General features: G+C 70.2%; 50 protein-coding genes (1 of these 50 cut by a window edge). 18 read left to right on the top strand and 32 right to left on the bottom strand.

The features are described 5' to 3' along the window. Positions 1-108, top strand: partial view of a DUF502 domain-containing protein gene (locus QFW81_RS17340; protein ID WP_280580466.1) — the final stretch only. The gene continues 579 nt to the left of window position 1, outside the view; 108 of the gene's 687 nt are visible here — the last part of the coding sequence; its start codon lies off the left edge, out of view; it ends in the stop codon at positions 106-108. Beyond that, positions 105-878 carry a queuosine precursor transporter gene (locus tag QFW81_RS17335; protein ID WP_280580465.1) on the top strand — a complete coding sequence of 258 codons (774 nt, stop codon included), beginning with the start codon at positions 105-107 and terminating at the stop codon, positions 876-878. The genes QFW81_RS17340 and QFW81_RS17335 overlap by 4 nt, the downstream gene beginning before the upstream one ends. Before the next feature lie 34 nt (positions 879-912). On the opposite strand, the gene QFW81_RS17330 is transcribed toward QFW81_RS17335, so the two are convergent. Continuing rightward, positions 913-1,674 (bottom strand): LytR/AlgR family response regulator transcription factor, encoded by a 762-nt coding sequence (locus tag QFW81_RS17330; RefSeq protein ID WP_280580464.1) that lies wholly within the window; start codon positions 1,672-1,674, stop codon positions 913-915. Next, a complete protein-coding gene (locus QFW81_RS17325; RefSeq protein WP_280580463.1) occupies positions 1,671-2,744 on the bottom strand; it encodes a sensor histidine kinase in 1,074 nt (357 codons plus the stop codon). Before QFW81_RS17325 ends, QFW81_RS17330 begins: the two co-directional genes overlap by 4 nt. A gap of 146 nt (positions 2,745-2,890) precedes the next feature. Here QFW81_RS17325 and QFW81_RS17320 point away from each other — a divergent pair, with 146 nt between their 5' ends. After that, complete coding sequence (locus QFW81_RS17320; protein WP_280580462.1) at positions 2,891-3,826, top strand: TolB-like translocation protein; 936 nt, start codon at positions 2,891-2,893, stop codon at positions 3,824-3,826. A 123-nt stretch (positions 3,827-3,949) separates the two neighbouring features. Here the strand turns inward: QFW81_RS17320 and QFW81_RS17315 are convergent, their stop codons facing one another. After that, positions 3,950-5,305 (bottom strand): DEAD/DEAH box helicase, encoded by a 1,356-nt coding sequence (locus QFW81_RS17315; protein WP_280580461.1) that lies wholly within the window; start codon positions 5,303-5,305, stop codon positions 3,950-3,952. Between the two features lie 428 nt (positions 5,306-5,733). On the opposite strand from QFW81_RS17315, the gene QFW81_RS17310 reads away from it, so the two are divergent. Both QFW81_RS17310 and QFW81_RS17305 read left to right on the top strand, forming a co-directional pair. Continuing rightward, positions 5,734-6,102, top strand: a complete 369-nt coding sequence (locus QFW81_RS17310) for a hypothetical protein (RefSeq protein ID WP_280580460.1) — start codon at positions 5,734-5,736, stop codon at positions 6,100-6,102. Positions 6,103-6,104: 2 nt separating this feature from the next. Then, positions 6,105-7,946, top strand: a complete 1,842-nt coding sequence (locus tag QFW81_RS17305) for a monovalent cation:proton antiporter-2 (CPA2) family protein (protein ID WP_280580459.1) — start codon at positions 6,105-6,107, stop codon at positions 7,944-7,946. Positions 7,947-7,979: 33 nt separating this feature from the next. Here QFW81_RS17305 and QFW81_RS17300 read toward each other — a convergent pair whose 3' ends face one another. From QFW81_RS17300 to QFW81_RS17290, 3 genes are all read right to left on the bottom strand, one after another. Further along, entirely contained in the window at positions 7,980-11,570 is a 3,591-nt protein-coding gene (locus QFW81_RS17300; RefSeq protein WP_280580458.1) for an ABC transporter permease/M1 family aminopeptidase, read from the bottom strand. A 10-nt stretch (positions 11,571-11,580) separates the two neighbouring features. Beyond that, entirely contained in the window at positions 11,581-12,474 is an 894-nt protein-coding gene (locus tag QFW81_RS17295) for an ABC transporter ATP-binding protein (RefSeq protein WP_280580457.1), read from the bottom strand. Between the two features lie 108 nt (positions 12,475-12,582). Further along, positions 12,583-13,956 carry an MBL fold metallo-hydrolase gene (locus QFW81_RS17290; protein WP_280580456.1) on the bottom strand — a complete coding sequence of 458 codons (1,374 nt, stop codon included), beginning with the start codon at positions 13,954-13,956 and terminating at the stop codon, positions 12,583-12,585. A gap of 202 nt (positions 13,957-14,158) precedes the next feature. Here QFW81_RS17290 and QFW81_RS17285 point away from each other — a divergent pair, with 202 nt between their 5' ends. After that, a complete protein-coding gene (locus tag QFW81_RS17285) occupies positions 14,159-16,252 on the top strand; it encodes a M13 family metallopeptidase (RefSeq protein WP_280580562.1) in 2,094 nt (697 codons plus the stop codon). Between the two features lie 149 nt (positions 16,253-16,401). Continuing rightward, a complete protein-coding gene (locus QFW81_RS17280) occupies positions 16,402-18,435 on the top strand; it encodes a M13 family metallopeptidase (RefSeq protein ID WP_280580455.1) in 2,034 nt (677 codons plus the stop codon). Positions 18,436-18,629: 194 nt separating this feature from the next. Here the strand turns inward: QFW81_RS17280 and QFW81_RS17275 are convergent, their stop codons facing one another. Further along, entirely contained in the window at positions 18,630-19,091 is a 462-nt protein-coding gene (locus tag QFW81_RS17275) for a hypothetical protein (RefSeq protein ID WP_280580454.1), read from the bottom strand. Positions 19,092-19,338: 247 nt separating this feature from the next. On the opposite strand from QFW81_RS17275, the gene QFW81_RS17270 reads away from it, so the two are divergent. Continuing rightward, positions 19,339-19,476: a hypothetical protein gene (locus tag QFW81_RS17270; protein ID WP_280580453.1), complete on the top strand. Its 138-nt coding sequence runs from the start codon at positions 19,339-19,341 to the stop codon at positions 19,474-19,476. 51 nt (positions 19,477-19,527) lie between these two features. Here the strand turns inward: QFW81_RS17270 and QFW81_RS17265 are convergent, their stop codons facing one another. The 4 genes from QFW81_RS17265 to QFW81_RS17250 form a co-directional block, all read right to left on the bottom strand. Next, positions 19,528-21,303: a S9 family peptidase gene (locus QFW81_RS17265; RefSeq protein WP_280580452.1), complete on the bottom strand. Its 1,776-nt coding sequence runs from the start codon at positions 21,301-21,303 to the stop codon at positions 19,528-19,530. 221 nt (positions 21,304-21,524) lie between these two features. Then, positions 21,525-22,400 carry an MBL fold metallo-hydrolase gene (locus tag QFW81_RS17260; protein ID WP_280580451.1) on the bottom strand — a complete coding sequence of 292 codons (876 nt, stop codon included), beginning with the start codon at positions 22,398-22,400 and terminating at the stop codon, positions 21,525-21,527. 12 nt (positions 22,401-22,412) lie between these two features. After that, complete coding sequence (locus QFW81_RS17255) at positions 22,413-23,324, bottom strand: manganese catalase family protein (RefSeq protein WP_280580450.1); 912 nt, start codon at positions 23,322-23,324, stop codon at positions 22,413-22,415. Positions 23,325-23,384: 60 nt separating this feature from the next. After that, positions 23,385-23,894 carry a ferritin-like domain-containing protein gene (locus QFW81_RS17250; RefSeq protein WP_280580449.1) on the bottom strand — a complete coding sequence of 170 codons (510 nt, stop codon included), beginning with the start codon at positions 23,892-23,894 and terminating at the stop codon, positions 23,385-23,387. A 186-nt stretch (positions 23,895-24,080) separates the two neighbouring features. Between QFW81_RS17250 and QFW81_RS17245 the strand changes: the two genes are divergently transcribed. From QFW81_RS17245 to QFW81_RS17235, 3 genes are all read left to right on the top strand, one after another. After that, positions 24,081-24,839: a DUF4142 domain-containing protein gene (locus QFW81_RS17245; protein ID WP_280580448.1), complete on the top strand. Its 759-nt coding sequence runs from the start codon at positions 24,081-24,083 to the stop codon at positions 24,837-24,839. A 257-nt stretch (positions 24,840-25,096) separates the two neighbouring features. Next, positions 25,097-25,381 (top strand): hypothetical protein, encoded by a 285-nt coding sequence (locus QFW81_RS17240; RefSeq protein ID WP_280580447.1) that lies wholly within the window; start codon positions 25,097-25,099, stop codon positions 25,379-25,381. Positions 25,382-25,384: 3 nt separating this feature from the next. Further along, entirely contained in the window at positions 25,385-26,041 is a 657-nt protein-coding gene (locus QFW81_RS17235; RefSeq protein ID WP_280580446.1) for a UdgX family uracil-DNA binding protein, read from the top strand. A gap of 61 nt (positions 26,042-26,102) precedes the next feature. On the opposite strand, the gene QFW81_RS17230 is transcribed toward QFW81_RS17235, so the two are convergent. Then, entirely contained in the window at positions 26,103-26,411 is a 309-nt protein-coding gene (locus tag QFW81_RS17230; protein WP_280580445.1) for a DUF3247 family protein, read from the bottom strand. Further along, positions 26,408-26,743, bottom strand: coding sequence for a hypothetical protein (locus QFW81_RS17225; RefSeq protein WP_280580444.1), 336 nt, complete (start codon positions 26,741-26,743; stop codon positions 26,408-26,410). The genes QFW81_RS17230 and QFW81_RS17225 overlap by 4 nt, the downstream gene beginning before the upstream one ends. A 56-nt stretch (positions 26,744-26,799) precedes the next feature. Here QFW81_RS17225 and QFW81_RS17220 point away from each other — a divergent pair, with 56 nt between their 5' ends. Next, the gene (locus QFW81_RS17220) at positions 26,800-27,816 is read left to right on the top strand and encodes an SDR family oxidoreductase (RefSeq protein ID WP_280580443.1); all 1,017 of its coding nucleotides are present in this window, start codon (positions 26,800-26,802) and stop codon (positions 27,814-27,816) included. A 28-nt stretch (positions 27,817-27,844) separates the two neighbouring features. Here the strand turns inward: QFW81_RS17220 and QFW81_RS17215 are convergent, their stop codons facing one another. Continuing rightward, complete coding sequence (locus QFW81_RS17215) at positions 27,845-28,498, bottom strand: rhomboid family intramembrane serine protease (protein WP_280580442.1); 654 nt, start codon at positions 28,496-28,498, stop codon at positions 27,845-27,847. Between the two features lie 90 nt (positions 28,499-28,588). Further along, entirely contained in the window at positions 28,589-28,939 is a 351-nt protein-coding gene (locus tag QFW81_RS17210) for an MGMT family protein (protein ID WP_280580441.1), read from the bottom strand. Positions 28,940-28,984: 45 nt separating this feature from the next. On the opposite strand from QFW81_RS17210, the gene QFW81_RS17205 reads away from it, so the two are divergent. Further along, positions 28,985-29,395, top strand: a complete 411-nt coding sequence (locus QFW81_RS17205; RefSeq protein WP_280580440.1) for a hypothetical protein — start codon at positions 28,985-28,987, stop codon at positions 29,393-29,395. 176 nt (positions 29,396-29,571) lie between these two features. Here the strand turns inward: QFW81_RS17205 and QFW81_RS17200 are convergent, their stop codons facing one another. After that, on the bottom strand, positions 29,572-30,699 hold the full coding sequence (locus tag QFW81_RS17200) for an inorganic phosphate transporter (RefSeq protein ID WP_280580439.1): 1,128 nt from the start codon (positions 30,697-30,699) through the stop codon (positions 29,572-29,574). A 13-nt stretch (positions 30,700-30,712) separates the two neighbouring features. Continuing rightward, positions 30,713-31,339 carry a DUF47 domain-containing protein gene (locus QFW81_RS17195; protein WP_280580438.1) on the bottom strand — a complete coding sequence of 209 codons (627 nt, stop codon included), beginning with the start codon at positions 31,337-31,339 and terminating at the stop codon, positions 30,713-30,715. Positions 31,340-31,594: 255 nt separating this feature from the next. Between QFW81_RS17195 and QFW81_RS17190 the strand changes: the two genes are divergently transcribed. Together QFW81_RS17190 and QFW81_RS17185 are read left to right on the top strand one after the other, a co-directional pair. Beyond that, entirely contained in the window at positions 31,595-32,905 is a 1,311-nt protein-coding gene (locus QFW81_RS17190) for a hemolysin family protein (RefSeq protein WP_280580437.1), read from the top strand. After that, positions 32,895-33,548: an exopolysaccharide biosynthesis protein gene (locus QFW81_RS17185; protein WP_280580436.1), complete on the top strand. Its 654-nt coding sequence runs from the start codon at positions 32,895-32,897 to the stop codon at positions 33,546-33,548. The genes QFW81_RS17190 and QFW81_RS17185 overlap by 11 nt, the downstream gene beginning before the upstream one ends. A 91-nt stretch (positions 33,549-33,639) precedes the next feature. Here QFW81_RS17185 and QFW81_RS17180 read toward each other — a convergent pair whose 3' ends face one another. The 3 genes from QFW81_RS17180 to QFW81_RS17170 form a co-directional block, all read right to left on the bottom strand. Beyond that, on the bottom strand, positions 33,640-35,769 hold the full coding sequence (locus QFW81_RS17180; protein ID WP_280580435.1) for a putative bifunctional diguanylate cyclase/phosphodiesterase: 2,130 nt from the start codon (positions 35,767-35,769) through the stop codon (positions 33,640-33,642). After that, positions 35,766-36,689, bottom strand: coding sequence for a phosphate/phosphite/phosphonate ABC transporter substrate-binding protein (locus QFW81_RS17175; protein WP_425604065.1), 924 nt, complete (start codon positions 36,687-36,689; stop codon positions 35,766-35,768). Before QFW81_RS17175 ends, QFW81_RS17180 begins: the two co-directional genes overlap by 4 nt. Positions 36,690-36,801: 112 nt before the next feature. Continuing rightward, complete coding sequence (locus tag QFW81_RS17170) at positions 36,802-37,575, bottom strand: RNA methyltransferase (RefSeq protein ID WP_280580560.1); 774 nt, start codon at positions 37,573-37,575, stop codon at positions 36,802-36,804. 99 nt (positions 37,576-37,674) lie between these two features. On the opposite strand from QFW81_RS17170, the gene QFW81_RS17165 reads away from it, so the two are divergent. Continuing rightward, positions 37,675-38,505 carry an inositol monophosphatase family protein gene (locus tag QFW81_RS17165; protein WP_280580434.1) on the top strand — a complete coding sequence of 277 codons (831 nt, stop codon included), beginning with the start codon at positions 37,675-37,677 and terminating at the stop codon, positions 38,503-38,505. 140 nt (positions 38,506-38,645) lie between these two features. Here QFW81_RS17165 and secF read toward each other — a convergent pair whose 3' ends face one another. The 9 genes from secF to QFW81_RS17120 all read right to left on the bottom strand — a co-directional run bounded on the left by secF (position 38,646) and on the right by QFW81_RS17120 (position 48,983). Continuing rightward, positions 38,646-39,611, bottom strand: coding sequence for a protein translocase subunit SecF (secF, locus tag QFW81_RS17160; RefSeq protein WP_280580433.1), 966 nt, complete (start codon positions 39,609-39,611; stop codon positions 38,646-38,648). A gap of 18 nt (positions 39,612-39,629) precedes the next feature. Beyond that, positions 39,630-41,516 (bottom strand): protein translocase subunit SecD, encoded by a 1,887-nt coding sequence (gene secD, locus QFW81_RS17155; protein WP_280580432.1) that lies wholly within the window; start codon positions 41,514-41,516, stop codon positions 39,630-39,632. Between the two features lie 132 nt (positions 41,517-41,648). Continuing rightward, a complete protein-coding gene (gene yajC / locus QFW81_RS17150) occupies positions 41,649-41,990 on the bottom strand; it encodes a preprotein translocase subunit YajC (RefSeq protein ID WP_280580431.1) in 342 nt (113 codons plus the stop codon). A 127-nt stretch (positions 41,991-42,117) separates the two neighbouring features. Continuing rightward, positions 42,118-43,245, bottom strand: a complete 1,128-nt coding sequence (gene tgt / locus QFW81_RS17145) for a tRNA guanosine(34) transglycosylase Tgt (RefSeq protein ID WP_280580430.1) — start codon at positions 43,243-43,245, stop codon at positions 42,118-42,120. Between the two features lie 254 nt (positions 43,246-43,499). Then, on the bottom strand, positions 43,500-44,495 hold the full coding sequence (locus tag QFW81_RS17140; protein WP_280580429.1) for an ABC transporter ATP-binding protein: 996 nt from the start codon (positions 44,493-44,495) through the stop codon (positions 43,500-43,502). Then, on the bottom strand, positions 44,492-46,186 hold the full coding sequence (locus tag QFW81_RS17135) for an ABC transporter permease (protein WP_280580428.1): 1,695 nt from the start codon (positions 46,184-46,186) through the stop codon (positions 44,492-44,494). Before QFW81_RS17135 ends, QFW81_RS17140 begins: the two co-directional genes overlap by 4 nt. A 94-nt stretch (positions 46,187-46,280) precedes the next feature. After that, positions 46,281-47,372: a Fe(3+) ABC transporter substrate-binding protein gene (locus tag QFW81_RS17130; protein WP_280580427.1), complete on the bottom strand. Its 1,092-nt coding sequence runs from the start codon at positions 47,370-47,372 to the stop codon at positions 46,281-46,283. A gap of 107 nt (positions 47,373-47,479) precedes the next feature. After that, on the bottom strand, positions 47,480-48,520 hold the full coding sequence (queA, locus tag QFW81_RS17125; RefSeq protein ID WP_280580426.1) for a tRNA preQ1(34) S-adenosylmethionine ribosyltransferase-isomerase QueA: 1,041 nt from the start codon (positions 48,518-48,520) through the stop codon (positions 47,480-47,482). Between the two features lie 31 nt (positions 48,521-48,551). Then, a complete protein-coding gene (locus QFW81_RS17120; RefSeq protein WP_280580425.1) occupies positions 48,552-48,983 on the bottom strand; it encodes an Lrp/AsnC family transcriptional regulator in 432 nt (143 codons plus the stop codon). Between the two features lie 185 nt (positions 48,984-49,168). On the opposite strand from QFW81_RS17120, the gene QFW81_RS17115 reads away from it, so the two are divergent. Next, on the top strand, positions 49,169-50,665 hold the full coding sequence (locus QFW81_RS17115; protein WP_280580424.1) for an aminotransferase class III-fold pyridoxal phosphate-dependent enzyme: 1,497 nt from the start codon (positions 49,169-49,171) through the stop codon (positions 50,663-50,665). Positions 50,666-50,711: 46 nt separating this feature from the next. On the opposite strand, the gene QFW81_RS17110 is transcribed toward QFW81_RS17115, so the two are convergent. The 3 genes from QFW81_RS17110 to QFW81_RS17100 form a co-directional block, all read right to left on the bottom strand. Further along, on the bottom strand, positions 50,712-51,299 hold the full coding sequence (locus tag QFW81_RS17110) for an inorganic diphosphatase (RefSeq protein ID WP_280580559.1): 588 nt from the start codon (positions 51,297-51,299) through the stop codon (positions 50,712-50,714). Between the two features lie 104 nt (positions 51,300-51,403). Beyond that, positions 51,404-52,810 (bottom strand): purple acid phosphatase family protein, encoded by a 1,407-nt coding sequence (locus QFW81_RS17105; RefSeq protein WP_331488095.1) that lies wholly within the window; start codon positions 52,808-52,810, stop codon positions 51,404-51,406. Then, positions 52,798-53,961, bottom strand: coding sequence for a phytase (locus tag QFW81_RS17100; protein ID WP_280580423.1), 1,164 nt, complete (start codon positions 53,959-53,961; stop codon positions 52,798-52,800). The genes QFW81_RS17105 and QFW81_RS17100 overlap by 13 nt, the downstream gene beginning before the upstream one ends. Positions 53,962-54,133: 172 nt before the next feature. On the opposite strand from QFW81_RS17100, the gene QFW81_RS17095 reads away from it, so the two are divergent. Next, the gene (locus tag QFW81_RS17095; RefSeq protein WP_280580422.1) at positions 54,134-56,470 is read left to right on the top strand and encodes a TonB-dependent receptor plug domain-containing protein; all 2,337 of its coding nucleotides are present in this window, start codon (positions 54,134-54,136) and stop codon (positions 56,468-56,470) included. The last annotated feature ends 606 nt before the right edge of the window (positions 56,471-57,076 follow it).

Here is a 57,076-nt window from a genome sequence, read left to right as displayed (position 1 = left end):
TGGACGGTGGACCAGGCGATGAGCTTCATCATCAGCGGCGGTGCAGTGGCACCGGAGACGATCCCGTTCGAGCCTCCGCGCCGCGCGCCGGGTGCCGCGCCGGGATGAGCGTGCACCCGCTCGACGACCGCGCCACGCGCCTGTTCATCGCGCTGGCCGCGTTCTTCTGCGTCAACGCCGTGCTGGCCGAGTTCATCGGGGTCAAGATCTTCGCGCTCGAGGACACGCTCGGGATCGCGCCGCGCGAATGGGCCCTGTTCGGCCAGTCCGGCTCGCTCAGTTTCACCGCCGGCACCCTGCTGTGGCCGGTCGTGTTCGTGTTCACCGACGTGGTCAACGAATATTTCGGCCGGCGCGGCGTGCGGCTGATCTCGTGGATCGCGGTGGCGCTGATCGTGTACGGCTTCGTGTTCGCCTTCGTGGCGATCGCGCTGGCGCCGGCCGGCTGGTGGGTGACGGCGGCGCAGGACCAGGGCGTGCCCGATTACCAGGCCGCGTTCGCGGCCGTGTTCGGCCAGGGCATGTGGACGATCGCCGGCTCGGTGGTCGCGTTCCTGGTCGGGCAGCTGATCGACGTGCAGGTGTTCCACCGCATCCGCCGCGCGACCGGCGAGCGGATGGTGTGGCTGCGCGCCACGGGGTCCACGGCGGTCTCGCAGCTGGTCGACAGCTTCGTGGTGATCTGGATCGCGTTCGTGCTCGGGCCGCAGCAATGGCCGACCTCGCTGTTCCTGGCCGTGAGCAGCGTCAACTACGCCTGGAAGATGGCCGCGGCGGTGGCGCTTATCCCGCTGCTGTACGTGATGCGGCGCGCGATCGCCGGCTACCTGGGCGTGGAGCGCGCGCGCGGGTTACGCGCGGCGGCGGCCCAGGGCTGAAACACGGCCACGGTCGCTCCCCGGCCCGTCCGGCTCATGCGCGCAGGCCAAGCGCGCTGCGCAGCGCGTCGCGATAGCGGCGTCCCGATGTCAGCGAGCTGCCATCCTTCAGCCGTAGCCAGTACTGGCCGGCCCCGCATGGCTCCACCTGGTCGACCAGGTCCACGCGCACCGCGCGCGAGCGGTGGACGCGCACGAATCGCGCCGGATCCAGCCGCGCTACCAGCGAGGTGAGCGTCTCGCGCAGCAGCAGGCTGCGGCCGGCGATTACCAGCTCGACGTAGTTGCCCTGCGCCACCAGCATCGTGATGTCGGCGACCTCCACCATGCGCAGGCGCGCGCCGTCGGGCACCGCCAGCCGGGTGGCGTGGCGGGTCGCGTCCTCCGGCACGCCCGGTTGCGCCGTGGCCTCGGCGCGGCCGCCGAGCCTCGCCCGCAGCCGTGCCACCGCGTCGCGCACGCGCGCGCCGTCCAGCGGCTTGACCAGGTAGTCGACCGCCTCGACGTCGAACGCGTCCAGCGCGCGTTCGCCGAAGGCGCTGACGAACACCACCATGGGCCGGCGCGGCGGCGGCAGGCGTTCGAGCAGCTGGAAGCCGTCGAGTCCAGGCATGCGGATGTCGAGGAAGATCGCATCCACCGGCGACTGGCCCAGCCCGTCCAGCGCCGCGGGTCCGTCGCCGTAGCTGCCGGCGATCCGCACGCCCGCGATCCCGCCCAGCAGCCGCGCCAGGCGTTGCCGCGCCAGCGGCTCGTCGTCCACGATCGCCACCCGCAGCGGTACCGGCTCGCTCACGGGTCCGCTCCCGCGACCGCGCGCGCTTGCGGCAGTCGCAGCCGCGCGGTCGTGCCGCCATCTGCATTGCGGTCATGACTGAGCCACGCACCGTCGCCGTGGAGATGGGCGAGCCGTGCGCGCAGGGTCGCCAGTCCGTGTCCATGATGGACGGTGGACGCGCGATGCCCGCCGTCGTCCGCGATCTCGACCAGCAGCATGCCGCCGTCCGTGGATACGCGTATCCGGAGGCATCCAGGCGTCGTGCGCAGCGACACCGCATGCACGATCGCGTTCTCGGCCAGCGGCTGCAGCGCCAGCGGCGGGACCGGCCAGTCGTCGAGACCCGGCGCGACCGACCAGTCCAGCTGCAGCCGCTCGCCCAGGCGCACCTGCTCGATCCCGAGATAGTCGCGCAGCAGCGACAGCTCGTCGCGCAGCGGCACGGTGCGCGCGGACTGGTGTTCCAGGCTGCTGCGCAGCAGCGTCCCGAGCGAGACCAGCATGCGGTCGGCGGCGTCCGCATCCTGGTGCACCATCTCGGCGATCGAGTTGAGCGCGTTGAACATGAAATGCGGGTTGAGCTGCGAGGTGAGCGCCTGCAGGCGCGCATCCACCAGCGCGGCCTGCAGCTGTTCCGTCTGCCGTTCGCGCTGGCGCGACCGCGCCGCATACAGCAGCGCATGCGCGGCGCCCACCATCAGCCACAGCAGGAGCAGGTTGTTGGCCAGGCTGGTGAGCAGCACATCCGCCAGCGGCGGTGGCGACCGGTACCAGCCGATCCAGGGATTGAGCGCGATCACCGCGAGGGCGCGCAGGACGACCAGCAACAGCACCACCGTACCCGTGGCCACAAGCGACACGAGCGCGCGCCCGCGTTCGATCGGGAAACGCCCGACGCACCACAGCAGCAACATCGTCAGCGGAATCCACAGCCAGGCCGATGCGAATCCCAGCATCGCCGCCTCGCGCAGCGGCATCACCGCGCCGTCCGCGCCTTCCATGCTCAGCCACTGGCTGGTCGATGCCACGCCGTACAGCGTCCACCAGGCGGACACGATGAGCAGCGTGGACCAGGGCCGTTCGCGCATATGCCGGACATCGTGGGCCGCCATGCGAACGCCCGCAACCGCCGGCGGCACGTTCGTCACGCGATCCGGACGGTTCGTCCCGACGGGTTTGCGCGTGCGACGCGCGGGGCGCCCACTCGAAGCCCCCGAGCCCGAGGAGCCGCCCCATGACACATGCACCGATCCTGTTCGCCGGCGCGCTGGCGATCGCGCTGTCCGCGTGCGCCCGGGCGGGCGACCGTCCTCCCGCCCGCAGTCACGGCTGCGCGCCGGTAGAGGTGTTCGCACCCGGCGTGATCTCGCTGGAGGGCAGCTGGCAATGGCGACTGAGCTTCACGCCGACGCGCCGGCAGGCGTACTGGTCGCACAGCGAGGGCTGGTGGCCCGGCACGCGCGAGCGCGCGACCATCCGTACCTCGCACCGCCTGCCCGGCGGGCGCTGGTCGACGCCCGAGGTGGTGCCGTTCTCGGGCCAGCACGCGGACATGGACCCGTTCGTCTCTCCGCTGGGGACGACGCTGCTGTTCTCGTCGATGCGTCCGGTCGACGGCGTCGAACGCGGCGACATGGACCTGTGGATCGTGCGCCGCACCCGGCATGGCTGGAGCGCGCCGGAACACCTCGGCCGCGAGGTCAATGCCGACGGATACGACGAGCTGTATCCGAGCGTCGACCTGCTGGGCAACCTGTACTTCGCGCGGGTCAAGGCGCCCATCCCCACCGAGGACGTCGACATCTGGCGCAGCGCGCGCAGGCGCGACGGCAGTTATGGCGCGCCCGAGCGGCTCGGGCCCGGCGTCAACACGCCGCAGCGCTGGGAATTCAATCCGGAGATCTCGCCCGACGGCCGCACCCTGCTGTTCGTGCGCCTCGACCGGCCCGACGACGGCCTCGACGACCAGGGCCATGGCTGGGGCGATCTGTACGTCAGTCGCCACCATCGCGGTGGCTTCGGGCCGGGGGTGAACCTGGGCCCCTGCGTGAACACGGCCGCGGACGAATTCCATCCGACCATGCTGTGGGAGCGCAACGAACTGTTCTTCGCGCGCGATCCCGGCGCGCCCAGCGATTTCCACCGCACCCGCATCCGCCTGCCGCGCTGAGCCGGCAGGCGGGAACGCCGCCGTGCGGGACGGGTGTCGGCCGTCCCGTTGCGGGCAGCGTCGGCATCGATAACGACGGCGCGCGCGTGGAAAACGCGCGCCGTGGTCAGGACCGCCGGCCGATCAGGCGCGGGCGTCGCGCCCGTCGCGCTGCGGACGGCCCTGCCCCGGGCCGGTGCGCTGGCGCGGACCGGCGTGCGCGTGCGCGCCGCGGTCGGCCGGCTTGCCGTGCGCGCGGTGCGCCGGCTTGCGCGGCGGACGCTGGCCGCCCGCCGGCTTCGGTCCGCTCGCGCGGCGGCCGGGCTGGTTGCCGTCCAGGCGCAGCGGCTGCGAAGGCTCGAAGCCGCGCACCGGTTCCATCGCGATGTCGGCCTTGAGCAGGCGCTGGATCTGCCGCAGCAGTCCCGCCTCGTCCGGCGACACCAGCGACAGCGCCTCGCCCTGCGCGCCGTTGCGGCCGGTACGGCCGATGCGGTGCACGTAGTCCTCGGCGACCATCGGCAGGTCGTGGTTGATCACCAGCGGCAGGTTCGGGATGTCGAGCCCGCGCGCGGCCACATCGGTGGCGACCAGGATCCGCGCCTTGCCCGACTTGAACTGGTCCAGCGCCTTCTGCCGCTGGGCCTGGCTCTTGTTGCCGTGGATCGCGAGCGCCGGCAGGCCGGCCTTCTCGAGCTGCTCGGCGAGCCGGTTGCAGCCGTGCTTGGTCTTGCCGAACACCAGCACCTGGTCGGTGTGGCGGGTGGAGAGGATCTCGACCAGCAGGTCGCGCTTGCGCGAGGCGTCGACCGGATGCACGCGGTGCACGATGGTCTCGGCGATGGTGTTCTGCGCCGCGACCTGCACTTCCACCGGGTTCTTCAGCAGTTCCATCGCCAGGCCGCGGATGCGCGGCTCGAACGTGGCCGAGAACAGCATGGTCTGGCGCTGCTGCGGCACCCGCGACAGCACCCGCTTGATCGAGGGCAGGAAGCCCATGTCGAGCATGCGGTCGGCTTCGTCGAGCACCAGCAGCTCGACCGCGTCGAGCTTGGCGTGGCCCGAATCGAGGTGGTCGATGAGGCGCCCCGGGCAGGCGACCAGGATGTCGACCCCGCGGCGCAGGTTGTCGATCTGCGGCTGCATGCCGACGCCGCCGAAGATCATGGTGACGTTGAGCCGCAGGTGGCGGCCGTAGGTCTTGAGGCTGTCGCTGACCTGCACCGCCAGCTCGCGGGTCGGGACCAGCACCAGGGCGCGCGGCTTGCGCGGGCCCTTGGCGGGCGTCATGCCGGCCATCTTCTGCAGCAGCGGCAGGCCGAACGCGGCGGTCTTGCCGGTGCCGGTCTGCGCGGCGCCGAGGATGTCCCTGCCGGCGAGGGCGGGCGGGATCGCCTGGGCCTGGATCGGCGTGGGCGTGGTGTAGTTGGAATCGGACAGCGCGCGCAGCAGTGCGGGCGACAGGCCCAGCCCTTCGAAGGGCGAGGTTTCAAGCGTCATCGGAAAAGTGCTCCGTGGCAGCCGCCGCGGTCATGCGCGCGCGGCCACTGACGTGGCCACGGAGCGCGTGCGAACGCTTCGACTGTCTTGCCCGGAACCATCCAGATCCGCGTTGCGGGCAAAGGTGTGACGGCGTCCGGAGGGTCCGGGCCGTTGTCTGCGCGACGAAAGACGTGCGGGAGAGGACGCCGCGGGTGGGGGCCCGTGGCCGGCCTGCCAGGATCGTGGCCGCGAGGGGTCGCGGCGGGCAGCCGTGCTGCAAACGCCGCCAGTGTAGCGTCCGCCGCGCGTTCGCGCCAGCATGGCCCTCACCGCCCCGACGCGGGGCGTGGCCGTGCGCCCCCTGCCCGCCATCGCGCGTGTCCGGACGGTGGAAAGCGGCCCGGCGGCTGTGACACCCTTGCGCGGGTCCCCCCAGCGAGCGCCGCATGTCCTTCCGACCGTCGCCTTCGAGCCCTGGCACCACCCTCGCCCGCCTGCTGCTGGCGAGCGTGTTCATCGTCATGGGGGCCTGGCGACTGTGGCAGGCCTACGAAGGCGCCTCGTTCAGCGGCGCGACGCTCAGTTTCAGCGCCGCCGAACTGGTGCTCGGGCTGCTGGTGGCGGCCGGCTGGAAACTGCGCCTGGTGGCGCTGGCCTCGGCGGCGCTGCTGGTGGCCGACGCGGTGCTCTCGCACGCGTTCTGGGCGCTGGGCGAGCCGGCGCGCAGCGCGCAGATGCTGCATTTCATGAAGAACATGGCGATCGTCGGCGGCTTCCTGCTGCTCGCGCTCACCGCGCCGGCGCGCAGGCGCTGACGATGGCCGCCGAAGCCGACCCCAGCCAGCTGATCCGCGCCGTCGCGCTGCTGGGCGCGGCGGTCGTGGCGGTGCCGCTGTTCCGCAGGCTCGGGCTCGGCTCGGTGCTGGGCTACCTCGCCGCCGGCCTGGTGATCGGGCCGTTCGGGCTGGGCTGGTTCGCGCACCCGCAGGCGATCCTGCATTTCGCCGAGCTGGGCGTGGTGATGTTCCTGTTCGTGGTCGGCCTGGAAATGCGACCCAGCCACCTGTGGAGCCTGCGGCGCCAGATCTTCGGGCTCGGCGCGCTGCAGATGGCCGCCTGCACGCTGGCGCTCACCGGCGTCGCCCTGGCGCTGGGGCTGGCGCCGACGGTGGCATTCATCGCCGCCGCGGGGTTCGTGCTGACCTCGACCGCGATCGTGATGCAACTGCTGGGCGAGCGCGGCGACATCGCCCTGCCCCGCGGCCAGCGCATGGTCTCGATCCTGCTGTTCGAGGACCTGCTGATCGTGCCGCTGCTGGCGCTGGTGGCGTTCATGTCGCCAGCGCCGGTCGATCCGGACGCGCCCTCGCGGCTGGTCAGCGTCGGGATCGCGGTCGCCTCGCTGGTGGCGCTGATCGTCGCAGGCCTGTACCTGCTCAACCCGCTGTTCCGGATCCTGGCCGCGGCCAAGGCGCGCGAGGTGATGACCGCCGCCGCGCTGCTGGTGGTGCTCGGCGCGGCGGTACTGATGGAGATGGGCGGGCTGTCGATGGCGATGGGTGCGTTCCTCGCCGGCGTGCTGCTGTCCGAATCCACGTTCCGCCACCAGATCGAAGCGGACATCGAACCGTTCCGCGGCATCCTGCTGGGCCTGTTCTTCGTCGCGGTGGGCATGTCGCTCGACCTGGCGGTGGTGCGCGAGAACTGGCACCTGATCGCGCTCGCGGTGCCGGCGATGATGCTGGCCAAGGGCGCGTGCATCTACCTGGTGGCGCGCCTGCTGCGCAGCAGCCACGGCGACGCGCTCGACCGCGCCACGCTGATGGCCCAGGGCGGCGAGTTCGCGTTCGTGCTCTACGCCGCGGCCGAGGCCGCGCGGCTCATCGACGCCCCGGTCAACGACACGCTGACCGCGATCGTGGTGCTGTCGATGGTGCTCACGCCACTGGTGGTGCTGGCGATGCGGCGGCTGGGCCCCCGGAGCGAGGCGCCGTCGCTGGACGGCGTGGAGCAGGTCGACGGCCAGACCGGCAGCGTGCTGATCATCGGCTTCGGCCGCTTCGGCCAGGTGATGAGCCAGTCGCTGCTGGCGCGCGACGTGGACGTGACGATCATCGACACCGACATCGAGATGATCACCAGCGCGGCCGAGTTCGGCTTCAAGGTCTATTACGGCGACGGCCGCCGGCTGGACGTGCTGCACGCCGCCGGCGGCGACAGCGCGCGCGCGATCGCGGTGTGCATCGACGACCGCGCCGCGGCCGACCTGATCGTGGAACTGGCGCAGCACCAGTTCCCGCAGGCGAAACTGCTGGTGCGTTCGTTCGACCGCGAGCACTCGCTGAAGCTGGTCAATGCCGGGGTCGATTTCCAGATCCGCGAAACCTTCGAATCGGCGGTGGCCTTCGGCGAGGCCGCGCTGCGCGCGGTCGGCATCGACGCCGACGAAGCGGCGCGCATCGCCGAGCAGGTCAGGCGCCTGGATGCGGAACGCTTCGAGCTGGAAACCGCCAGCAACGACGTCCGCGCCGGCATTCCCAAGCTGCTCAACAACACCGGCAACGTGCCGAAGCCGACGCCGTTCACGCCGCCGCGTCGGGAGGGGCAGCGGCTGGACGGAGAAGCGGACGTGCCCGACCAGCCGTCGTCCGCCGCCTGACCTGCGGGCCCCACGCGCGCGCGTGCGTGCCCGCTACATCGTGATGCGCTTGCGGTTGTCGTCCGCGACCCGGTCGATCAGCTTGTTATATGGATCGAACCCGGCCTCGAACGGCGCCTCGTCGACGGTCACGGTGACCACCGGATCCTCCGTGGTCACGTGGTGCCGCTCCAGGTAGAGCGCCTTCTCGTCGCGCTCCTTGCCCGAGGGGCCGCGCGCGAACACGCCGACCTCGATCCAGTCGTCGAGTTCCGCCGGCGTCTCCCTGCCCTTGCCGTCGGCCTCGCGCTTGGCCGCGTGCAGCCGCAGGGTCACGTCGTACCTGCCGTCGGCACGCTTCTTCGACGTCGCCTCGACCACACGGTTGTCGTAGAACACGATCTTCTCGAACAGGTCGGTGATCAGCGCCTGCTGGACCGGCGAGGCCTCCTCGCGGAAATAGCCCACCAGCTCGCGAGAGGTGGCGAACGGTGCCCGCTGGTAGCCCTTGTCCTGCAGGAATCGCCGCAGCGCGCGGTTCACCGCGGCTTCGCCCAGCTCTTCGCGCAGGCGGTACATCACCAGCGCACCCTTCTGGTAGTGGATGTACTGCTGGTTCTCGTTGCGGTACAGCGGCAGCTCCTCGAGGCGTTCGCCGCCACGTCCGCCGAGGTAGCGATCCAGCTCGTAGCGCAGGAACTGGCGCATCTGCGCACGGCCGTACTCCTGCTCCATCACCATCAGCGCCGAGTATTGCGCCAGCGTCTCCGACAGCATCGTCGCGCCCTGCACGTTGGCGCCGATCACCTGGTGCGCCCACCACTGGTGCGCCGCCTCGTGCGCGGTGACGTAGAACACGTAGTCGATGTTGTCCGGGTCGCGCAGGTCGGTGATGAAGCCGATCGACTCCGAGTACGGGATCGTGTTGGCGAACGCCTGCGCGAAGCTGGCGTAGCCCGGGAACTCGATGATCCGGAACTGGCGGTGCTGGTACGGGGTGAAGTGCTCCTCGAAGTACGCCAGCGACTTCTGCGTCGCCTCGATCATGCGGTCGACGTTGAACGGGTGCCGGGCGTCGTGGTAGACGTCGATGGGGATGTCCTTGTAGGCGCCCTTCTTCACCTGCCAGCGCGCCGACAGGAAAGCGTAGAAGTCCAGCATCGGCTGGTCCATGGCGTAGCTGAAGCAGCGGCGCCCATCGCGCATGAACTCGCGCTCGAGGTAGCCCGGCGCCAGCGCGACCTGGTCGGGCGCAGTGCAGACGATGGTCGAGAAGTCGATCCAGTCGCCATCGTCGCCGAGGTATGTGTTGGCACGCGCGGCTTCGTCCTCGAGCTTCGGCATCCGCCGCGGCTCGCCGAGGTCGCGCTTGCGGCGGTCGTTGCGGTCCTCGATCTCGGCGCGCGGGTTGTAGCCGAACGACGGGAACAGCCGGCCGTTGAAGAAGCTGCCGTTGTCGACGAACTGGGTCTGCGCCTGGGTGTTGGTGATGCCTTTGGGAACGAACTCCATGCGGAACCGGAACTCGCGCCGCTCGTCCGGCTGCAGTGGGCGCGACAGGCGGTAGATCCGGTAGCCGAGCGGCGAGTCGCGGGCGACCAGGCTCTGCCCGCCCAGTTCGACCGACGTGAGCGTGTCGTCGTCATCGACCTGCAGGTGGACGTCGGCGATCGCCTCGGGATGCGGATTGTGGACGGTGTAGGCCACGTCCGCGGTCATCGACTGCGTTTCGGGCCGCAGGTCGACCAGCGGCCGGCTGGCGACGATCTTCGGCTGCGGCAGGTGCTCGTACTGCTTGTACTCCTGCTCGTAGCGTGCCTGCAGGTCGAGCTGGCCTTCCGGCGAGATGTACTCGTTGCGGATGTTGGTGTTCCAGAACAGCCAGGCGCCGACGCCGGCGAACGTCGCAAGCGCCGCGACGAAGGCGATGCCCAGGCCGCCGCGCATGCGTGTGCGCAGCTGCGCCCAGCGCTGGCGCCGGCCCTGGTCGACCCCGCGCACCCACAGCCCGGCGCTCAGCAGCAGCAGCGCCAGCAGCAGCGCGCCCCAGTAGCCCTGGAACCACAGCTGTCCCGCGAGGAAGTGGCCGTAACCGTTCATGTCCGAATACGGCGCGTTCGGCCAGCTGCCGAAGGTGTACAGGTTGTGGGTGAAGTCGAGCACGTCGAGCACGATCTGCGACAGCACCACCAGCACCAGCAGGCCGTAGCCGATGAACTTGTTGTTCGCCAGCACCTGCAGCACCAGCGCCATGCCACCCATCAGCACGAACGGCGCCGAATCGAGCAGCAGAGCCTTGCCGTATAGCGCCGGCTCGATCGCAATGTAGCCCTTGGCCAGCTGGATCGCCACGGAGGCGAGCATGCCGATCGCGTGGAACAGCAGCACCACCGCGACGATCGTGCAGAACTTCGCCGCCAGCGGCACCCAGCCGGGGAACGGCGCGGCGTCGGTGACCTCGTGGATCTTCGCCGCGCGCTCCTTCCACACCAGCTCGCCGGCGTAGAACATCACGATGATCACCAGCAGGAAGCTGAAGCTGCCACGCAGCGCATCGAGCATCCGCGAGGTCACCGGATACACGTCGGTGCCGTACATCGACTGGATCGACAGCGCGGTGGGGATGAAGTTGGCCAGGCCGAAGGCCAGCATCACCAGGAACGGCACGCTGCGCAGCACGCCCGCGGTGTCGAAGCGTACCTGGTGCAGGAACTGGCGCAGCGCGGTTCCGGGGCCGAACGCCGGTGCGACCCGCGGCGGGGCAGCCGTCGGGGTCGAATACGATGGGACCTCTTCGGTTGTTTCAGCCGCGCGCGCCCTGCGCCACCTGAGGCCGCGACCGGTGCCGGTGCGCTGCGTGCGGAACAGCGCGAACGTGGCCGCGAACAGCCCCAGCCCCAGCGCGATCCACAGTGCGCGGTTCGCGATCAGGTAGCCGGCCAAGGCCGGAAGTCCCGTGTTGCGCTCCTCGGCCGACCAGTACCGGATCGTGCGTGCCAGGGCGCGGATGCCGAGCGGTTCGAGCAGGGTCGCCAGCCAGACGTTGTCGAGGTCGCTCATCATCGCCGCACTGACGCCGTACAGCACGAAGAAGCCGATCACGCCGAGGTAGACCCACAGGATCGACCGGGTCACGGCCGCCAGCAGCGCCAGCAGCCCGCCGGTGAACACCAGGTTCGGCAGCACCATCACCGCGAACGCCCACAGGTAGGGTCGCAGCGATACCGGCCCAAGCCGCGCCTCGTCGATCCACGGCATGAACTGGGCGATGAAGATGCCCAGCGCGATCACCAGGTACACCACCAGGCTCGCCAGCATCGCCGCCGCCAGCCGTCCCAGCAGGTAGTCCCGACGACGGATCGGGCTGGCGAAGAACAGTTCGGCCGTGCCCTGCTCGAAGTCGCGCAGCAGCGCCGCGCTGACGAAGATCGGCACGATCAGCATGCCCAGCAGGGTGAACGCGGTCAGCCACTGCGCGACCACGATCGGCGCGTTGCGGTACACGTTGCCGATGCCGCCGCCGAGTTGTACGGCGTCGCTGGCCGCGGCACCGAACCCCAGCAGCGCGAACAGCACCGCAAGGAACCACAGCAGCGGCGAGCGCAACTGCTCGCGCAGCTCGAAGCGGAAGAATTCGAGGATCATCGGCGGCGCCTCACGCGGCCTGGCGCTGCAGGCGGAGCTGCCGGAAGTACACGTCCTCGAGGTCCGGATCGATGCGCTCGAAGCCCTGCTCCGGGCATTGCGCACTGAACACGTGGATCACGGGTTGCCCACCGACCAGGCGCGTCGACAGCACGGTGTGGTTGGCCTCGTAGCCCGGCAGCGCGTCCTTGCCGACCTGCTTGCGCCAGACCTGCTCGCGCAGTTCCGCGATGGCGTCGGCCGGGCGGCCCGTCAGCAGCACCCGGCCCTTGTTCATGATCGCCATCGTCGGGCACAGGTCGGTCACGTCCTCGACGATGTGCGTGGACAGGATCACCGCCACCTGCTCGCCGATGTCGGCCAGCAGGTTGAGGAAGCGGTTGCGCTCCTCGGGATCGAGGCCGGCGGTGGGCTCGTCGACGATCACCAGCCGCGGGTTGCCGAGCAGGGCCTGGGCGATGCCGAAGCGCTGGCGCATGCCGCCCGAGAACCCGCCGAGCTTGCGCTTGCGCGCATCCCACAGGTTCACCTGCTTCAGTAGCCCGTCGACCACCTCGCGCCTTTGCCCGCGGACGGTGAGTCCCTTGAGCACGGCGAAGTGCTCCAGCAGGTCCTCGGCGCTGACCTTCGGGTACACGCCGAAGTCCTGCGGCAGGTAGCCGAGCTGGCGCCGCACCGCGTCCTTGTCGCGCAGCACGTCGATCGGCGTGCCGTCGGCGCCTTCGAGCGTGGCGCTGCCGCTGTCGGCCTCCTGCAGCGTCGCCAGCGTGCGCATCAGCGAGGACTTGCCCGCGCCATTGGGCCCGAGCAGGCCGAACATCCCGCGCGGGATGTCCAGGCTCACGTGGTCGAGCGCATGCACGCCGTTGGCGTAGGTCTTGCACAGGTCGCGGATCGCGAGCATCGAACGTCCCCTCGGGCTCCATGCCCGGCTGCATGGATGGTAGCGGTGACGGCCGGGCGGCCGCCCATGTGACTGGTCAGGGTGTCGGAGGTCACACGGCGCGATGCCTCAGACCTCGACCACCATTCCTGGCCGCGCGAGCCGCACGTCGACGCCGTCGCGCTCACCGAGCTCGCCGGCGAGCGCTTCGCGCGCCCTGTCCTCGCCGTGCACCAGCACCAGCGGCGGGTGTCCTTCGAAGCCCTCGTACCAGTCGATGAGCCCGCGCTGGTCGGTGTGCGCGGACAGCCCGCCGATGGTGTGGATGCGCGCACCGACGCGGTGGTCGTGGCCGTGGATGCGGACCCACTTCGCGCCATCGACCAGCCGCCGGCCCAGCGTGCCTTCGGCCTGGTAGCCGACGAAGACCACGTGCGTATTGCGCCGGTCGATGCTGTGGCGGAAGTGGTGCAGGATGCGGCCGCCGTTGGCCATGCCGCTGCCGGCGATCACGATCGCGCCGTTGTCGATGCGATTGATCGCCATCGACGCCTCGGTCGATTCGGTGATGTGCAGGTTGGGCAGCGTGAAGGGTGCAGGCCGCCCCTTCCACACCTGGCGCGCGTCGGCATCGAACAGCGCCTGGTGGCGGTCGTAGACCGCCACCACCTTGGCCGCCATCGGGCTGTCGAGGAAGATCCGCCAGCGCGAGAGTTTCCACTCGTCCCAGTAGCGGGCGAACCAGTACAGCAGTTCCTGCGTGCGCCCGACCGCGAACGCCGGAATCAGCACCTTGCCGCGCGCGTTCCAGGCCTGTTCCAGCAACTCGCCGAATTCGTGGATGGTGTCGAGCCGGTCGCGGTGGTTGCGATCGCCGTAGGTCGATTCCATCAGCACCAGGTCGGCCACGCGCACCTGCACCGGATCGCGCAGGATCGGGGTTCCCGCAGGGCCGAGGTCGCCGGAGAACACCAGCTTGCGGCCATCGGCCCAGAGCTCGACGATCGAGGACCCCAGGATGTGGCCGGCGTCGCGCAAGGCGATCTCCACGCCGGGCAGGATCCGCGTGCGCGCGTCGTAGTCCAGCGGCTGCAGCAGACCGAGCAAGTCGTGCACGTCGTCGCGGGTGAACAGCGGCATGGTTTCGGGTTCGCCGGCGCGGCGGCGGCGGTTCTCGCGTTCGGCGTCGTTCTCGGCCAGCGAGGCGGCGTCGAGCAGCATCACCGGCATCAGGTCGGCGCCGGCAGCCTGCACGAAGACCGGTCCGCGGAATCCCTGCCGGACCAGTCGCGGGATCCGGCCGATATGGTCGATGTGGGCGTGGCTGACCACCAGCGCGTCGATCGCGGTCGGATCGAACGGGAAGGGCTCGAAGTTGTGCGCCTCCGCCCCGCGCCCGCCCTGGATCATCCCGCAATCCAGCAGGATGCGGCGGCCGGCGGCCTCGACCAGGTGCATCGAACCGGTGACCTCGCCCGCAGCACCATGGAAATGCACCCGCATGCCGCTCTCCCGCCGCCAAACCACTGATTCTGCGCGCATCGCGGCAGGGACGTGAATGCCGGCCCGGCTCCCGACATGACCTTCGACACCTTCGAGCCCGCATGCGCGGGCGTACAGTGCCGCGCAGCCGGCCCCGGCGGTTGCCGTCGTCGCCGTTCCACCGACACCGGAGATCCCCGTGAGCCCCACCGCACCCAGACTGCTGCTGTTGTCCCTCGCCGTGACCCTGGCCGTGACGGCCTGCCAGCGCGAGACCGCCCCCGCCGACGCCAGCGCCGCCGCTCCGGCCGACGCGCAGGCCACGCGCGAGATGACCCTGGACGAAAGCAAGCTGCCGCCGCTCAACCAGTTCCAGCTCGCCGACCTGGACACCTCGAAGAACGCCTGCACCGATTTCGCCGGCTACGCCAACGCGAAGTTCCTCGCCGCCCATCCGATCCCCGGCGACCGCACCAGCTGGGGCGCGTTCGAGATGCTCGACGAGCGCTCCACCGCGATCCAGCACCAGCTGGCCGAACAGGCCGCCGCCGACGCCAATGCCGGCGGCGTGGAGAAGCTGGTCGGCGATTTCTGGGCCACCGGCATGGACGAGGCGAAGATCAACGCCGAAGGGATCGAGCCGCTGCGCGACGAACTGGCCCGCATCGACGCGCTCGCCGACAGTGCCGCGATCGCGGCCTGGCTGCGCGAGACCGCCGCCAGGGGTCAGGGCTTCCTGATCGGCGTCGGATCGATGCCGGACTTCAAGGACTCGTCGATCAACATCGCCGCCACCGGCCAGGGCGGGCTCGGCCTGCCCGACACGCCCTACTACAAGGATGCCGACAAGCAGGACATCCGCGAGGCCTACGTGGCCCACATCGCCAAGGTGCTGGAGCTCTCCGGAGTGCCGGCGGCCGATGCGGCCACGCAGGCGGAGCATGTGATGGCGTTCGAGACCCGGCTGGCGGCGGCGTCGAAGTCGCGCGCGGAGTTCTCGCGCGACGTGTCGCTGTACTACAACCCGATGCCGGTGGCCGATGCCGACAAGCTGACCCCCAACTTCTCCTGGACGCAGTTCTTCGAAGCCCAGGGCGTCGAGCAGCCGGAGACGTTCTCGGTCTCGGTGCCCGACTACTTCCGCGAAGTGGACGCGATGCTGGCCGACGTGCCGGTCGAGCAGTGGAAGAGCTACCTGCGATTCCACGTCGTCGACAGCGCCTCGCCCTACCTGTCCGATGCCTTCGTGCAGCAGAACTACGAGTTCTACAACAAGACCCTCAGCGGCCAGAAGGAGCTCGAGCCGCGCTGGAAGCGGGTGCTTGGCACCATCGACGGCCAGGTCGGCGAGGCGATGGGCCAGCTGTACGTGAAGGTCGCCTTCCCGCCCGAGTCCAAGGCCAAGATGGAGGCGCTGATCGCCAACCTGAGCGAGGCGCTCAAGGTCCGGATCGAGAACCTGGAATGGATGAGCCCGGAGACCAAGACCAGGGCGCTCGAGAAATGGGCCACGTTCGAGCCGCGCGTGGGCTATCCGGACAAGTGGCGCGAGTGGAACGGGCTGGCCACCGGCCGCGACAGCTACCTCGACAACGTGCTGGCCGCGACCGAGTTCAACTACAAGTGGGACCTGTCCAAGATCGGGCAGCCGGTCGACAAGACCGAATGGGGCATGCGCCCGCAGACGGTGAACGCCTCCTACAACCCGCTCGCCAACCAGCTGACCTTCCCCGCCGCGATCCTGCAGCCGCCGTTCTTCGACCCGGATGCCACCGAAGAGCTCAACTACGGCGGCATCGGCGCGGTGATCGGCCACGAGATGACCCACGGCTACGACGACCAGGGCAGCCGCTTCGACGCCAAGGGCACCTTCCTGCCGGATCCGGGCTGGTGGACCCAGGCCGACTTCGACGGCTTCCGCGCCCGCACCGGCAAGCTGGTCGCGCAGTTCGACGGCTACAAGACCGACGACGGCCGCAACCTCAACGGCACACACACCCTGGGCGAGAACATCGCCGACCTCGGCGGCCTGGCGACCGCGTATGACGCGATGAAGAAGGCGACCGCCGGCACACCCGATCCGATGACCGACGGCCTCACCCGCGACCAGCGCTTCTTCCTCAACTGGGCCACGGTGTGGCGCCGCAACTTCACCCCGGAAGAGCTGAGCAAGCGCCTGGTCACCGACGAGCACGCGCTGGCCGGGTTCCGGGCCATCGGCGCGCCGTCGAACCTGCCCGCGTTCGCCGCCGCCTTCGACTGCAAGCCGGGCGATGCGATGGTGCGGGGGGGCGAGGAGCAGGTCGTCATCTGGTAAGGCCCGCCTCCCGTCGATGACCGAAGAAGCCCGGCCTGGCCGGGCTTTTTCCATTCAGGTGGCGCGACGATCCGTGACCGGGCAGCTGGGGCCGGCCCGGAGCGGCTTGCTAGAATCGCGGCTCCCGAATTCCGCCCCGGACCCGTTCGATGCCGATCCGCACGCCGCTCGCCGCCGCCCTCGCCACCAGCCTCGTGCTCGCGCTGGCCGCTCCCCATGCCGAGGCCCAGCGCAAGCGCCGCGCGCCGGCCCAGCCTGCGATCACCGCGTGCAGCGACTTCTACACCTTCGTCAACAAGGACTGGCTGACCGCCAACACCGTGGTCAGCGGCAGCGGTACGGTGTCGGCCCTGGGCACCCTGCAGCAGCGCGCCCTGCTGCAGCAGCGCGCGCTGCTCGACGACGCGGTGCTCAACCCGCAGAACGACGTGCAGAAGCTGCTGGGCGACTTCTGGGCCAGCGGCATCGACGAGGCGGCGGTGGAACGCGACGGCGCGCAGCCGATCGCCACCCTGCTCTCGCGCATCGAGGGCATCCGTCGCAGCAAGGACATCGCGCCCTCGATCGCGGCGCTGCACCAGGTCGGCATCCCGGTGGTGTTCAACTTCACCGCCGACCTCGACCTGGCCAACCTGGACCGCTACGTCGGCTACTTCTCCCAGGGCGGCCTGGCGCTGCCCGACCCGGCCTACTACACCCGCGAGGACGCCGATACCCGCGCCCTGCTCGGCCGCTACACCGAATACGTCGAGAAGATCCTCGCCCTGACCGGTACGTCGCAGGAGCAGCTCAAGGAGGAGATGGCGCAGGTGCTGGACCTGGAAACGCGCCTGGCGCGCATCTCCCGTCCGCTCACGTCACTGCGCGATCCGCGCGAGAACTACGCCCTGGTGCCCACCGAGGGCCTGGGCAAGCAGTTCCGCAACCTGCAGCTGGATGAATTCCTCGCCGCGCAGGGCGTGACCGACCAGAACGTGTCGATGGCGCACGCCGACTACTTCACCCAGGTCGATGGCCTGGTGCGCTCGCTCAAGCCGGCGCAGTGGAAGGTGTACCTGCGCTACCAGATCGGCAACGCGATGGCGCCGTACCTGGCGAAGGACTTCCGCGACGCGCACTTCTCGTTCCATGGCCGGGTGCTGCGCGGCGAGACCACGCCTGCACTGCGCGACGTGCAGGTGCTCGACGCGATCAACCGCGCCGCCGGCCCGATGCTCGCGCGCGAGTACGTGGCCCGCTACCTGCCGGCGACCACGCGATCGCGCGCGGAATCCATCGCCGGCGACGTGCGCACCGCGCTGGTGCGCGCGGTCGAGGGCAACGCCTGGATGTCGGAAGCCGCGCGCACCGAGGCGCTGGCCAAGCTCGCCAGGCTCACGATCGAGATCGGCGCACCGCAGCGCGACTACGACTTCAGCGTGCAGCCGATGGGCCGCACCAGCTTCGGCAGCAACATGCTGATCGCCTCGACCTGGCACCGGCGCGAGGAGATGCGCCGCATCGGCAGCGGCGACGCACAGCGGCGCTGGGGCGTGCAGCCGCAGCAGCCGGTGCTGGCGTACGACATGGCCCACAACCGCCTGATCGTCTCGGCCGCCGCGCTGCAGGCGCCGGTGCTGGACATGGAGCAGGACACCGCGGCGCAGTACGGCAGCTTCGGCGCGCTGGTCGGCCACGAGCTCAGCCGCTCGGTCGACATGAAGGGCCAGCTGGTCGACGCCAGCGGCAACGTGCGCAACTGGTGGACGCCCGCCGACGAAGCCGCGTTCGGCACCCGCGCCAAGCAGCTCGCGGTGCAGTACGCCGGTTACGACTATCCCGCGGCGAACGGGGTGAAGGTCAACGGCACGCTCACCAGCGAAGGCAACATGGCCGACCTCGCGGCGGTGGAACTCGCCTCGGCCGCGCTGGCCAACGCCCAGCCGGAACTGGACGCGGAAGCTCGCGAATCCTTCTTCCGCGCCTGGGCGGCACTGTGGCGCGAACAGCTGGCGGCCGACACCGCGGCCGATGCCGCGCGCACCCGCGTGCAGGCACCCGGCCAGTGGCGCGCGAACGGGCCGCTCGTCAATCTCCCGGCGTTCGCCGAGACCTTCAAGTGCAAGGCGGGCACGGCGATGGTGCGCAAGCCGGAAGAACAGGTGTCGATCTGGCGCCAGCCCGCGGACGCAGCGGCGAAGTAGGCCGGGAACCGCGCCGTCCGGCGCGCCGATGCGTCGGCACGCACGGATCGGCGGACTGCGATCGTGGCCGCGCATGCGGCGCCGGCGAATGTCACTACTGCTCGCGTCCGCGTATCGCGGGCGCGGGCTGCCAGCGGAGATGCGCGCGAGGCGCTACCTGCGCCTGGCGGCGTGACCGCGCCCGGAGCACACCTTCAGCGTATCATTTCCTCGACGATCAATTCGATGCGTTCGAGATGGATGTTGAGTTCATCCTTCAGCGCACGCGCCTCGTCGAGTTCGCGACGCAGGGCGTCAGGACTAATACTTGAAGTCGAGCCGACGGCTCCATCCCCCGAGCGCCCATCCGGTTTCCGTTCTGCCGCCGCCTGCCGCAAAGGGTCGCGGTCCTGCCGCACGCGCGGGTCGAACCGCGTCATCATTTCCTTGTGCGAACGCGCCCATTTGTTGCCGAAGCGTACGCCGGCCATGCGTGAACCGACGACGACCTTACGTGAATGGGTGTCGTCGCCCGGGACGTCGACCCGCACGATCCAGCCGCCGTTCTGCCGCGTGACATGCAAGACTGCGGCACCCCCTGCAAACAGGGTGCAGCCATCGGGACTGTCTCTCCAGGTGAACCCTCCCGGCAGGAGAACAGGCGTTGGTGTCGTCATGATTAAAGCTTCCCTGATAAGAATCGACCGGACCGCCCCGACATGAAAATTAAGTATCGCGATGTAAGGGAGCGTATACGTGAAGTTATAAGCGCGTGCACGTTTGTTTCACGGTAATCACGGTTTGAAGTGTTCACGGATGTCACGTGTGCGTGTGATCGAGAAAACACGCTCTTGCAGACACGCTTGCGACGGCGCCGCGCGCAGATTGCGTGCCGGCAAGCCGCCGGCACTACCGAGATCCGTCATGGCCAACCAGAACGAGCGCGACCAGAACAACCGCCAGGACCAGAACCAGCAGCAGCGCAACGAGGAGCAGCGCAACCAGCAGCAGCGCGGCCAGCAGGACGAGAACGAGCAGGAAGAGCGCGAACAGCGTCGCTGATGGCTCACGGTTCTGACCAAAAAAAGAGCCCCGCATGCGGGGCTCTTTTGCTTATTGTGGAGCGGAGCGAACTTCTGAAATGCGGGCGTCGCTTGCAGGTGTTTCCGCGGGAGGACGCGTGGGGAGATCCGAGACTGGCCGGCTCCGGTTGTTCCGCCAGCGCTCCAGCCAATCCACCAGAGCGTGGTAATAGGCGCGGCGATGACTTGGACGTCCCGTGGTGGACACGTGGTGGTCGGCGCCTGGAAAGAGCGTGAGTCGGACCGGCGTCGCACCCGACCTCGATACGGCGGTCAGAAGCTCCTCGGACTGGCCACGCGGGCAGCGCTGATCATCGGTACCTTGCAGCAGCAGTAGCGGCGACCGGATCGCATGCGCGTGGGTCACTGGGGACAGCGCCCGAGAACGCTCCCGCAACCGATAGTCCTCGTCAGTGTCCATCGCATACGGGCCGACGTAATACCCGGTGTCCGAGGTGCCGGTGTGGGATTCAATGTTCGCGATGGGCCCCGACGCGATGCCACAGCACAGTTCAGGGGCGCGGGTCAGCGCCCAAGCGGCAAGGAAGCCTCCATAGGAGTGCCCGAAGACGGCGACACAGCTGTCGCAGACACCCTCGTTGCGCAGGTGCGCAACGGCGGCCTCCCACTGCGGCCAGTCGATCTCCCCCCAGTGCCCGCAAAGCCGGCGCGCAAACTCAAGGCCATAGCTCGCCGATCCGACCGTATCGAGAGCGAGCACGGCCCAACCATGCTGCACGAGCACCGGCCAGTGGACCAGCCGCTCGAACTCAAAGCGCACATGGCTTTGCGGCCCGCCGTGCATGTCCAACAGCAGCGGATGTGGACCCTCCCCCTCAGGAAGCATCAGCCAACCTTCGATCTCCTCGGTCCCGCCGAACCCGTCGGGAACGCGGAACTGTCGCTTCTGGGCATCCAGGGGCGGCCGTTCGCCACGCCACGCGTTGAAGTCACTCACCCGACGCGCGTTCTCGCCTTCAGCGCCCACGATCCACAGTTCGGGCCCCGCGTCCGGACCTGCGACCAGCAGGCACAGGGCGGCGCCGCAGGCAGCCATGCCCAACACCTGTCGCGTCGGATGCTCCCAGACAACGGTTATCCGCCCCGACAAGTCCACGGTGACCACCCGCGAGGACCCGCGCGATGCCTGAACGACCCGCAGGCGCAAGCCGTCCTCCTGCCACTCGACTGCGTCCGGCGCATCGACTTCGATGTCCAGGCAATGACACTCGGCGCTGTCCACATCGACCACGTACAGCTGTACGATCGCCTCGCCTTCACGCTGTGAAGCGGCCAGCGCGATCCTGCTGCCGTCCGGCGACCAGCGGATGCCGCCTACCGAAGGCAGCGCGTCGGTCAGCCTGCGGACTTCACCGTCGGCGTCGCGGACGAACAGGTCGGTCCAGTGGCGCTCGCGTCCCTGCCGCGTCTGTACAAACGCGATCCGCTTGAAGCAGGGGTCCCAGCGCGCTTCCTTGATCTGGCCATTGCGCGCGACCAGGCAGCAATACGCCCCCGAATCCACGTCGAGCAGCCCGAGCTCGATCCGCTGGCCCGCGGCCGTGTCGACGCCGTCCAGCTTGTAGGGAAGATGCTCCGCGACTACGGGCGCGTCCGGCGGCGAATCCTCGCAAGCCTTCAGAATCAGCAAGCGGCTTCCACGGCCGTCGAAATCCTCGATCGCCTGCAGCCGGTCCAGGCCATGCGTGACCTGACGGGCCTCTCCGCCCGCCATCGGGAGCACGAACGCTTCGAGACGGCCGTCGATCTGGCGCGTGAACGCGAAATCTTCGCCGTCGCTGACCACACCGGTGCGCCTCCCGACCAGACCATGGGTCGGACCGTCCCGAGGCGATCGCAGTACCAGATCGCGGTCCGGCTGTTGTCGTCGTCGGCCTGCTGCGTCGTCGCCGTGAACAGCCAGCCTCTCTCACCCGCGCGCAGGTCGGCAAGCATCACGTGCTTCATCAGGTCGTCCACCGACGGCTCGGACACCCCGCCCCCCCCGCGCTCGTGCCACATCGTCCCTCATGCAGCCTCCGCTGCAACGACGCCGGCAGCGGGCATACTCGCGGCGCGCCCGCTGAGCCGTTCGAACTCGTCGATATCGTGTGAACAGAAGATCTCGACCTCGCTCGCATGCGCTTGGCGCAGCCGGCGCAGACGTTCCTGGTTGGACAAGCGCAGACGGCGATCCTTCTCCATCATCGTCTGGTACAGCCTGAGTCCCGGCGGGCACGACGGTCTCGCCAGCATTTCGTTCGCGTGGAAGTACGCATCGCCCGCCAGCAGAATCCAGCCGTCCGCGGCGCGGATCGCGACGCCCGCGTGTCCGTGCGTGTGCCCCGGCAGCGGCACGATCAGAATCTCAGGGGGTAGTCCGTCCAGCGCGCGGACGCCGCCGAGACCCATCCATCGCTCACCCTCGCCGGGCTCATAGCTCCGCCAGCGCGCACGACTCGACCACTGCGCGGGCCGGAAGCGCTGTCGGTCGAGCCAGGTCGTCTGCAACTGCGCATACTCCGCTTCGCGCGCGAGCATATGCACGCGGGCATGCGGGAAATCATCCAGCCCACCCGCATGATCGAAGTCCAGGTGGGTGAGCACAATGTGGCGTACATCGCGCGGGGAAAATCCAAGCCGCTGGATCTGTCGGCACGCCGTCATCTGCTCGCGAAGCTCCGGACGCAGAAGGGCGAGGAAGAACCCGCTCAAGCGACTGCGCGGGTTGGCGACATCGCGCAGCCCCAGGCCGGTATCGACCAGGACCAAGCCGGTGTTCGTGACCGCCAGAACGCAATGGCAGGCCAAGTGTCCCCGCGCCGCAAGCGTGAAGGAGCGGCCGTCCATGAGACGGCCGCCCAGCGGACAGGTCGAGATGCAATTGAGGTGGTGCAGCCGCACGCTGACCGCCGCCTACTCTTCGTTCGCAGGTCGCGCTGTGGTACGTGGCATCGTGCCCGGGGCCTTGCCCAGCTCGATCCCGGTGATCGGATCGACATCCGGGCGAGAGGTGACCCGCATCGCCATCGCCGCGAGCATCGTCTGCTCGGCCTCGGGCAGCAGCACCTCGGCGCCGCCGTCGCCGCCGATCGACGAGAATTCCGCGGGATCGGACACGTACTTGAAGTTCGCATCGCTGTTCCACGGCCCGCGCATGTCGCCTTCGCCCTGCGACGTGTTCACGTACATCTCCTGGAACTCGGGCATGCCGGCCACCTTGCCCGGCGGGAAGTTGGGTTCGATCGAGTACAACGCCTTCTCGAAGGATTTCTGGTGCGCCATCTCGCGCGTCATCAGGAAAGTCAGTGCCTCCTTGACGCCGGGATCGGCGGTCACGTTGATGAGCCGCTCGTAGACGATCTTCGCGCGCGCCTCGGCCGCGATGTTCGATCGCAGGTCGGCTGTCGGCTCGCCGATGCTGTCGATGTAGCCTGCGTTCCACAGCTGGCCACCGGAGTTGATCAGCGCCGGGCCGCCGCCGTAGAGCACCTGGGTCAGGTGCGAATCGTTGCCCGCGCCCTGCAGCGAGCGGAACAGCTCGCCCTCCTCCTCCACGCCCTCCGCCAGCCGGCCCTTGGCGCCCTTGTTGAGCATGCCGACCAGCGACCCGATGACTTCCAGATGACTGAGTTCCTCGGTTGCGATGTCGAGCAGCATGTCCTTGCGGCCCGGGTCGTCGTCGGCCAGCGCCTGGGTGAAGTAGCGCATGGCAGCGGCGAGTTCGCCCTGCGGACCACCGAACTGCTCGAGCAGCAGGTTGGCGAGCGCGGGATTGGGTTCGGAGACGCGGACGGTGTACTGGAGACGCTTGTTGTGCGTAAACATCGGGGGCTCCGGTGGGGCACGGGGGGGGGGAGGTTGGCGCCGGCGGCTCGGCGCAGAAGATCAGCGCTTGGCGTCGACGCCCTCGGCGTCGCGTGCGAGGAATTCACGGATGACATCGGGCTGGTTGGCGAACAGCCAGTCCGCCATCGCGACCTCCTCGGCCAGGATGGTTTCGCAGGCGGCGGCAATCTCTTCCTGCCCCGCCTCGCGCGCGGCCAGCACCAGGGCGCGATAGGTGGCGATTTCCAGGTGTTCGAACGCGTAGCTCAGGCCCGTGCCCTTGGCGACTTCGTCCTCCATCATGGCGTTGCCCATGGCGTGGATGGTGGCCATGACGCTGCCCATCGCGTCCTTGGCCGTGGATGTGGAACCGCCGAGCTGTTCGATGCAGCGTTCCAGCGTCTCCATCTGGCCGCGCGTTTCGTCGACGTGCTGTTCGATGCGCGCCCGCAGCTGCGGATAGTGTTCCAGCCGCGAGCCCATGGTGCGGAGCATGGTGTCGGCTTCGCGTTCCATGGCATGTGCATCGCGCAGCCATGTGAGCAGGCGTTCGTTGCGGTCCTCCGGCATCTCGTCACTCCTCGTGGGTGGGGACCGCCGACGTTAGGAGCGCGGCGACACACAGGACGTGAATCGCTTCCGGAGTTCACGCGCTGCATACGAGATCGACCGCCGCGGCGTGTGAGCAAGGCATTGGCGTCGCGGCATCGCGCGCCCAGGCGCGTCGCGGGCGCATGTTCTCTTCATCCGTGGGTGGTGAAGCTGCCTGCCGCCGCATCGATGTCTTCGACGAAGACCGATCCGCGTTCGTACCAGCCATTTCCTCCCAGTTACGCAACGGAGTCCGCCATCATGACCACGCACCGCAATCTCTCCCTGACCCTGCTCGCGATCGCCACCCTGGGCCTGTCGGCCTGCGACGGTGCCGGCAACGCAAGCCACACCGCCGACGACGCGACCGCCTCCTCACAGCCGGCCGCGAGCCCCGCAACGCCGACAGACCCCACGTCCTCGACCGCGCCGGAGGCCGGTGTCCCGATGGACGCCGCCGCCGATGCGCAGGCAGCCATGACCACCGAGGGCAGCCCGGGTGAGGACGAGGCGCTGGGTGTGCTCAACGCGATCAACGAGCACGAGATCGCGGCCGGCGAACAGGCGCTGGAAAAAGGCGTCGAAGGGCCCGTCGCCGACTACGCACGGATGATGATCGAAGAGCACACCCGCAACCGGGAGCAGACCTCCGCCCTGGGCGCCGATTCCGGCAGTCCGCAGGCCCGGCAGCAGATGCAGAAGGGAGAACGGCAGCTGGCCACGCTCGGCGCGCTGGACGGCGACGCGTATCGCCAGGCCTATGTCGAGGCGATGGTCGCAGGCCACACCGAGGCGCTCGCCAGCCTCGACCAGCGCCTGATTCCCGCGGCCACCTCCGAAGACGCGCGCGCGCATCTGCAGACCACGCGCGAGCATGTCGCACGCCACCTCGAACTGGCGCGCGAACTGCAGCGGGGCGAATGATCCGGCGTGCCGCCTGATCCGGCCGGCGCACCCTGCGGGCAGGCGACCTACGCCTGCCCGCGCTGGCGGTTCGACACCCGCAACGTTGCGCGTCCGGTGGCAGCCGCATCGCCGTGCCGCACCGGCACCGATCAACATTCCCGCGTCATTGGTGGGCCGTGCCAGATCTGGATGCGCGCGGCGGGCATCCGCCAAGGCTTCACATGCTGCGGGCCGAGGCGGTGCAACGCTGGGGGCGGAACAACGAGGAGACTGCGATGCCATTCCAGACCACGCGCGTCCTGCTTGCCGCCGCCCTGTTCATCGGTCTGTCCGGGTGCGAGAAGCACCAGGACCCGATCGGTACCGTCCCCAGCGACGACGTGCCGGCACGGCCGGTCGAGGCGCCCGAAGCGCCTCCCGGGCCGGTGGACGGTCCACGGTCGTGCGAAGGCCTGTCCGGGACCGATCTCGACGAATGCCGGCGGCAGCCGGACCCAGGGCCGCGCGACCCCGCACCTGTAGAACCGACGCGCTCGCCACCCCCGGAGAGCGGCGGTTGAACCGTGGGTCGCGATCCGCTCGCGCCGCCGACCCCGCTGGCCAAACCCGTCGATGACATTCCAGCGGGAAGCCTCACCCAGTTGCGGCGCGACGCGGCGGCTTGCCGGCGCTGTCCGCTGTGGCGCGATGCGACCCGGACCGTGTTCGGACGGGGGCCCGCAAGGGCCAGGTTGATGCTGATCGGCGAGCAGCCGGGGGCCCAGGAGGATCTCCAGGGCCGCCCGTTCGTCGGACCTGCCGGACGGCTGCTCCGCGAAGCCCTCGCCGAGGTCGGGCTCGATCCCGCCGATCTGTACATGACCAATACCGTCAAGCACTTCAAGTACACGCCGCGCGGCAAGGCGCGCCTGCACAAGCGGGCGAACGAGGCCGAACAGGCTGCGTGCAGGCCGTGGCTCGCAGCGGAGCTGGCGCGTCTGCGCCCGCGGGTCGTGATCGCGCTGGGGGCGATGGCTGCCGGGACGATGTTCGGCAGCGGATTCCGGTTGACCCGCGAGCGCGGTCAGTGGCGACCCTTCGGCCCGCAGGCCGAGGCACTGGCGACATGGCATCCGTCCGCGATCCTGCGCATGCGTGGCGAGGATCGCGCCGCGGCGCGGGCGGATCTGCTCGGCGATCTCGCCGCCGCCGCGCGTCGCCTGGCGGACCAGGCGCGATAGTCGGCAGGCGGAACGGAGTGCGCACGAGTCGACTGCCCGGCGCGAGGCGCGGCCACCCGCGTCAGCCGATGCGATCGTCCGTTCCGGTGCCCGCATAGCGGGTGACTTCCACGAATGTGTCGAGCCAGTAGGACCGCGCCTCTCCGGAACCGTCCACGTCGTCGAGCTTGACCACCGCGTTCACGCCCTCGTTGCCGGCCGCGTCGAGGAAGGTCTGCAGACCGGGCTTGACGAGGACGACCCCGCTGATCCGCCGGCCATCTTCCAGGGTCACCCGCACGTGCGCTTCCTCGTCCAGCAGCGGAAGCAGTCCGGTCATCCGGTCGATGGCCCCGGGCTCCACGCAGACGCGCTGGGCGCGCCGCGTCATGCGGCCGCCCCACGCGCACCGGCCGCAGGCCGGGGCATCGCGTTCGCGGCGTCCGACGGCATCGCGGTGGCGCCCGCCGACGCGGCGGCTCCGGGAACAGTGGGGTGCAGCAGCAGGTCCTGGACCCGTTCCAGCAGATGGGGAGGCATCAACGTCTCCAGGACGTATGGATGCGTGTGCTCGAGCGGACCCGCCACGACGCCAGGCGTCGCCGCGTGGCAGTCCCAGGCCACGTAATGAGCGTCCGGCCCGGCGGCGATCCGCTCCGGAACAGGATCTTCGTAGGTTCTGGACGTGCCGTGCCAGGGCCCGCCGACGAAGGTGATGCGCATCGCGTCGTCCTCTCGAGGCAGGCTGCAGACGCTAGTCGCCGTGACGTCCAGCGGGCATGACGTCGCCGTCCTGCGTGAGCGCGGGTTCACGCATCTGCGCGTGTTCACCGGTTGGCGATGGGCATCGATCTACGGTCGGGTCCGGTTCCGGTCCCGAGGAGATCTTCATGCAGCACAAGCCCATCGAGGAACAGGTCATCGTGGTGACAGGCGCGTCCAGCGGCATCGGGCTGTGCACCGCGCTGCTGGCTGCCGAACGCGGGGCCAGCGTGTGGCTGCTCGCGCGCAGCCGTCGCACCCTGGATGAGGTGGTCGGCGTGATCGGAGAGGGATCGGGTCGCGCACATGCGCTTTGCGTCGACGTTTCCGCGCGCGACCAGGTCGATGCGGCGGTGCAGGAGATCCTGGCCGCCGAGGGCCGCATCGACACCTGGGTCAACAATGCCGGAGTCGCGATCTACGGCCGTCTCGACGAAGTCGCGGAGAAGGACCATCGCCGCCTCTTCGATGTGAATTTCTGGGGTCTCGTCAACGGGTCGCTCGCGGCCCTGCCGGCCCTGCGCGCGTCCGGCGGCGTGCTCGTCAACGTCGGCAGCGAAGTGTCCGACGCGGTGCTGCCGCTGCAGGGCATGTACGCCGCCTCGAAGCACGCGGTAAAAGGCTTTACCGACGCCCTGCGCGTCGAGCAGACCCATGTCGACGATGCGCAGGTTTCGATCGTGCTGGTCCAGCCGACCGCGGTCAACACCCCCTACCCCCAGCATGCGCGCAACTACATGGGCCGCGAACCGAAGCTGCCCGAGCCCACGATCGATCCGCAGCGGGTCGCGGAGACGATCCTGCACGCCGCCAGTCACGGTGGCCGCGATCTCAAGGTGGGCGCGATGGCGCACCTCGACACGTTCGTCAGCAAACTCATCCCCCGGCTCGGCGACCGGATGACCGCCCTGCAGGCCGGACGGCAGCAGCACGACGAACCGCCCCTGCAGCCGCTCGGAACCCTGCATACGCCGGGGGAGAGCGGCCGCATCCACGGTCTGGATGCGCACGGCGAGATTCTCGAACGCAGCTGAGCGGCGACCGCCGCTACACCACCCGCCGCTACACCACCCGCCGCACGCGGCGGCCGCCGAAGGGCGGCTGTCCGCGCCAGTGGCGGATCAGCAGCCAGCCGAACAGCATGCCGCCCAGATGCGCGAAGTGGGCCACGCCCGACTGGGTGCCGGTGATGCCCAGCACCAGTTCGATCAGTCCGTAGACGATCACCAGGGTGCGCGCCTTCATCGGCACCGGCGGAATCAGCAGCATCACCCGCTGGTTCGGGAACAGCATGCCGTAGGCCAGCAGCAGGCCGAACACGCCTCCGGACGCGCCGACCGTCGGGTAGTACCCGCCTCCGTTGCGCACGCTCCACGACACCACCAGCAGCTGGCACAGCCCGGCCCCGACCACGCACACCAGGAAGTAGGTCAGGAACCGCCGCTGGCCCCAGGCATGTTCCAGCTGGGCGCCGAACATCAGCAGCGCCAGCATGTTGAACAGCAGGTGCGCGATGTTGCTGGGGCTGTGCATGAAGCCGTGCGTGAGCAACTGCCACGGCATGAAGCTGTGCGGCGCGTACGGCGCCACCTCGGACGGCAGCCACGGCCACAGCATCAGCGCGTCCAGCGCCGGTCCGAGCAGCAGCTGCAGCACGAACACGCCGCAATTGGCGATCAGCAAGGCCTTGGTGACGGGGGGAAGATTGGTGAACATCGGCGCTCCTGCACTGCGCCCATGATAACGGCGCAAGCGCGACGCGCCGGCCGGTCTCCGCGCGCGCGGGCGCGAAGCGGGCGACCGCGTTCAGCGATGTCCTGCGGGCCCCCAGAGCGCGGCGTCGAGTTCCTCGGCGCGCGGCATGCGCACGCGCCCGGCTACCACCGCCAGGCCTTCCGCCCGCAGGCGCCGCACCTGCTCGCGGTGCGGCTTCGATCCGGCGGGAAACGCGATGCGTCCGTCGCTGCGCACGATCCGGTGCCAGGGCAGGGTCGGATCCGCATTGTCCGCGAGCATGCGCGCCACCAGACGCGCCCGCCCGGGCAGCCCGGCGCGGCGCGCGATGTGTCCGTAGCCGGCCACGGCGCCGTGCGGGACATCCCGGATCGCCTCGAGGATCCGTGCCCGGGCGGAAGGATCGGCAGACAGGGCGGCCATCGGCCATTAGGATAGCCCTCCGTCCCGCCGTGCGATCCCCGCGCCATGCAGAACTTCGAACAGATCCGCCGCCACCTCCTGGGCGGCGATTTCCGGGTCACGATGCAGGAGCCTTACGTGGTGTGCGTGGAGCTCTCGCTCGACGGCGGACGCAGGCACCAGGCGATCTTCCTGGCCGAACTGCAGGACGACGACGATCGCAACTACCTGCGCACCAGCACCGTGATCGCGCCGATCACCGGCATCGACGCCCGCCGCGCGCTCGCCTTCAACTGGAACACGCGCGTGGGCTACCTGGCGATCGGCGAGCTCGACGGCGTGCCCTACCTGCAGCTGTGCGAGAACCGCCCCTACGACGGCCTCAGTGCCGCGGAGATCAGCCGCGTGGTGCTGGAGATCGGCGGCATGGGCGACCGCCTCGAGCGCGCGCTCTCGGCCGATGGCGACCTGCTGTAGGGCAGGACACGGGGCGGCGCCCTTCTCTGCCTCGAGAATCTCACGCGCCCGGATGCCGACAAAAGACGGGGCGAGACCGTTTTGACCTAGGGAGTCTCCAGCGCCCGGGTGCCCGGAAGAAACGCCGACGCTGACCTGGATACAACCCGGAGGGACTCCGCCCAGGCGTCCCCGCCCTACGCCCAGCCGAAGTTCTGCAGCATGCGGAACAGCAGGTAGGCGATGCCGCCCGACATCGGGATGGTCAGGATCCAGGCCCAGATCATCTTGTGCACCACGGTCCACCTGATCGCGTTCAGGCGCTTGGCGGTGCCCACGCCCATGATCGCGGACGAGATGTTGTGCGTGGTCGAGACCGGGATGCCCAGCGACGACGCCGCCAGGATCACCGATGCGGCGCTGGTCTCGGCGGCGAAACCGTGGATCGGGTGCAGCTTGACCAGCTTGTGGCCGAGCGTCTTGATGATGCGCCAGCCACCGGCGGCGGTGCCCGCCGCCATCACCAGGGCGCAGGTGACCTTGATCCAGGTGTCGATGTCACCGTCGGTCAGCGCGCCCTCGGACGGGTGCAGGAACGCCAGCCACGCCGGCAGCACGTCGAGCGTGCCGGCGGCCTGCGCGCTGGCCAGGGTGAGGGCGACGATGCCCATCGTCTTCTGCGCATCGTTCATGCCGTGCGCGAAGCCCATGCCGGCGGCGCTGATGATCTGCGCCTTGCCGAAGAATCCGTTGACCCAGCGCGGCCGCGCGATCCGCGCCAGGATCCCGCCGCTGCGGCTCATCATCGAGATCACGAAGAACAGCACGCCCATCATCAGGAAGCCGGCCGCGAACCCGAGGACCGGCGAGGACACCATCGGCACGATCACCTTCCACAGCACGCCCGCGCTGCGGTAGAGCGGCTCGGTCGGCTCGGACCAGATCACGACGCCGAAATCGTTGTACGCCGCCGCCAGCGCCGCGCCCAGCAGCCCTCCGATCAGCGCATGCGAGGACGAGGACGGCAGCCCGAACCACCAGGTGATCAGGTTCCAGGTGATCCCGCCCAGCAGCGCGCACAGGATCAGCTGCGAACCGACCTCGATCACGCCGGCGTCGATCAGGCCCGAGGAGATCGTCTTCGCCACCGCGGTGCCGGCCAGCGCGCCGATCAGGTTCATGCCCGCCGCCAGGCCCACCGCCTGCATCGGCGAGAGCACCTTGGTGGCGACCACGGTGGCGATCGAATTGGCGGTGTCGTGGAAGCCGTTGATGTATTCGAACACCAGGGCGGTGAGCACCACCACCAGGACCAGGGTCAGCATCGTCGCGGCCCGGTCAGGAGTTCTTGAGCACGATTTCGTAGGCGACCACGCCGGCCCCGCGGCAGCGGTCGATCGCCTTCTCCAGGATCTCGAAGAATTCCTTGAGCAGGAACATCTGCAGCGGGTCGAGCTTGCCGGAGTAGATGTCCCGGTACAGTTCGAGCATCAGCCGGTCGGCTTCGTTCTCGATCGAACGCAGCTTGTCGCTGAGCGCCTTCATCGGCTCGAGCTTCATGTGCCTGAGCTGCCTGACCATCTGCACCACCACCTCGGCCGACTGTTCGAGCATGGCCGCGCGCGGGGCGAAGTCGATGTGTTCCAGGTGCTGGGTGGCCAGCGAGTAGCGGTCGGCGAACTTCTCGATCTGCTTTGGGATCTTGTACAGGGCCGAGCCCAGCGCCTCGATGTCCTCGCGCTCGATCGGGGTGATGAAGCTGTCCACCAGCGCCTGGCTGATCTTGTCCGAGGCCTCGCGCTCGCGCAGGCGGGCCAGCTTGAAGGCGTCCAGGGCCGGCTGGCGGTCGGCCTCGCGCAGCATCGCGTGCAGGGCTTTCGCGGCGTCGTGGGCGGCCACCGCGGCCTCCTCCAGCAGGGTGTAGAACTGGTTGCCCTGGCCGAACATGGTCTGCAAGGAAAACATCGCGCGATCCCGCCGTCACGGGGTGGACGGCCTTCGGGGCGGAATTATGACGGTTGTATGACGCCGGCTGCCAACCCCCCGGCCCCGGACCGCCCTTGCAAAGGCCTTGCGGAACCGGGTGTTATGATGGCCTGCCGCGCCTGCGACGCGCCGCCGCCCCCATGGACGACGACCCTAGAACGCCCCCCTCCGGCCCCGCCCGCGGCCGTCGCTCCCGCCTGAGCCCGGCCACGGCCGCCCCCCGGAGGCGCGCCCGTGCTTGAGCTGTTCATCGTCCTGGTCCTGATCGCCTGCAACGCGTTCTTCGCGCTGTCGGAGATGTCGGTGGTCACCTCGCGCAAGGGCCGGCTCAAGCAGCTGGCGGCCGGCCACCGCGGCGCGCGCAAGGCGCTGGAGCTGGCCGAGCACCCCGAGCGCTTCCTGTCCACCGTGCAGGTGGGCATCACCCTGATCGGCATCCTGACCGGCATGTTCGGCGGCGACGCCATCGGCGCGGCGATCGGCGTCTGGCTGGCCCGCCACGTGCCCCTCGCGGGCGACTACGCCGGCACCATCGGCGTGGTGGTGGCGGTCGGCCTGATCACCTTCCTCACGATCGTGCTGGGCGAACTGCTGCCCAAGCGACTGGCGCTGCTGGCGCCGGAGCGGGTGGCCGCGTTCGTCGCCCTGCCGATGCACGGACTGTCGCGGATCGCGACCCCGGCCGTCTGGCTGCTCAGCGCATCCGTGCGCGGGATGCTGCGGCTGCTGCGGCTCAACCACAGCCAGGCCGCGAACGTGACCGAGGAGGAGATCCGGCTGCTGGTGAGCGAGAGCCACGAGCAGGGCGTGATCGACGCCGACGAGCGCAACATGATGAACCGGGTGCTGCGCCTGGGCGACCGCACAGCGGCCAGCCTCATGACGCCGCGCACGCGGATCGCCTGGCTCGACATCGCCGAGGGCTTCGAGGAGAACCTGTCGACGATGCGCGCCACGCCGTTCTCGCGCTATCCGGTGTACCGCGGCAGTGACGCTGAAGTGGCCGGCGTGCTCGAGATCAAGTCGCTGATCGACCGGCTCGAGGAGCGCGAGTTCGACCTGTTCAAGTACCTGCGCGAGGCACTGTTCGTCTCCGAGTCGACCCCGGCGTTGAAACTGCTGGAGATCCTGCGCGAGGAGCAGCAGTCGCTGGCGCTGGTGGTGGACGAATACGGCGACGTGACCGGGCTGGTGACCGTCAACGACGTGATGGAGGCGGTGATCGGCCGCAACCAGCTCAGTGGCGATGGCCCCGATTCGATCCCGCAGATCACCACCCGCGACGACGGCTCGCTGCTGGTGGACGGCGGCATCTCGGTCGAGACCGCGCGCGAACTGCTCGGCGGCGGCGAACTGCCGGCCGAGGACGAGCACGACTACCACACCGCGGCCGGCATGGTGATCGCGCAGTTCGGCCGCATCCCGCACGTGGGCGAGCATTTCGACTGGGCCGGCTGGCGGATCGAGGTGGTCGACCTCGACGGCCCGCGCATCGACAAGCTGCTGTTGCAGCGCCTCGAGGATGCGACCGGCGATGAGCGCTGACGATCCCGCGGATTCGACCGGGCGCGCGCAGGCCCACATCCTCGGCACGCGCGAACTGTTCGACGCCCTGGCCACCGGGGACCCGACCGATCACCTGCGTCTGGAGGACATCCTCGCCGGGCTCAGCCGGCAGGTGTTCGGGATGCTGCTGTTCGTCTCCACCCTGCCCGCCTTCATCCCGATCCCGGGCGTGGGCGGGGCGATCGGCGGCCCGCTCACCGTGCTGGTCGGCGTGCACCTGCTGGTGGGCATGCGCAAGCTGTGGCTGCCGCGGTTCATCGCCCGGCGCGGTCCACGGCGCTCCAGCCTGCAGGCGTTCCAGCGCACGATCGGGCCCTGGCTCTCGCGGCTGGAACGGGTGGTGAGGCCGCGCCTGACCGGGGTCATCGAACACCGCGCGGCGGCGATGTTCACCGGCCTGCTGCTGGTGCTGCTGGGGATCCTGCTGGCGCTGCCGATCCCGTTCACCAATTACCCGTTCGGCATCCTGCTGCTGGTCTACGCCTTCGCCCTGCTCGAGCGCGACGGCGGCCTGATGCTGGTGTGCTGGGCGGTCGGGATCGCGGCGATCGTGGTGTTCGGCATCCTCAGCGGCGCGCTCGCCACCGCCGCCACGCAATGGATCGGCAGCCTGTTCGCATAGGGCGCGGCACGATGCCGCGGAGGGTCGCGCCGGCCGCAGCGTGCGGGCGGCGAACGGCAAGGACCCGACGCCCTGCCTGCGGCGTCCCCGCCTAGGCGAGCAGGCGGGTGAACTCGTGGTTGTGCACCGGATGGCCCAGCCAGAAGCCCTGGGCCATGTCGCAGCCGCGCTCGCGCAGGATCGCGTACTGGCCTTCCTTCTCCACGCCCTCGGCCACGACATGGATGCCCAGCGAATGCGCCATCGCGATGATCGCGGTGGTGAGCGCGAGATCGTCCGGATCGCGCAGCACGTCGGCGATGAAGCTGCGGTCGATCTTGACCCCGTCCACCGGCACCCGCCGCAGGTGGCTCAGGCCCGAGAATCCGGTACCGAAATCGTCCAGCCACACCTTGACCCCGGCGCTGCGCAGGCGCGCCAGCAGGCTGCTCACGCGCGCCTCGTCGCCGATCACCGCGGTCTCGGTCAGCTCGATGTGCAGATGCTGCGGCGCCAGCCCGGTCTCGCGCAGCACCGCCTCGACCTGGGTCGCCAGGTCGCTCGCGCGCAGCTGGCGGGCGGACACGTTGACCGAAACGAACAGCCCGCGCGCGGCCGGGAAGTCGCGCTGCCAGCCGCGCGCGTCCATGCACGCCGCGCGCAGGACCTGCGGCCCGATCACCTCGATCAGGCCGCTCTGCTCGGCCACATCGATGAACAGCGAGGGCGACACCGGCCCGTGCTCGGGATGGCGCCAGCGCAGCAGCGCCTCGGCGCCGGCAAGCTTGCCGTCCTCGAGCCGGTACACCGGCTGGTAGGCCAGGCTCAGCTCGCCGCGTTCCCAGGCCCCGCGCAGGTCCTGCTCCATGCGCACCCGGCGTTCGACCGCCTGGTCCATCACCCGGCTGTAGAAGCGGTGGCAGTTCTTGCCCGCGACCTTGGCCTGGTACATCGCGATGTCGCCGTTCTTCATCAGCGCGGACACATCGCCGGCATCGTCCGGGAACAGCGCGATCCCGATCGAGATGCCCAGGAACACCTGGCGCCCGTGCACGGTGATCGGCCGTCCCAGTTCGCGCACCAGCGCTTCGGCCAGGCGCTCGGCGCGCGCGCGGATGTCGTCCTCGACCACCGCGCCCTGCAGCAGGATCACGAACTCGTCGCCCCCGAAGCGCGCCAGTTCCGCGCCCGGGCCACCGAGCTGGTCGATGACGTCGCGGATGCGGCCGGAGAACTGCATCAGCACTTCGTCGCCCGCGTCGTGGCCGATGGTGTCGTTGACCCGCTTGAAGTCGTCGATGTCCGCGAACAGCAGCGCCAGCTGCCGGGCCGAGCCGTGGCCCTGGGCCACGCGCTGGTCGAGCAGTTCGCGGAACGCGAGCCGGTTGGACAGTCCGGTCAGCGCGTCGGTATAGGCCATGCGGCGGATGTCGCGGTCGTGGCGCACCAGGCTGTCGCGCATGTGCGCGAATGCGCGCATGAGGTCGCCCACCTCGTCGTCGCGCCGGCTGGTCGGTACGTCGGCGTCGAGCCGCCCCGCCTCGATCGCGCGCGCGGCATCGGCCAGCTGGCGCACCGGCGAGACCAGGGCCCGCTGCAGCACCACCACGATCGCCGCCAGCAGCGCGACCATGCCCGCCAGCAGCAGGCCCAGCCAGAGCAGCTGGCTGCGCCCGATCTGGGCCAGGCGCGCGGCCATGATCCCGCCGACCTGGCGTTCGTCGGCCTTGGCCGCGGCCAGCGAATAGCCGACGCGCACGCCGCCCAGGCGCTGGTCGCCGATCCGGATCGGCGCGGCGATGTCGACCAGGGTGCCGCTGGACTGCACGTGCGCGCCATCCAGGGCCAGCACCTCGTAGGCGAACGGATCCGACATCGCCTGGCCGTAGGTGGAGATGTCGGCGCTGCCGTCGTGGATCACCTGGCCTTCGTTGTCGTAGACGATCACATAGCTCACGTCGGGCTGGCGCAGCATGCCGCGCGCGGCCACGCCGATCGCGTCGAGGTCGAAGTAGTACAGCGGGTTCACCAGCGCATCGGCCAGCTGCAGCGTCGCCGCACGCCCGTGCGAGAGCAGGCGTCGCGACGAGAAATCCTGGATCGACTGCAGCCCCAGCTGCTGGGTGTCGCGATGCATGGCGTCCTGGCGGTGCCAGACCAGCGCCACCATCGCCAGCACCGCCAGCAACACCACCGCCGCCAACAGCGCGAACCGCCCGCGCAGGCCCAGGCGCGGCTTCATTCCACCTCCCGCGAGACCCGCGCTACGCCGCGCCGAAGTCCATCCAGCGCGCGCGTGGTCTGCGCATCGATCGGCACGAAACGCGTGGTCTTGAAGAAGCGCAGCAGCGCCTCGCGCGCGTCGGGGTCGTCGGCCGCGCCGAGCAGCACCTCGCGCAGCCGCTCGCGCACCCGCGGCTCGAGGTCGCCGCGCACCATCTCCAGCGCACGCGGGAACTCGGGCGTCTCGCGCACGATGCGGAAGTCGCGCCGGTACGAGGGCGGCACCCGCTGCGGGTTGATCCAGTCCAGGTTGCTCATGGCCCCGGCGTCGACCAGGCCCTTGTGTACCCAGGCCGAGACGTTGAGCTCGGAACGGCCGAACACGTAGCCGACCGAATCGGGCGCCGGCCGGTCCATCGGCGAGAGCAGCACCTCCAGCCGCAGCCCCTCGTCGAGCAGTTCGATCGCGGGCACGTAGTAGGAACTGGTCGAGAACCGGTTCTGGAACGCGATGCTGCGCCCGCGCAGGTCGGCGATCGTGCGCACCGGACTGTCGGCACGGACGAAGTACAGCGTGCGGTAGCCGGCCACGCCGTCGCGCTCGGTCATCAGCAGCGGCTGCGCGCCGCCGCGGTCGGCCAGGACCATGGCGGTGCCCGCGGTCTCGGTCACCCAGTCGACCCGGCCGCGACGCATGTAGCTCTGCATCTGCTGGGCGTCGCGCGCCATCAGGACGCGGCCTTCGCGGATGCCGACGTCGGCCATCCTGGGCACGACGTAGTCGAGCAGCGGCTCGAGCTGTTCGTAGTGGGCCCCGGGATCGTCGCTGATGCGGCCCAGCACCAGGACGCCGTCGTCCGCGCGCGCCGGCGCCAGCAGCGCCAGGCACAGCACCAGCAGCCAGCGCAGACGACCGGAACCGGAGGACGACGCAGGCAAGGGACGGATCCGGTTCAGGGCGGGCACGGCCGCGAGCCTAGCGGAAAACCCGAGGCCCCGGTAGCGCGGCCGTGTGCCGGCGCAGCGTCGGCTCATCCGGCGCGGCAGGACGTCAGCCCCCGCGCTCGCCCGCCAGCCTCGCCATGCGCTGGGCGTCGGCCAGCACGCCGCGCAACAGGCGCACGTCGCGATCATCGAGCGATGCGCGCAGGAAGATCCGGCGCAGCTTGCGCATCGCCGATGCGGGTGCACGGCCCTTGTGGAAATCGATCGCATCCAGCGTGTCGCCCAGCTGCGCGAAGAATCCCTCCAGTTCGGCATGGCTGGCGGGCACGTCGCCATCGGGCGCCGGCGCCGCCGCGGCGGCCGGCGCGAGCGCGCGCAGCCCGAGCATCGCCATCCGCAGTTCGTAGCACAGCACCTGCACCGCGGCGGCCAGGTTGAGCGAGCTGTAGCCAGGATCGGCCGGGATCGTCACCGCGGCGTGGCACAGCTGCAGCTCGTCGTTGTCCAGGCCGGTGCGCTCGCGCCCGAACACCAGCGCCACCTGCGTGTCGGCCGATACGGCTGCGGTGGCGACCGCGCGGCTCGCGGCGTCCCCCGGCAGCAGTTCGTCCAGCGCGATGCGGCGGCTGCGCGCCGTGCAGCCCAGCACCAGCCGGCAATCGGCCACCGCCTCGGCCAGGTGCGACACCCGCGGCGCGGCGTCGAGCACGTCGCCCGCGCCCGCGGCCATCGCGACGGCATCGGCATGCGGGAAGCGCTCGGGCGCGACCAGCACCAGCCGGTGCAGGCCCATGGTCTTCATGGCGCGGGCCGCCGAGCCGATGTTGCCGGGGTGCTGGGTGCCGACCAGGACGATGCGGATGCGGTCGGCCGCGTGCAGGAGTTCGCTCATGGCGCGATGTTAAACTGCGCGCCCGGCCACGGCGCCGGACCGTTCTTTCCCCCCGCCGATCACCCCGCCCGCCCCACGGAGTCCGCAATGCTCGCCCCAGCCGTCAACGTCATGGTCAAGGCCGCGCGCGCCGGGGGCAACGTCCTGCTGCGGCACATGCACCGGCTGGACGCGCTGAACGTGGTCGAGAAGGATCGCCTGGACTATGCCAGCGAGGTCGACGGCCTGGCCGAGGAAGCGATCATCAAGGAGCTGCGCCGGGCCAATCCCGACTACGCCATCCTCGGCGAGGAAGGCGGCGCGCAGAAGGGCAACCGCGGCCCCAGCCGCCACACCTGGGTGATCGACCCCCTCGACGGCACCAGCAACTACCTGCACGGCATCCCGCACTGGTGCGTGTCGATCGCGCTGTGCGAGGGACCCGAGCCCGTGCACGGCGTGGTGTTCGACCCGCTGCGCAACGAGCTGTTCATCGCCAGCCGCGGCGCCGGCGCCCAGCTCAACGACAAGCGCATCCGCGTGGCCGAGCGCAAGGACCTGACGGGCACCATGCTCGCCACCGGCTTCCCGCCGCGCGAGCGCGCGCGGGTCGACGCCCACCTCGACTGCATCAAGCTGCTGCTCAAGGAGGCCGAGGACGTGCGCCGCACGGGTTCTGCCGCGCTCGACCTGGCCTGGGTCGCCGCGGGGCGCTGCGACGCCTACTTCGAGGCCGGCGTGCAGCCCTGGGACATCGCTGCCGGCGTGCTGCTGGTGCGCGAGGCCGGTGGCCGGGTCACCGACTTCAAGGGCGCCGGCACCGGACCGATGCACATCGCCATGGGCCAGGGCCGGCCGCTGATCGCCGGCAACCTCAAGGTCACCGACGCGCTGCAGAAGGCGATCGTGGCCAGCGGCTACGCCAGGGAGTTCGGCTGAGGCGATCGCCTGGACGCGTCGCGCCACGTCGGCGGCGCTGACGACACGCCTTCCACCGGATCGCACAGCAGAAGGCCGCACAATGCGCGGCCTTCTGCATTTCCGCAGGGGCGCCGATCAGGCGCGGCCCGTCGTGGCGCTCAGGGCCTGCGCGCCAGCGCCTCCTCGTCGCGCGCCTTGGGCAGCAGGTCCTGCTTGGTCACGCGCAGCACGCCCATCGTCAACAGCGGGCAGGCCACCAGGATCGACGAGGCGGTGCCGATCGCGATGCCGATCATCATCGCCTCCGACATGCCCTCCAGCGAACCGCCGCCGTAGAGGTACAGCGCGAGCACGGTCAGGAATGCCACCACCGAGGTGATGATGGTGCGCGACAGGGTCTGGTTGATCGAGGTGTTGAGCACCTCCAGCGGCCCGGCGCGCATGGTGCGGAAGTTCTCGCGCACGCGGTCGAAGACCACGATGGTGTCGTTGATCGAGAAGCCCATCACCGTCAGCAGGCCGGCCAGCAGGGTGAGGTCGAACTCGCGCCCGGACAGCGAGAACCAGCCGGCCACGATCACCACGTCGCCCAGGGTGGTGATGATCGCCGAGACCGCGAACTTCCACTCGAAACGGAACGCGATGTAGATCAGGAATCCCAGCACCACGAACACGATGGCGTAGATGCCCTTCTTCGCCAGGTCCTGGCCCACCTGCGGGCCGACGTACGAGCGGCCCTTGATGGTGGCGGCGTTGTCGGCCGTGGACGCCGCGGCCAGCACGTCGTCCGCCGTGCGATTGATGGCTTCCGCGTCGCTGGCGCCGCCCTTGGGCTGCAGCCGGATCATCAGGTCGGTCGCGGTGCCCATGGTCTGCACCTGGGCGCCCGGGTAGCCGGCGGCCTCGAGCCGGTCGCGCACCGCGTCCACGTCGGCCGGACGCTCGAACAGCAGCTCCACCGAGGTGCCGCCGGTGAAGTCGAGCGCGTAGTTGAAGCCGCGCGTGGCGACCAGGGCGATCGAGGCGATCATGATCGCCAGCATGAACACGACCGTGACCAGCCGCCAGCGCATGAAGTCGATGCGGGTTTCGGCCGGGATGAGTTTCAGTGGGAACAGTGCCATGTGTCTTCCTGCTGCCGGTCAGATCGCGATCGACTTGAGTTTGCGACGGCCGCCGTAGATCAGGGTGGCCACGCCGCGCGAGACGGTGACCGCGGTGAACACCGAGGTCAGGATGCCGATCACCATCGTCACCGCGAAACCGCGCAGCGGCCCGGTGCCGAAGGCGTACAGCGCGATGCCCGCCAGCAGCGCGGTCATGTTGGAGTCGAAGATGGTGCCCGACGCCTTGTCGTAACCGCTGGCGATCGCCGTGCGTGGCGGCAGACCGGCCCGCAGCTCCTCGCGTATGCGTTCGTTGATCAGCACGTTCGCGTCGACCGACATGCCGATCGACAGCGCCAGGCCGGCGAAGCCCGGCAGCGTCATCGTGGCGCCGAACAGGCTCATCACCGCCACCACCATCAGCAGGTTCAGCAGCAGCGCCACGCAGGTGATCAGGCCGAACATGCGGTAGTAGAGGGCGAAGAACACCAGGGTGAACACGAACGCGTACATCACCGCCCGGGTGCCGCGGGAGACGTTCTCGGCGCCCAGGGTCGGGCCGATCACGTTCTCCTCCACGAAATCCATCGGCGCGGCGAGCGCACCGGCCTTGAGCTGCTTGGCCAGGGCCGCGGCTTCCTCGCGGCTGAGCCCGGTGGTCTGGAAATCCTTGCCGAACACGCCACGGATGGTGGACGAGCTGATCACGCGCTCGACCGTGCGCGCCGAGCGCACTTCCTCGCCGTCGACCACGGTCACGGTCGGGATCCGCTCCACGTACACGATGCCGAGCCGGTTGCCGACGTTCTCCAGGGTGTGGTCGAGCATGCGCTGTCCGCCGGCGGCGTTGAGCGTGATGCTCACCGCCGGCAGGCCGGTCTGCGGATCGGTCTGCGGTTGCGCGTTGACCAGTTCGTCGCCCGACACCAGCAGCCGCCGCGAGAGCAGCAGCGGCTGGCCGTTCTGGTCGCGGTAGATGCGCGAGCCGGCGGGCACGTTGTTGTCGGCCAGCGCGGCGGCGGCCTGTGACTCGTCGCCGGTGACGGCGCGGAACTCGAGCGTGGCGGTGGCGCCGATCAGGCGCTTGGCCTCGGCGGTGTCCTGCAGTCCTGGCAGCTGGATCACCAGCCGGTCCTCGCCCTGGCGCTGCAGCACCGGCTCGGCGACGCCGATGGCGTTGATGCGGTTGGCGATGACGTTGCGGTTCTGCTCGATCGCGTCGGTCGCGATGCGGTTGAGCTCGCCCTCCGACAGGCGCACGTGGATGCGGCTGCCGTCGACCTCGATCAGCGGGCCGCCGGTGCCCATCGCGGTGGAGGTGCCGACGCCTGCGAGCGCGGTGGCGATCGCGGTGCGTGCGGCGTCCACGTCGGCCCCGCCGGTGAGCGTGACCAGCACGCTGTCGTCGGGCCGGCGCTCGGCGCCCGTGTAGCCGATGCGCGCCTCGCGCAGCGCCGCGCGGATGGCGTCGGCATAGGCGTCGACGCGCTTTTCAAGCGCCGCCTTCTGGTCGACCTGCATCATGAAGTGCACGCCGCCCTGCAGGTCCAGGCCCAGCGACATGGGTCGTGCGCCGAACGATTCCAGCCACGCCGGCGTGGTCGGCACGAGGTTCAGCGCCGCGGAGTACTCCTCGCCCAGCGCCGGGCGCAGGGCGTCGGCCGCGCGCGTCTGGGTGGTGGCGTCGGGAAGGCGCACCAGCACCTGCTCGCCCTCGAGCGAGATCTCGCCGCCGGCGACACCCGCCTCGTCGAGGATCGAACGCACGCGCTCGACCAGCGCCTCGTCGACGACCGCGGCCGGACGGTTCTTCGTGACCTGGACCGAAGGATCCTTCTGGAACAGGTTCGGCGCGGCGTAGAGCGCGCTGAGCAGCACCACGACCAGGATGAGGGCGTATTTCCAGCGGGGAAAGTCGAGCATTGCGGGCTTCGCTTGCGGAGGGAGGCGCGGGCCGTCCGGCCCGGCCCCGTGCCCGCCCGGGACGGGCGGGACGTCGGGTGCGGTCGCGTCGCGCCGCCGGCGACCGGCCGGCGACGTCGCGGGTCCGCCGGATCAGGCGGCCTTGAGCGAACCCTTGGGCAGCACGTTGGCGATCGCACCCTTCTGCACCCGGATCTCGACCCGGTCGGCGATCTCCACGGTCACGAAGCTCTCGCCCAGCGCGCGCACCACCCCGGCGATGCCGCCGCTGGTGATGACCTCGTCGCCGACCGCGAGCTTCTCGAGCATGCCGCGGTGTTCCTTCTGGCGCTTCATCTGCGGGCGGATCATCAGGAAGTACATGATCGCGATCAGCACGATGGGCATGATCAGGAAACTCAGTCCGCCTCCCTGGGGGGCGGCGCCGGCGGCCTGGGCGTGGGCCGGGGCGATCAGCAGGTCGAGCAGGTTCATCGGATCGGGTCCATCTGGCGGAAAACAGCCGTGAATTATGCCATGCCGGGGTGCCGGCCCCGGGCGGGGCGGCCTGCGGGCAGGGGCCGGGCGGGTTCGGAGCGGTTCGGAGCGGGCTGGCGGGTCCTCAGCGGACCCCGCGGGCCGCGTGGAAGGACTCGCGGAAGGCGGCGAAGGTTCCCGCCTCGATCGCCCCGCGCATGCCCGCCATGAGCGACTGGTAGTACCAGAGGTTGTGCAGGGTGCCCAGGATCGGGCCCAGCATCTCGCCGCAGCGGTCGAGGTGGCGCAGGTAGGCGCGGCTGTAGCGGCCGGCGCAGGCCGGGCAACCGCAGCCTTCCTCGATCGGCCGCAGGTCCTTCTCGTACGTCGCGTTGCGCACCCGGACCACGCCGGTGGAGGTGAAGTAGTGGCCGTTGCGCGCGTTGCGGGTCGGCATCACGCAGTCGAACATGTCCACGCCGCGCGCTACCGCCTCGACCAGGTCCTCCGGGCGGCCCACCCCCATCAGGTAGCGCGGGCGGTCCACCGGCAGCTGCGGCGCGGTGTGCTCGAGCATCGCATTGCGCTCGGCTTCGGTCTCGCCCACCGCCAGGCCGCCGATGGCGTAACCGTCGAAGCCGATGGCTTTCAGCCCATCGGCCGAGCGCGTGCGCAGGTCGCGGTGCACGCCGCCCTGGACGATGCCGAACAGGGCCGCGTCGCTGCCTTCGTGGGCGCGGCGGCTGCGCTCGGCCCAGCGCAGCGACAACTCCATCGAGCGCTCGACCACGCGCCGGTCCACCGGCTGGCCGTCGACCTGCACCGGCGGGCATTCGTCGAAGATCATCACGACATCGCTGCCGAGCACCCTCTGGATGTGCATCGACTCCTCGGGCCCGAGGAACACCTTGGAGCCGTCGGTGGGCGCGGCGAAGGTCACTCCGGCCTCGGTGATCTTGCGCTTGTGGGCCAGCGAGAACACCTGGAACCCGCCCGAGTCGGTGAGGATCGGCCCGTCCCAGCGCGCGAAGCCGTGCAGCCCGCCGTGCGCCTGGATCACCTCCAGCCCCGGCCGCAGGTAGAGGTGGAAGGTGTTGCCGAGGATGATCTGCGCGCCCAGCGCCCGCAGCTGGTCGGGCAGCATGCCCTTGACCGTGCCGTAGGTGCCCACCGGCATGAAGGCCGGCGTCTCCACCGTTCCGCGCGGGAACGTCAGCCGCCCCCGGCGCGCGGCGCCGTCGGTGGTGGCAAGTTCGAACTGCATGCGGGACATGGGGTGCCTGATTGCCATAGCGGAGGACCGGACTGCCGGCGGCGATGCGCGGCCTTCGCCCGGGAGGACGGATCATGGGATGCGTGCCGCATGCGGCCTGCCGGCGCGCGACGGGGCACCCTCGACCACCGGACGACGGCGGACGCGTAACGTCCCGCCACGGCCCGGCGATCGGCAGAACCGATGCAGCGGCATGCATCGCGACGCGCGCATTGTAGGCCGGCCCGCACCCGCGCCCGCACCCGCCGAGCCGGCTAGCGAAAGAGCACCAGCCCCGTCTCCACAAGCCGCAGCGCGAGCCTCGTCCCTGCCTGCGCCGCCGCATCCGCCGGCAGGTCGACCTCGACCCGTTCCCCGCCCGCCAGCCGCAGCAGTGCCACCCGTCCCGGCCCGCGGAACGTCACCTCCATCACTTCGGCATGGATCGCACCCGCCGGATCCGGCACCAGCCGGTCCGGTCGCACCAGCACCGTCCCGCCCCCGGCGAGTCCCACCGCGCCCGCCGCCAGCACGCTGCCGCGGCCGATGAAGCCGGCCACGAACGGGTCGGCCGGCCGGGCGTACAGCGTCTGCGCGTCCGCCCACTGCAGGATCCGGCCGCGATCCATCACCCCGATCGCATCGGCGATCGCGAACGCCTCGGCCTGGTCGTGGGTGACCAGCAGCGCGGTGGTGCCGGTCTGTCGCAGGATCGTTCGCAGTTCGGCGGCCAGGTGCTCGCGGGTGTCGATGTCGAGGTTGGAGAACGGCTCGTCCAGCAACAGCAGCGGCGGCGACGGCGCCAGCGCGCGCGCCAGTGCGACCCGCTGCTGCTGGCCGCCCGACAGCTCGTGCGGATACGCGCCGGCGCGGTCGCCCAGTCCCACCAGCGCGAGCACCTCGTCGATGCGCGCACGCCGTTGCGCGCGCGACCGGCCGGCGAGCCCGAAGCCCACGTTGCCGGCGACATCCAGGTGCGGGAACAGCGCGTAGTCCTGGAACATCATGCCGATGGCACGCTGCTCGGGCGGCACCATCGCATCGGCGCGGGAGAGTTCGCGCCCGACGAGCACCACGCGCCCGGCCCGCACCGGCTCGAAGCCGGCGATCGCGCGCAGGACCGTGGTCTTGCCGCAGCCCGAGGCGCCGAGCAGGCAACCGATCGCACCGCGTTCCAGCGCCAGCGACAGGCCATCCACCACCACCCGTTCGCCGCCGGCGGCCGGATAGGCCACGCGCAGGTCCTCCAGCGCGAGCAGCGGCGCGCTCATGGCGCCACCTCGCGTCCGTAGCGCAGGCCGGTGCGCGCCAGCAGGATCACCGGCAGCAGCCCGGCCAGCACGATCAGCAGCGCCGCGAGCGCGCCGTCCTCGTAGGCGCCGCGCGCGGCGTCGGCGTACAGCCAGGTGGCCAGGGTCTCGAATCCGAGCGGGCGCAGCAGCAGGGTGGCCGGCAGTTCCTTCATCGTGTCCACGAACACCAGCAGCGCCGCCGCGGCCAGCGCCGGCCGCAGCAGCGGCAGGTGCACGCGCGCCAGCACCCGCCGCGGCGCCGCGCCCAGGCTGCGCGCGGCCTGGTCGAGCGAGGGCGCGATGCGCGCGAAGCCGGCCTCGATCCCGCCGGCCGCGATCACCAGGAAACGCAGCACGTAGGCCAGCACCAGCGCGCCCACCGAACCCATCAGCAGCATGCGCGGTTCCTGCCCGATCGCGCGCAGCAGCACGTTCGCGGCGTCGTCGAACCAGGCCAGCGGCAGCAGCAGGCCGATCGCGAGCACGGTGCCGGGCAGCGCGTAGCCCAGGCCACCGATCCGCAGCGCCGCCGTGGCGACGCTCGTCCGGCGCCGCGCCTGCGCCAGCCGCAGCGCCCAGGCCAGCACCAGGCCGGCGACCAGCGTGGCCAGCGTCGCCAGCAATGCGACCCGCACGGTATTCCACGCGCTGCGCCAGAGCATCGGCGGGACACCTGCGCCGTCGGCCAGTCGCTGCATGCTTTCGACGGCCAGGTAGCCGGCGGGCGCCACGAAGCCCAGCAGGACAGGCAGCGCCGCCAGCGTCAGCGCGCCCCAGCGCGACATGCCGCCCAGCGGCACCGGCTGCATCGGCCGCGGCCGCATCGTGGCGGCGTACCGCTCGCGCCGGCGCCCGTAGCGTTCCAGCGCCAGCAGCGCCACCACCACCGCCAGCATCGACAGCGCGATCTGCGCCGCACCGGGCAGGTCGCTGCGCGTGACCCAGGTGGTGTACACCGACACGGTGAGCGTCTGCACGCCGAGGAATTCCGACGCGCCGATGTCGCCCAGCGTTTCCAGCAGCGCCAGTGCCGCACCCACCGCGATCGCCGGCCGCGCCAGCGGCAGCGCGACCCGGGTGAACAGCGCCGTGCGACCTGCCCCGAGCGAGCGCGCGGCGTCCAGCAGGCCGGCCGCCTGGGTCATGAACATCGCGCGGGTGGTGATGTACACGTACGGATACAGCACCAGCCCGAGCAGCACGATGCAGCCGGCCAGACCGCGGATGTCGGGCAGGCGGAACTCGCGCGGGCCCTCAAAGCCGAGCACGCCGCGGATCGCGCCCTGCACCGGTCCCAGCGGATGCAGCAGGTCGAGATAGGCGTAGGCGACGATGTAGGTGGGTACGGCCAGCGGCAGCAGCAGCGCCCAGGCCATGATCCGACGCCCGGGGAAATCGTAGGCGGTCACCAGCCACGCGCTGCCGGTGCCGATCGCGATCGCCAGCGACCCCACGCCCAGCAGCAGCCACAGCGTGTTGCGAGCGGCCTGGGGCAGCACATGGGCGGCGACATGCGGCCAGGCATCGCTGCCCTGCGCGGCGGTCCACGCCAGCGCCAGCAGTGGGAGCAGCACGAGGCCGGCAATGGCGCCTGCGGCCAGCAGCCAGGCATCCGGCCGACGCCGAACGCGCAGCGTGCCGGCCGGCAGCTCCGGGGCGGCGACGCTCATGGGCGCGTCAACCTGCGCACGCGCCGCGCCAGTGGCCCACTGGCCCTATCCGGCCCGGGCGGCGCATCGTGCCCGCGCATCGTCCGGCGCGCGGTCAGTTCTCGAAGCCGACCCGGTCGACGAGTTCGCTCGCCTGGCGGCGATGCTCGGCGATCTTCGCCAACGGCAGTGCATCCACCTTCATCTCGCCGAAGCTGGCGACCACCGGATCGAGCTCGACGCCGGCCTTGACCGGATACTCGTAGTTCGCGCGTGCATACAGGCTCTGCGCCTCGTCGGAGACCAGGTATTCGAGCAGCGCCACGGCGTGGTCGCGGTTGGGCGCGTGCGCGGCCACCGCGGCGCCACTGATGTTCACGTGGGTACCGCCGCCCTCGACGCTGGCGAAGGTCGGGCGGATGACCTTGATCGCCTCGCCCCACTGGTGCTGCTCGCTGCCGGGCTCTGCGTTCTTCATGCGGCCGACGTAGTAGGCGTTGGCGATGCCGATCTCGCAGATGCCGGCGAGGATGTCGCGCGCCACGTCTCGGTCGCCGCCGGCGGCCTTGCGCGCCAGGTTGGCCTTGACCCCGCGCAACCAGGTCTCGGTCGCCTCCACGCCGCGGTGGGCGATCATCGCCGCGATCAGGCTGGTGTTGTACGGGTGCTGGCCGGAGCGGATGCACACCTTGCCCTTCCATCTGGGATCCGCGAGTTCCTCGTAGCTGAAGGCGTCCAGCGCGAGATCCCTGTCGGCATACAGGATGCGGTCGCGCAGCGAGAGCGCGAACCACTTTCCGTCCGCGCCGCGCAGGTGCGCGGGGATGGCGTCGGCCAGCACCTGAGACTGCACCGGCTGGGTGATGCCGGCGCCGACCAGGTCGAGCAGGTTGCCGGTATCGACGGTCATCAGCACGTCGGCCGGCGAGCGCTCGCCTTCGGCCTGCACGCGCTCGAGCAGCCCGTCGCGCACGAAGACCGTGTTGACGCGGGTGCCGGTGCGTTCGGTGAAGGCGTCCAGCAGCGGCTGGATCAGCCCGGGCTCGCGGGTGGTGTAGAGGTTGACCACGCCCGGAGCGCTGCCGGCTTCGGCGCCCTCCACCTCGCTGTCGGCGGTCGGCGCCGGCGTGCCCCCGCCGCAGGCGGCGAGCAGCAGGGCGGCGGCGGGCAGTGCGAACAGACGGGAGAAGCGCGACGTGGCGGGCATGGGACGTTCCTCGGGACCGGGGGGCGACACGCGGGCAACCGTCCCGGCGCGTCAGCGGTAATGAGAATTGTACTCATTTGGACCCCAACCCCGCCACCGCGCGAGGGTCAGGCCGGGTCCGGTCCGCGTGGAAACAGCAGCATCGCGTCGCCGTAGGAGAAGAAGCGGTAGCGCGCCTGCACCGCATGCGCGTAGGCGGCCAGGATCCGCTCGCGGCCGGCGAAGGCGGACACCAGCATCAGCAGGGTCGACTCGGGCAGGTGGAAGTTGGTCAGCAGCGCGTCGACGCTGCGGATGCGGTAGCCGGGGAAGATGAAGATGCGGGTCTCACCCGCGAACGGATGCAGTTCGCCCTCGTGCATCGCGCTCTCCAGCGCGCGCACCACCGTCGTCCCCACCGCCACCACCCGGCCGCCCGCCTCACGGGTACGCCGCACCTGGGCCACGAGTTCGGCGCCCACGTTCAGCCACTCGCTGTGCATGTGGTGCGCACGCACGTCGTCCTCGCGCACCGGCTGGAAGGTGCCCGCGCCCACGTGCAGGGTGACGTGGCCGAAGACGATTCCGCGCGCGCGCAGGTCCGCCAGCAGCGCATCGTCGAAGTGCAGTCCCGCAGTGGGCGCAGCGACCGCGCCGACCTCGCGCGCGAACACGGTCTGGTAGCGTTCGGCGTCGTCGCGCCCGGGCTCGCGGCGGATGTAGGGCGGCAGCGGCAGGCGACCGGCTTCCAGCAGCCACGATTCCAGCGCGCCGTCGACCTCGAACCGCAGGTGGTAGAACTCGCCCTCGCGCCCCAGCACCTCGGCCGTGCCGCCGGCATCGAGCGCGATGCGCCCACCCGGCTTCGGCGGCTTGCTGGCGCCGACCTGGGCGCGCGCCTCGTTGTCGGGGAGCAGGCGTTCGATCAGGATCTCGACCCGCCCGCCGGTGGCCTTCTGCCCGAACAGCCGCGCCGGGATCACCCGGGTGTCGTTGAACACCAGCAGGTCGCCCGGGCGCAGCCACTCGCCCAGGTCGCGCACCTGGGCGTCGACCAGCGGCGCATCCTCCGGCGGCACCACCAGCATCCGGCTCGCCGAGCGCTTCGGCAGCGGCGCCTGCGCGATCAGCTCCGGCGGCAGCGCGTAGTTGAAGTCGGATTTCTTCATCGCGGAATTGTAGGGCGGCCCGGCTTTCGGCCTAGCGCTCGAACTTGGTCGACAGGATCACCGCCGAAGTGGTGCGCTCGACGCCCGGCACCGCGCCGATGCGGTCGGTGAGATCGTCCATGTCGGCCACGCCGGGCACCACCCCCATCGCGACCAGGTCGTGCGCGCCGCTCACCGAATGCAGGCTGCGCACCTCGGGCATGCCGCGCAGCGCCTGCACCACGGCCGGCATCTGTTTCGGCAGCACGGTGATCAGGATATGGGCGCGGACGTGGCCGCGTTCGACCTCCTCGTTCACGCGCACGGTGTAGCCGCGGATCACGTCCTCGCGCTCGAGCCGGTCGATCCGGCTCTGCACCGTGGTGCGCGACAGTCCGAGCCGGCGCGCGATCTCCGCGGTCGAGGCGCGGGCGTTCTCGCGCAGCGCGGACAGGAGCTGGGCATCGGCCGGGGTGATCTTCATGAAATGCGCAAAAGTTTCGTCGATTCGACGAAATCATACGGAATATTGCGCAGATCCGCCCTACCTTGTGCCGACAGGATCGAGATAATAGGGGCTTCGCCCGCCGCCATGTGCGCCTGGCGCCATCCAGGCGACCCGCGCCCGACGCTCCGGGCCGCGGGTCTTCCAACGCAGGAGACCGCACGATGCCCGTGACCGACGCCCTCGCCCCGCTGCGCGCCCATGGCGGCCAGCGCCGCACCACCGGACTCGACGACGCCACCATCGAGCGGCTCTCCGCGAGCCACCCCGAGCTGCGCCAGGCGATCGATGCCGCAGCGTGCGAGTACGCGCGCCTGCGCGACGACTTCGCCGACCTCCTCGAACTGGACGAGTCCGCGCAGATCGAGGCAGTGCAGGCCGGCTACGTGAATTTCTACGCCACCGATGCGGTGAACCCGTACGTCGCCCTGACCGCGCGCGGGCCGTGGATCGTGACGCTGAAAGGCGCGGTGGTGCACGACTCCGGCGGCTACGGCATGCTCGGCTTCGGCCACGCCCCGGCGGCGGTGCTGGAGGCGATGGCGCGCCCGCAGGCCATGGCCAACGTGATGACGCCGAACCTCTCGCAGCTGCGGTTCGACCGCGCGCTGCGTCGCGAGATCGGGCACAGCATCGGCGGCTGCCCGTTCGCGCGCTTCCTGTGCCTGAACTCGGGCTCCGAGGCGGTCGGGCTCGCCGCGCGCATCGCCGACGTCAACACCCTGCAGATGACCGAGGCCGGTGGACGCCACGCCGGCGCGAAGGTGAAGCGGATCGTGGTCAAGGGCAGCTTCCACGGCCGCACCGAACGCCCGGCGCTGTATTCCGACTCCACCCGCAAGACCTATCTCAAGCACCTGGCCAGCTTCCGTGGCGAGGATTCGCTGATCGCGGTCGAGCCCTACGACGCCGATGCGCTGCGCCGCGCGTTCGCCGATGCCGAGGCCAACGGCTGGTTCGTCGAGGCGGTGTTCCTGGAGCCGGTGATGGGCGAAGGCGACCCGGGACGCGCCCTGCCGCGCGCGTTCTACGATGTGGCGCGCGAGCTCACCCGCGCCCACGGCTCGCTGCTGCTGGTGGACTCGATCCAGGCCGGCCTGCGCGTGCACGGCGTGCTGTCGATCGTCGACTACCCCGGCTTCGAGGGCTGCCAGGCGCCGGACATGGAAACCTATTCCAAGGCGCTCAACGCCGGCCAGTACCCGCTGTCGGTGCTCGCCGTGACGGACAGTACCGCCGCGCTGTACCGCAGCGGGGTGTACGGCAACACCATGACCACCAACCCGCGCGCGCTGGACGTGGCCTGCGTGGTGCTGGACGCGATCACGCCGGCGCTGCGCGCCAACATCCGCGAGCGCGGCAGGGAGGCGGTGGCACGGCTGGAGGCGCTGAAGGCCGAACTCGGCGGGCTGATCACGAAGGTCCAGGGCACCGGACTGCTGTTCTCGTGCGAACTCGCGCCGCAGTTCAAGTGCTACGGCGCCGGCTCCACCGAGGAGTGGCTGCGCGAACAGGGCATCGGCGTGATCCATGGTGGGGCCAACTCGCTGCGCTTCACCCCGCGCTTCGAGACCACTGCCGACGAGCTCGAACTGCTGGTGTCGATGGTGGGCAAGGCGCTGCGCGAAGGGCCGCGGCAGTCGGCGGCGCAGGCCGCCTGACGCATCGATACGCCGGATGCGTCGCGCACATGGCGCGACGCGATGGTCAGGGCGTGGCGGCGTCCCGCGCCGCGAAGCGCGCGATCGCCTCTCGCAGCAGCGCGCGGGCTTCGGCCGCGTCGCCGAAACCCGACAGCTGCACCGGGTTCGCGCCGTGGCCCGTGTCCTTGTAGAGGCGGAAGAACGCCTCGATGCGGTCGCGCTCGGCGGCCGGCACGTCGCCGATGTCGCGGATGTCCGCGTAGCCGGCATCGACCGCGTCCACCGGCACACCGACGAGCTTCTCGTCGCGTTCGCCGGCGTCGACCATGCGCAGCACGCCGACCGGCCGGAAGCGCACCAGTACGCCCGGCGGCAGCGGCGCGCGCGTCAGTACCAGGGCATCGAGCGGATCGCCGTCGCCGGCGAGCGTGCGTGGCAACGATCCGTAGTTGGCCGGATACGCGACCGGCATCGGCAGGAAGCGGTCGACGAACACCAGGCCGTCGCTGCCGATCTCGTACTTGATCGCGCCGCCGGCGGGGATTTCCACCGCCATCACGGCGGATGCCGGGATGTCGTCCGGCTGCGCGGCCAGGAAAGGGTGGCGTACCCGGTCCTCGGGCGGCGGTTTCGCGATCGCCGCGAGCGGCATGGCCAGCGCCAGCAGCGCGCACGCGAGCGCCGTGGAACGACGCGCGTGCGTGCGTCCCGCAGCGGGACGGCGGCGGCACCGCTGGGCATGCTCGCGCACGGCGTTCACTCCCAGCAGCGGTCGCTGCGTCCCTTGAGCGTCTCGGCGCGCGCACACAGGCGCCGGTCTATGCGGCTGTCCATCTGTTCGACCAGACGGCGCGCGCCGCGCGCGCCCGTCAATTCAAACGCGTCGTACAGGCGTCCGGTGGCGGTGCGCGCCTCGTAGCGCAGGCGATCGCCCTCGATGCGGATGACCTGGAACAGCTGGGTGTCCTCGGCCACCGGCGCCATGGTGTCGCGCGCGCCGGGCGAGAGCCGGTACTGCTTCGCCCCGGTCACCGAAACCGCGAACACCGGCAGGCGGCCGTCCTCGTCCAGACGACGACCGTAGACGTGGTCGTGCCCCTGCAGCACCAGGTCCACGCCGTGGCGACGGATCACCGGCAGCAGGTGCTCGCGCAATTCGGCGTTGTCGCGCCCGGCGCGCGGCGAATAGAACGGCTGGTGGATCATGACGATGCTCCAGCGCGGTGGATCCCGCGCGAGCACCCCGTCCAGCCAGCGCGCCTGCGCCTGCGCGGTGCCCAGGTCGAGCGCCGAGGTGCCGTCGAGCACCGCGATGCGCACGTCCTGGTAGTCGAACCAGTACGTCGTGCGCTCCGCGCCGGGCGCCCCGTTGCCGGGCAGCGAGAACTGCAGCGGCCAGTGCGCGCCGAGCACGCGGCGCTCGCGCGGCGTGTCCTCGAACTCCTCGAAGTGCTCGTGGTTGCCCGCGGCCGGCGCCACCACCAGCGACGTCGGCAGCGCTCCCGCGGCCTCGAACCACTCGCCCCACTCGACGTCGTCCTCGCCGTCGCCGCCGCTGACCAGGTCGCCGGCGAACAGGGCCAGGCGCGCGTCGGGCGCGTGCCGCATGGCCTCGCGCACCACGCGCGTGGTCAGGCTGACGTTCTTGTTCTGGGTGTCGCCGAAATACAGCAGGGTCAGCGGAGCGTCGGGTGCCGCCGCGGTACGGGTGTGGTGCCATGCGCTCCAGGTGCCGCCGCCCTGCACGCGCCAGGCGTACAGCGTGTCGGCGACCAGGTCGTCGACCTCCGCGAGATGGTGGTGCGCGAGGCCGTTGTCCGAGCGTAGCGGGCGGGTTTCGCTGCGGATGCGGCGCGGCTCGCCCAGGTCGGGCGAATCACCCGCTTCCACGATCTCCAGCAGCGGCGCCTGCACGGACGCGTCGGTGCGCCAGGCCACCGCCAGGCCCTCGCCCGCGTCCTGCACCGGCGAGGCGACGATGCGGTCGGGAAACACCGTCGGCAGATAGAGGCGCACGCCCGCGGGAACGCGCGTGTTCGGTTCGGGCTCGCGTGTGGGTTCGCGCGTTGTCTCGCGCGCGTCCAGGGATGACCATGCCGGCGCCGACAGCAGCGCGGCCGCGAGCGCCAGCGCGCCGGTGGTACGTCCGATCAGCGCGCGCATGCGGGCAGCTTCAGCGCGGCGGCGATGTCGCGCCAGTCGAACGCGGCCACCGCTGCGTCGAGGTGCGAGGCATAGAACACGCCGTCGGGAAAGCGCGCGTCGCCGCGCGGGTCCAGCCACACCCCGTCGGTCAGCCCGGTGACCTGGCCCGCGAACGAGCCCACGTGCGCCAGGCGGGTGCGGTCGAACAGGTGGAACACGGTGCGATCTGCGAACTGGTCGCTCGCCACCCACCAGCCGCTGCCATCCCTGCACTCCATCAGCGCGATGCCCTCGGCCTGCGCGACGTACTGCCCGGCACCGACGTCCCGCCCGCGGTAGCGGCCCTGCAGGTCGTACTCGCGCAGGCGTGTGCCGGTCGGTACGTCTTCCTCGGCGACCAGCAGGCGATCGTTCGCGGCATCGCCGAACAGCGATTCGGGCACGCGGATCGCGCCGGCCGCGGTGGTGTCGCCGAAGGTCCCGGTTTCGCGCGCGCTCCAGGCGCCGTCGCGCTCGCCCACCTGGTAGCGGCGGAAACGCTGGCCGAGCTCGGCCAGTGGCGGCACGATGTCCTCGCCTTCCGCGTCCTCGCCCGCCATGTAGGCATCGCTCACCAGCACCTCGTAGCCGCCATCGTGCGGACGCACCCACAGGCCGTAGGGCTGGCGCAGCCCGTCTTGGCCGAACGACAGCAGCGGCTCGAGCCCCGGCAGCGAGAACGCCTGCAAGCGGCGGTTGTCGCGCTCGACCACGAACAGCACGCGGTCGTCGACGGTGGCCACGCCGTTCGGACGCCGCAGCTGTCCCGGGCCGTCGCCGCTGCCGCCGACCGCACGCAGCCGGGCGCCGGTGGCCCCGTCGTACACGACCAGCTGGTCGCTCGCCTTGGCGGTGGCCACCAGCATCCGTCGGCCGCCGTCCATCCAGCTGGCCGGCGAATCGATGTTGTCGTCCGGCGTCGACGCGGTGACGAACGCCTCGGCCACCACCACGTGCGGCACGTCGTGGTCGCGCAGCAGGACGTCGTCGGCCTCGTACTCGTCGGGCTCGCGGTCGACGGCCGCGGGCGGGTTCGCAGTCGCGGGCGCGTCGGCGGGTGGCGTGGTTGTGCACGCGGCAAGGGACAGGAGCGCGAGCGCCAGCGGCAGGTGGCGGAGATCAATGGTCATGGTCGCTTCGGAACGGTCTTGGGGAAGCGCAGGATCGTATGACGCAAATGTGACATTCCCGAGAATCGCGCGCCGCGTCCCCCTCGGATCGTGACGGAGTCTTTGCGCTGTCATGTCAGCGACATATCGCCGGGTGAAAGTTTCGTTCATTTCCCACCCGCAGACCCCACACATGACACGTCACGCACTGGCCATCGGCCTGTCACGCGCACTCGCCTGCGCCCTGCTGCTGCCGGCCGGCGGCGCGTTCGCCGCGCCCGACGCGAACACCGCTGCCGACGCGGCCGCCGCCGTCGCCGGCGATCCCAAGGACCTCGACGCGGTCGTGGTCCAGGGCGAGATCGCCTACCGAAACCGCACCGACGACACCGCACCGGTGCTCAGTTACGACCTGGAATATTTCCAGCGCTTCGAGCCCAACACCGTCGGCGACATGGTCAAGCGCCTGCCGGGCGCGGCGTTCGTCGGGTCCGATATCGGCGAATACGACGGCGTGCAGCTGCGCGGCCTGGGCGGCGGCTACACCCAGATCCTGATCAACGGCAAGCAGGTCCCGGGGGCCGGCGACGACCGCTCGTTCTGGGTCGACCGCATCCCGGCCGAGATGGTCGACCGGATCGAGATCCTGCGCAGCAACAGCGCCAACCGGTCCGGCGACGCCGTGGCCGGCGCGATCAACATCATCCTGCGCGATGCCTACGCGTTCGACGGCAGCTACCTGCGCGTGGGCGTGAACCGCGCCTTCGACGGCGAGGTGAACCCGACCTTCGGCGCCGTGACCAGCGGCGAGGCCCTGGGCGGGCGCGTGCTCGCGGGCATCAACGTGCAGGACCGCTACCGCGCCAAGATCAAGCGCTCGGACCGGTTCTCCGACCCGTCGATGGACGAACTCGTGAGCTGGGAAGACCAGACCGAGGTCAAGGACGGCCGCGACTACTCGGGCAATGTCTCCTACACCGTCGACGTGGGCGAGACCGGCCGCCTGGGCGTCGACGGCTTCTTCGTGAAGACCGACCGCGACATCACCGAGGTCTCGTTCGAGGAGGAGTACGACGACGGCGAGGTGATCACCGCCGACGTGCCCGGCCGCTCCACCGTCGACCAGAAGAACTGGGGCCTGGGCGTGGAGTATCGCTTCGACATGGCCGGTGGCACCACCGAACTCGGTGTCGACCACGCGCGCTTCGAGGACGACAGCGTGGAAAGCGAGGAGGCGCACGCCTACGTCGACGGCGAATGGGACGAGTCGGAGGCTGAATCGCTGGCGATCGACGCCAAGGACGCGGAAACGCGCTTCGAGATCGCCCACAAGCGCGACGTCGGCGCCTCGACGGAAATGGAATTCGGCGTCGATTACCGCCGCAAGGAGCGCGACATCGACCACACGTTCTACGAGTGGGCGGCCGAGGCCGAAGGCGACCCGGTGGTCTATGAAATCGACGGCACCGTCGAGAGCGTGATCGAAGAGACCCGGCTCGACCCGTACCTGATGTTCTCCGGCCAGGCCGGCATCGTGTCGTGGGAAGCGGGCCTGCGCCTGGAGACCACCGAATCGGAGATCCGCTACATCGAGGATGGCGAAACCGAAGGCGCATCGACCAAGGATTACGACGAACTGCTGCCGTCGCTGCACCTGAAGTGGGACCTCACCGACGCCGACCGCCTGAGCCTGTCGCTCGCCCGCAGCGTGAAGCGCCCGAACTTCAACGAACTGGTGCCCGCCATGCTCGACGGCGAGTTCGGCGACAACGACTACATCGGCAACCCGCAGCTCGACGCCGAGAACGCGAACGGACTGGATTTCGGCTACGAGCGCCGCCTCGGCCGCCGCGGCGTGTTCGGCGTCAACGTGTTCTACCGCGACGTCAAGGACCTGATCGAGCTGGTGAACACCGGCGCGCCGAGCGAGGAGGCGATCGCGGTGTGGGAGGAGCTGGTCGAGGACGGCGACTACGCCACGATCGAGGAGGCGATGGCGGCCGAGCCGGCCGAAAGCTTCGTGTTCTCCTCGGCCAACGTCGGCGACGGCCAGGTGTACGGCATCGAGTTCGACCTCTCCACGCCGCTGAGCGCGTTCGGCATGGAACACACCGGCGTGTTCATGAATTACGCCTGGGTCGATTCGAAGGTGGATGACTTCCTGGGCGAGCGCCGCTTCAACGACCAGGCGCGTTCGACCTTCAACGTCGGCTTCATCCAGGACCTGCCGACGCTCGAATCCAGCTTCGGTCTGTCCTATCGCAAGCAGGGCGATGCCTACACGCGCATCCTCGCCGAGGAAGTGAAGATCCGCTACGGCGCAGACCTCGAGGCGTTCGTGGAGAAGCGCTTCGGCGACAGCGTGTCGGTGCGGTTGTCGGCCTCGAACCTGCTCGACGCGTCGAAGGACGAGTTCTTCGACAAGTTCGACACGCTCGGCGACCAGATCGACCGCGACTACGACGAGTACGAACTGGAAACCGAGGAAGCCGGTCCCAGCTACCAGCTGGTCATGCGCTGGGCGTTCTGATCCGATCGTAGCCCGGGCAAGCAAAACGCACCCGGGGGCGGCCGCATCGCCGTGTGGCCCGGGTAAGCGAAGCGCACCCGGGGCCCGGGCCGAGTCGATCGACAACAGGTCCACGTATCCGGACCCGAGACGCTACAAGATTATTTTGGGGGCGCCCCGCGCCTCCGGAAGGCCCCGCAGCGCCCCGGGCAGGGGNTCGCGGCCGCGGCACATCCGTGTGCCGCTTGCGCGTCCCCTGCCCGGGGCGCCGCTGCGCGGTGGCGTTACGTCACGTCTCTTCGGGTGCGTGTGGCCGCGTCGCTCCGGACAGACACAAAGCCACTGCATTGCCCAATGTGCAATCTAGACTCGGCATCGCTATCTCCGAGTCAGCCGGCTGCGAAGAAGCGCCGCGCTGCCGGAAGCGCCGGGGCGCGTCCTGGCGACCGGGGGTCGCGTCGAGCGCGCCATGGATGGCGCGCGCCCGAGTCAGGGCAGGATGCCCTGACCGAGGGAAGAGCGGCGCCCGGGCGACAGGGCGCGCCTTCCACCCGAATTCCCACGCAGCATCGCTCGACGAAGCGCGGCCGCGCCGGAAGCGCCGAGGCGCGTCCTGGTGACCGGGGG

Source organism: Luteimonas kalidii (assembly GCF_029887935.1).
In the GTDB taxonomy this organism is placed as follows: Bacteria; Pseudomonadota; Gammaproteobacteria; order Xanthomonadales; family Xanthomonadaceae; genus Luteimonas; species Luteimonas kalidii.
Note: the sequence above shows the minus strand (reverse complement) of the source record. Positions and strands in the feature narration are given on the sequence as shown.

Coding starts and splice junctions, on each gene's coding strand:
- QFW81_RS17335 (WP_280580465.1), top strand. CDS start 105: ATGAGCGTGCACCCGCTCGACGACCGCGCCACGCGCCTGTTCATCGCG.
- QFW81_RS17325 (WP_280580463.1), bottom strand. CDS start 2,744: ATGCGCGAACGGCCCTGGTCCACGCTGCTCATCGTGTCCGCCTGGTGG.
- QFW81_RS17320 (WP_280580462.1), top strand. CDS start 2,891: ATGACACATGCACCGATCCTGTTCGCCGGCGCGCTGGCGATCGCGCTG.
- QFW81_RS17315 (WP_280580461.1), bottom strand. CDS start 5,305: ATGACGCTTGAAACCTCGCCCTTCGAAGGGCTGGGCCTGTCGCCCGCA.
- QFW81_RS17310 (WP_280580460.1), top strand. CDS start 5,734: ATGTCCTTCCGACCGTCGCCTTCGAGCCCTGGCACCACCCTCGCCCGC.
- QFW81_RS17305 (WP_280580459.1), top strand. CDS start 6,105: ATGGCCGCCGAAGCCGACCCCAGCCAGCTGATCCGCGCCGTCGCGCTG.
- QFW81_RS17300 (WP_280580458.1), bottom strand. CDS start 11,570: ATGATCCTCGAATTCTTCCGCTTCGAGCTGCGCGAGCAGTTGCGCTCG.
- QFW81_RS17295 (WP_280580457.1), bottom strand. CDS start 12,474: ATGCTCGCGATCCGCGACCTGTGCAAGACCTACGCCAACGGCGTGCAT.
- QFW81_RS17290 (WP_280580456.1), bottom strand. CDS start 13,956: ATGCGGGTGCATTTCCATGGTGCTGCGGGCGAGGTCACCGGTTCGATG.
- QFW81_RS17280 (WP_280580455.1), top strand. CDS start 16,402: ATGCCGATCCGCACGCCGCTCGCCGCCGCCCTCGCCACCAGCCTCGTG.
- QFW81_RS17275 (WP_280580454.1), bottom strand. CDS start 19,091: ATGACGACACCAACGCCTGTTCTCCTGCCGGGAGGGTTCACCTGGAGA.
- QFW81_RS17270 (WP_280580453.1), top strand. CDS start 19,339: ATGGCCAACCAGAACGAGCGCGACCAGAACAACCGCCAGGACCAGAAC.
- QFW81_RS17255 (WP_280580450.1), bottom strand. CDS start 23,324: ATGTTTACGCACAACAAGCGTCTCCAGTACACCGTCCGCGTCTCCGAA.
- QFW81_RS17250 (WP_280580449.1), bottom strand. CDS start 23,894: ATGCCGGAGGACCGCAACGAACGCCTGCTCACATGGCTGCGCGATGCA.
- QFW81_RS17240 (WP_280580447.1), top strand. CDS start 25,097: ATGCCATTCCAGACCACGCGCGTCCTGCTTGCCGCCGCCCTGTTCATC.
- QFW81_RS17230 (WP_280580445.1), bottom strand. CDS start 26,411: ATGACGCGGCGCGCCCAGCGCGTCTGCGTGGAGCCCGGGGCCATCGAC.
- QFW81_RS17225 (WP_280580444.1), bottom strand. CDS start 26,743: ATGCGCATCACCTTCGTCGGCGGGCCCTGGCACGGCACGTCCAGAACC.
- QFW81_RS17220 (WP_280580443.1), top strand. CDS start 26,800: ATGACGTCGCCGTCCTGCGTGAGCGCGGGTTCACGCATCTGCGCGTGT.
- QFW81_RS17215 (WP_280580442.1), bottom strand. CDS start 28,498: ATGTTCACCAATCTTCCCCCCGTCACCAAGGCCTTGCTGATCGCCAAT.
- QFW81_RS17210 (WP_280580441.1), bottom strand. CDS start 28,939: ATGGCCGCCCTGTCTGCCGATCCTTCCGCCCGGGCACGGATCCTCGAG.
- QFW81_RS17205 (WP_280580440.1), top strand. CDS start 28,985: ATGCAGAACTTCGAACAGATCCGCCGCCACCTCCTGGGCGGCGATTTC.
- QFW81_RS17200 (WP_280580439.1), bottom strand. CDS start 30,699: ATGCTGACCCTGGTCCTGGTGGTGGTGCTCACCGCCCTGGTGTTCGAA.
- QFW81_RS17195 (WP_280580438.1), bottom strand. CDS start 31,339: ATGTTTTCCTTGCAGACCATGTTCGGCCAGGGCAACCAGTTCTACACC.
- QFW81_RS17185 (WP_280580436.1), top strand. CDS start 32,895: ATGAGCGCTGACGATCCCGCGGATTCGACCGGGCGCGCGCAGGCCCAC.
- QFW81_RS17180 (WP_280580435.1), bottom strand. CDS start 35,769: ATGAAGCCGCGCCTGGGCCTGCGCGGGCGGTTCGCGCTGTTGGCGGCG.
- QFW81_RS17165 (WP_280580434.1), top strand. CDS start 37,675: ATGCTCGCCCCAGCCGTCAACGTCATGGTCAAGGCCGCGCGCGCCGGG.
- secF (WP_280580433.1), bottom strand. CDS start 39,611: ATGGCACTGTTCCCACTGAAACTCATCCCGGCCGAAACCCGCATCGAC.
- secD (WP_280580432.1), bottom strand. CDS start 41,516: ATGCTCGACTTTCCCCGCTGGAAATACGCCCTCATCCTGGTCGTGGTG.
- yajC (WP_280580431.1), bottom strand. CDS start 41,990: ATGAACCTGCTCGACCTGCTGATCGCCCCGGCCCACGCCCAGGCCGCC.
- tgt (WP_280580430.1), bottom strand. CDS start 43,245: ATGTCCCGCATGCAGTTCGAACTTGCCACCACCGACGGCGCCGCGCGC.
- QFW81_RS17140 (WP_280580429.1), bottom strand. CDS start 44,495: ATGAGCGCGCCGCTGCTCGCGCTGGAGGACCTGCGCGTGGCCTATCCG.
- QFW81_RS17135 (WP_280580428.1), bottom strand. CDS start 46,186: ATGAGCGTCGCCGCCCCGGAGCTGCCGGCCGGCACGCTGCGCGTTCGG.
- QFW81_RS17130 (WP_280580427.1), bottom strand. CDS start 47,372: ATGCCCGCCACGTCGCGCTTCTCCCGTCTGTTCGCACTGCCCGCCGCC.
- queA (WP_280580426.1), bottom strand. CDS start 48,520: ATGAAGAAATCCGACTTCAACTACGCGCTGCCGCCGGAGCTGATCGCG.
- QFW81_RS17120 (WP_280580425.1), bottom strand. CDS start 48,983: ATGAAGATCACCCCGGCCGATGCCCAGCTCCTGTCCGCGCTGCGCGAG.
- QFW81_RS17115 (WP_280580424.1), top strand. CDS start 49,169: ATGCCCGTGACCGACGCCCTCGCCCCGCTGCGCGCCCATGGCGGCCAG.
- QFW81_RS17110 (WP_280580559.1), bottom strand. CDS start 51,299: ATGCCGCTCGCGGCGATCGCGAAACCGCCGCCCGAGGACCGGGTACGC.
- QFW81_RS17105 (WP_331488095.1), bottom strand. CDS start 52,810: ATGCGCGCGCTGATCGGACGTACCACCGGCGCGCTGGCGCTCGCGGCC.
- QFW81_RS17100 (WP_280580423.1), bottom strand. CDS start 53,961: ATGACCATTGATCTCCGCCACCTGCCGCTGGCGCTCGCGCTCCTGTCC.
- QFW81_RS17095 (WP_280580422.1), top strand. CDS start 54,134: ATGACACGTCACGCACTGGCCATCGGCCTGTCACGCGCACTCGCCTGC.